This window comes from Micromonospora sp. NPDC005171 (assembly GCF_040608575.1).
Classification (GTDB): domain Bacteria; phylum Actinomycetota; class Actinomycetes; order Mycobacteriales; family Micromonosporaceae; genus Micromonospora.
This window is the reverse complement of sequence record NZ_JBEXIM010000005.1, coordinates 111,511-166,660: the sequence shown is the minus strand read 5'-3', so window position 1 is coordinate 166,660 and position 55,150 is coordinate 111,511. Positions and strand designations below refer to the sequence as shown.

General features: G+C 71.1%; 57 protein-coding genes and 1 pseudogene (2 of these 58 running past the window's edge). 25 read left to right on the top strand and 33 right to left on the bottom strand.

Translation table 11 applies throughout. The annotated features are described in order from the left end of the window. Positions 1–372, top strand: partial view of a winged helix DNA-binding domain-containing protein gene (locus ABZU74_RS10700; RefSeq protein ID WP_355420992.1) — the 3' portion only. It extends 720 nt beyond the left edge of the window; the window shows 372 of its 1,092 coding nt (coding positions 721–1,092); its start codon lies beyond the left edge, outside the window; its stop codon occupies positions 370–372. A gap of 129 nt (positions 373–501) precedes the next feature. Here ABZU74_RS10700 and ABZU74_RS10695 read toward each other — a convergent pair whose 3' ends face one another. The 5 genes from ABZU74_RS10695 to ABZU74_RS10675 all read right to left on the bottom strand — a co-directional run bounded on the left by ABZU74_RS10695 (position 502) and on the right by ABZU74_RS10675 (position 3,223). Next, on the bottom strand, positions 502–708 hold the full coding sequence (locus ABZU74_RS10695; RefSeq protein ID WP_355421416.1) for a hypothetical protein: 207 nt from the start codon (positions 706–708) through the stop codon (positions 502–504). Between the two features lie 69 nt (positions 709–777). Next, positions 778–1,221 carry a peptidase inhibitor family I36 protein gene (locus ABZU74_RS10690; RefSeq protein ID WP_355420989.1) on the bottom strand — a complete coding sequence of 148 codons (444 nt, stop codon included), beginning with the start codon at positions 1,219–1,221 and terminating at the stop codon, positions 778–780. A 354-nt stretch (positions 1,222–1,575) separates the two neighbouring features. Continuing rightward, positions 1,576–2,019, bottom strand: a complete 444-nt coding sequence (locus ABZU74_RS10685; protein ID WP_355420986.1) for a DUF5990 family protein — start codon at positions 2,017–2,019, stop codon at positions 1,576–1,578. Between the two features lie 26 nt (positions 2,020–2,045). Then, complete coding sequence (locus ABZU74_RS10680; RefSeq protein ID WP_355420983.1) at positions 2,046–2,642, bottom strand: TMEM175 family protein; 597 nt, start codon at positions 2,640–2,642, stop codon at positions 2,046–2,048. A gap of 110 nt (positions 2,643–2,752) precedes the next feature. Further along, the gene (locus ABZU74_RS10675; RefSeq protein ID WP_355420980.1) at positions 2,753–3,223 is read right to left on the bottom strand and encodes a hypothetical protein; all 471 of its coding nucleotides are present in this window, start codon (positions 3,221–3,223) and stop codon (positions 2,753–2,755) included. A 155-nt stretch (positions 3,224–3,378) separates the two neighbouring features. Here ABZU74_RS10675 and ABZU74_RS10670 point away from each other — a divergent pair, with 155 nt between their 5' ends. From ABZU74_RS10670 to bla, 3 genes are all read left to right on the top strand, one after another. Beyond that, positions 3,379–4,080 carry a DUF4396 domain-containing protein gene (locus ABZU74_RS10670; protein WP_355420977.1) on the top strand — a complete coding sequence of 234 codons (702 nt, stop codon included), beginning with the start codon at positions 3,379–3,381 and terminating at the stop codon, positions 4,078–4,080. A gap of 173 nt (positions 4,081–4,253) precedes the next feature. After that, positions 4,254–6,872: a rifamycin-inactivating phosphotransferase gene (rph, locus tag ABZU74_RS10665; protein ID WP_355420975.1), complete on the top strand. Its 2,619-nt coding sequence runs from the start codon at positions 4,254–4,256 to the stop codon at positions 6,870–6,872. Positions 6,873–6,898: 26 nt separating this feature from the next. Further along, a complete protein-coding gene (gene bla, locus ABZU74_RS10660) occupies positions 6,899–7,816 on the top strand; it encodes a class A beta-lactamase (protein ID WP_355420972.1) in 918 nt (305 codons plus the stop codon). Positions 7,817–7,820: 4 nt separating this feature from the next. On the opposite strand, the gene ABZU74_RS10655 is transcribed toward bla, so the two are convergent. Genes ABZU74_RS10655 through ABZU74_RS10645 form a run of 3 tightly spaced genes read right to left on the bottom strand, consistent with a single transcriptional unit; the run spans position 7,821 to position 8,945 of the window. Further along, positions 7,821–8,387, bottom strand: a complete 567-nt coding sequence (locus ABZU74_RS10655; RefSeq protein ID WP_355420969.1) for a dihydrofolate reductase family protein — start codon at positions 8,385–8,387, stop codon at positions 7,821–7,823. 57 nt (positions 8,388–8,444) lie between these two features. Next, complete coding sequence (locus ABZU74_RS10650; protein WP_355420966.1) at positions 8,445–8,612, bottom strand: hypothetical protein; 168 nt, start codon at positions 8,610–8,612, stop codon at positions 8,445–8,447. A 9-nt stretch (positions 8,613–8,621) separates the two neighbouring features. Further along, on the bottom strand, positions 8,622–8,945 hold the full coding sequence (locus ABZU74_RS10645; RefSeq protein WP_355420963.1) for a pyridoxamine 5'-phosphate oxidase family protein: 324 nt from the start codon (positions 8,943–8,945) through the stop codon (positions 8,622–8,624). An 84-nt stretch (positions 8,946–9,029) separates the two neighbouring features. On the opposite strand from ABZU74_RS10645, the gene ABZU74_RS10640 reads away from it, so the two are divergent. After that, entirely contained in the window at positions 9,030–9,695 is a 666-nt protein-coding gene (locus ABZU74_RS10640; protein ID WP_355421392.1) for a winged helix-turn-helix transcriptional regulator, read from the top strand. Positions 9,696–9,725: 30 nt separating this feature from the next. On the opposite strand, the gene ABZU74_RS10635 is transcribed toward ABZU74_RS10640, so the two are convergent. Then, on the bottom strand, positions 9,726–10,295 hold the full coding sequence (locus tag ABZU74_RS10635) for a TetR/AcrR family transcriptional regulator (RefSeq protein WP_355420960.1): 570 nt from the start codon (positions 10,293–10,295) through the stop codon (positions 9,726–9,728). Between the two features lie 103 nt (positions 10,296–10,398). On the opposite strand from ABZU74_RS10635, the gene ABZU74_RS10630 reads away from it, so the two are divergent. Further along, positions 10,399–11,322, top strand: coding sequence for an NmrA family NAD(P)-binding protein (locus tag ABZU74_RS10630; protein WP_355420958.1), 924 nt, complete (start codon positions 10,399–10,401; stop codon positions 11,320–11,322). A gap of 381 nt (positions 11,323–11,703) precedes the next feature. On the opposite strand, the gene ABZU74_RS10625 is transcribed toward ABZU74_RS10630, so the two are convergent. Continuing rightward, on the bottom strand, positions 11,704–12,618 hold the full coding sequence (locus tag ABZU74_RS10625; protein ID WP_355420955.1) for an SDR family NAD(P)-dependent oxidoreductase: 915 nt from the start codon (positions 12,616–12,618) through the stop codon (positions 11,704–11,706). A gap of 101 nt (positions 12,619–12,719) precedes the next feature. On the opposite strand from ABZU74_RS10625, the gene ABZU74_RS10620 reads away from it, so the two are divergent. The 7 genes from ABZU74_RS10620 (at position 12,720) to ABZU74_RS10590 (ending at position 16,927) form a co-directional block, all read left to right on the top strand. Beyond that, positions 12,720–13,385, top strand: a complete 666-nt coding sequence (locus ABZU74_RS10620; RefSeq protein ID WP_355420952.1) for a TetR family transcriptional regulator — start codon at positions 12,720–12,722, stop codon at positions 13,383–13,385. 84 nt (positions 13,386–13,469) lie between these two features. After that, positions 13,470–13,709, top strand: coding sequence for a hypothetical protein (locus ABZU74_RS10615; protein WP_355420949.1), 240 nt, complete (start codon positions 13,470–13,472; stop codon positions 13,707–13,709). A gap of 64 nt (positions 13,710–13,773) precedes the next feature. Next, positions 13,774–13,902: a hypothetical protein gene (locus ABZU74_RS10610; RefSeq protein ID WP_355420946.1), complete on the top strand. Its 129-nt coding sequence runs from the start codon at positions 13,774–13,776 to the stop codon at positions 13,900–13,902. Between the two features lie 405 nt (positions 13,903–14,307). After that, a complete protein-coding gene (locus tag ABZU74_RS10605) occupies positions 14,308–14,685 on the top strand; it encodes a DUF2089 domain-containing protein (RefSeq protein ID WP_355420943.1) in 378 nt (125 codons plus the stop codon). Between the two features lie 74 nt (positions 14,686–14,759). Continuing rightward, positions 14,760–14,942, top strand: coding sequence for a hypothetical protein (locus ABZU74_RS10600; protein ID WP_355420940.1), 183 nt, complete (start codon positions 14,760–14,762; stop codon positions 14,940–14,942). An 11-nt stretch (positions 14,943–14,953) separates the two neighbouring features. Then, the gene (locus ABZU74_RS10595; RefSeq protein WP_355420938.1) at positions 14,954–15,376 is read left to right on the top strand and encodes a hypothetical protein; all 423 of its coding nucleotides are present in this window, start codon (positions 14,954–14,956) and stop codon (positions 15,374–15,376) included. Positions 15,377–15,853: 477 nt separating this feature from the next. Next, complete coding sequence (locus tag ABZU74_RS10590; RefSeq protein WP_355420935.1) at positions 15,854–16,927, top strand: glycoside hydrolase family 43 protein; 1,074 nt, start codon at positions 15,854–15,856, stop codon at positions 16,925–16,927. Between the two features lie 76 nt (positions 16,928–17,003). On the opposite strand, the gene ABZU74_RS10585 is transcribed toward ABZU74_RS10590, so the two are convergent. Both ABZU74_RS10585 and ABZU74_RS10580 read right to left on the bottom strand, forming a co-directional pair. Continuing rightward, a complete protein-coding gene (locus tag ABZU74_RS10585; RefSeq protein ID WP_355420932.1) occupies positions 17,004–17,471 on the bottom strand; it encodes a DUF3618 domain-containing protein in 468 nt (155 codons plus the stop codon). Further along, positions 17,468–17,899, bottom strand: coding sequence for a phage holin family protein (locus ABZU74_RS10580; RefSeq protein WP_355420930.1), 432 nt, complete (start codon positions 17,897–17,899; stop codon positions 17,468–17,470). The genes ABZU74_RS10585 and ABZU74_RS10580 overlap by 4 nt, the downstream gene beginning before the upstream one ends. A 573-nt stretch (positions 17,900–18,472) precedes the next feature. Between ABZU74_RS10580 and ABZU74_RS10575 the strand changes: the two genes are divergently transcribed. After that, positions 18,473–19,501 (top strand): acyl-CoA desaturase, encoded by a 1,029-nt coding sequence (locus tag ABZU74_RS10575; protein ID WP_355421389.1) that lies wholly within the window; start codon positions 18,473–18,475, stop codon positions 19,499–19,501. A 122-nt stretch (positions 19,502–19,623) separates the two neighbouring features. Here the strand turns inward: ABZU74_RS10575 and ABZU74_RS10570 are convergent, their stop codons facing one another. From ABZU74_RS10570 to ABZU74_RS10560, 3 genes are all read right to left on the bottom strand, one after another. Beyond that, positions 19,624–20,850 (bottom strand): helix-turn-helix domain-containing protein, encoded by a 1,227-nt coding sequence (locus ABZU74_RS10570; protein ID WP_355420927.1) that lies wholly within the window; start codon positions 20,848–20,850, stop codon positions 19,624–19,626. Then, the gene (locus tag ABZU74_RS10565) at positions 20,837–20,998 is read right to left on the bottom strand and encodes a hypothetical protein (RefSeq protein WP_355420924.1); all 162 of its coding nucleotides are present in this window, start codon (positions 20,996–20,998) and stop codon (positions 20,837–20,839) included. Before ABZU74_RS10565 ends, ABZU74_RS10570 begins: the two co-directional genes overlap by 14 nt. A gap of 70 nt (positions 20,999–21,068) precedes the next feature. Continuing rightward, complete coding sequence (locus tag ABZU74_RS10560; RefSeq protein ID WP_355421386.1) at positions 21,069–22,313, bottom strand: helix-turn-helix domain-containing protein; 1,245 nt, start codon at positions 22,311–22,313, stop codon at positions 21,069–21,071. Positions 22,314–22,520: 207 nt separating this feature from the next. Here ABZU74_RS10560 and ABZU74_RS10555 point away from each other — a divergent pair, with 207 nt between their 5' ends. Further along, positions 22,521–23,585: a cobalamin-independent methionine synthase II family protein gene (locus ABZU74_RS10555; protein ID WP_355420922.1), complete on the top strand. Its 1,065-nt coding sequence runs from the start codon at positions 22,521–22,523 to the stop codon at positions 23,583–23,585. 219 nt (positions 23,586–23,804) lie between these two features. Here ABZU74_RS10555 and ABZU74_RS10550 read toward each other — a convergent pair. The 5 genes and pseudogenes from ABZU74_RS10550 to glgX all read right to left on the bottom strand — a co-directional run. Beyond that, positions 23,805–24,086: pseudogene (locus ABZU74_RS10550) on the bottom strand (helix-turn-helix transcriptional regulator); the annotation flags it as partial. Between the two features lie 102 nt (positions 24,087–24,188). Further along, entirely contained in the window at positions 24,189–24,767 is a 579-nt protein-coding gene (locus ABZU74_RS10545; RefSeq protein ID WP_355420919.1) for a hypothetical protein, read from the bottom strand. Between the two features lie 681 nt (positions 24,768–25,448). Beyond that, a complete protein-coding gene (treZ, locus tag ABZU74_RS10540; RefSeq protein ID WP_355420916.1) occupies positions 25,449–27,173 on the bottom strand; it encodes a malto-oligosyltrehalose trehalohydrolase in 1,725 nt (574 codons plus the stop codon). Next, positions 27,170–29,476 (bottom strand): malto-oligosyltrehalose synthase, encoded by a 2,307-nt coding sequence (gene treY, locus ABZU74_RS10535; RefSeq protein ID WP_355420913.1) that lies wholly within the window; start codon positions 29,474–29,476, stop codon positions 27,170–27,172. Before treY ends, treZ begins: the two co-directional genes overlap by 4 nt. A gap of 1 nt (position 29,477) precedes the next feature. Continuing rightward, on the bottom strand, positions 29,478–31,595 hold the full coding sequence (glgX, locus tag ABZU74_RS10530) for a glycogen debranching protein GlgX (protein WP_355420909.1): 2,118 nt from the start codon (positions 31,593–31,595) through the stop codon (positions 29,478–29,480). A gap of 316 nt (positions 31,596–31,911) precedes the next feature. On the opposite strand from glgX, the gene ABZU74_RS10525 reads away from it, so the two are divergent. Further along, positions 31,912–33,351, top strand: coding sequence for a glycosyltransferase family 4 protein (locus ABZU74_RS10525; protein ID WP_355420906.1), 1,440 nt, complete (start codon positions 31,912–31,914; stop codon positions 33,349–33,351). A 294-nt stretch (positions 33,352–33,645) separates the two neighbouring features. Next, positions 33,646–34,290, top strand: a complete 645-nt coding sequence (locus tag ABZU74_RS10520) for a maleylpyruvate isomerase N-terminal domain-containing protein (protein ID WP_355420903.1) — start codon at positions 33,646–33,648, stop codon at positions 34,288–34,290. A 438-nt stretch (positions 34,291–34,728) separates the two neighbouring features. Here the strand turns inward: ABZU74_RS10520 and ABZU74_RS10515 are convergent, their stop codons facing one another. The 4 genes from ABZU74_RS10515 to ABZU74_RS10500 form a co-directional block, all read right to left on the bottom strand. Then, positions 34,729–36,012: a citrate synthase gene (locus tag ABZU74_RS10515; protein WP_112698363.1), complete on the bottom strand. Its 1,284-nt coding sequence runs from the start codon at positions 36,010–36,012 to the stop codon at positions 34,729–34,731. 256 nt (positions 36,013–36,268) lie between these two features. Beyond that, positions 36,269–38,323 (bottom strand): sulfatase-like hydrolase/transferase, encoded by a 2,055-nt coding sequence (locus tag ABZU74_RS10510; RefSeq protein WP_355420900.1) that lies wholly within the window; start codon positions 38,321–38,323, stop codon positions 36,269–36,271. Continuing rightward, positions 38,316–39,746: a class I SAM-dependent methyltransferase gene (locus tag ABZU74_RS10505; protein WP_355420897.1), complete on the bottom strand. Its 1,431-nt coding sequence runs from the start codon at positions 39,744–39,746 to the stop codon at positions 38,316–38,318. The genes ABZU74_RS10510 and ABZU74_RS10505 overlap by 8 nt, the downstream gene beginning before the upstream one ends. A 16-nt stretch (positions 39,747–39,762) precedes the next feature. Further along, a complete protein-coding gene (locus ABZU74_RS10500; RefSeq protein ID WP_165947858.1) occupies positions 39,763–39,912 on the bottom strand; it encodes a hypothetical protein in 150 nt (49 codons plus the stop codon). A gap of 201 nt (positions 39,913–40,113) precedes the next feature. Between ABZU74_RS10500 and ABZU74_RS10495 the strand changes: the two genes are divergently transcribed. Further along, positions 40,114–40,962 (top strand): arginase family protein, encoded by an 849-nt coding sequence (locus ABZU74_RS10495; RefSeq protein ID WP_355421383.1) that lies wholly within the window; start codon positions 40,114–40,116, stop codon positions 40,960–40,962. A gap of 28 nt (positions 40,963–40,990) precedes the next feature. Here ABZU74_RS10495 and ABZU74_RS10490 read toward each other — a convergent pair whose 3' ends face one another. The 3 genes from ABZU74_RS10490 to ABZU74_RS10480 form a co-directional block, all read right to left on the bottom strand. After that, entirely contained in the window at positions 40,991–42,442 is a 1,452-nt protein-coding gene (locus ABZU74_RS10490) for a HAMP domain-containing sensor histidine kinase (RefSeq protein ID WP_355421380.1), read from the bottom strand. 31 nt (positions 42,443–42,473) lie between these two features. Then, positions 42,474–43,220, bottom strand: a complete 747-nt coding sequence (locus ABZU74_RS10485) for a response regulator transcription factor (RefSeq protein WP_355420894.1) — start codon at positions 43,218–43,220, stop codon at positions 42,474–42,476. A gap of 113 nt (positions 43,221–43,333) precedes the next feature. After that, on the bottom strand, positions 43,334–43,564 hold the full coding sequence (locus tag ABZU74_RS10480; RefSeq protein WP_355420891.1) for a hypothetical protein: 231 nt from the start codon (positions 43,562–43,564) through the stop codon (positions 43,334–43,336). Positions 43,565–43,767: 203 nt separating this feature from the next. Between ABZU74_RS10480 and ABZU74_RS10475 the strand changes: the two genes are divergently transcribed. From ABZU74_RS10475 to ABZU74_RS10465, 3 genes are all read left to right on the top strand, one after another. Beyond that, positions 43,768–44,715 (top strand): serine/threonine-protein kinase, encoded by a 948-nt coding sequence (locus ABZU74_RS10475; protein ID WP_355420888.1) that lies wholly within the window; start codon positions 43,768–43,770, stop codon positions 44,713–44,715. A 153-nt stretch (positions 44,716–44,868) separates the two neighbouring features. Then, a complete protein-coding gene (locus ABZU74_RS10470) occupies positions 44,869–45,294 on the top strand; it encodes an OsmC family protein (RefSeq protein ID WP_030332593.1) in 426 nt (141 codons plus the stop codon). Between the two features lie 599 nt (positions 45,295–45,893). Further along, positions 45,894–46,742: a hypothetical protein gene (locus ABZU74_RS10465; protein ID WP_355420885.1), complete on the top strand. Its 849-nt coding sequence runs from the start codon at positions 45,894–45,896 to the stop codon at positions 46,740–46,742. Positions 46,743–46,768: 26 nt separating this feature from the next. Here ABZU74_RS10465 and ABZU74_RS10460 read toward each other — a convergent pair whose 3' ends face one another. The 5 genes from ABZU74_RS10460 to ABZU74_RS10440 all read right to left on the bottom strand — a co-directional run bounded on the left by ABZU74_RS10460 (position 46,769) and on the right by ABZU74_RS10440 (position 51,186). Then, positions 46,769–47,290: an ATPase gene (locus ABZU74_RS10460; RefSeq protein WP_355420882.1), complete on the bottom strand. Its 522-nt coding sequence runs from the start codon at positions 47,288–47,290 to the stop codon at positions 46,769–46,771. 113 nt (positions 47,291–47,403) lie between these two features. After that, positions 47,404–47,850, bottom strand: coding sequence for a response regulator (locus ABZU74_RS10455; protein ID WP_355420879.1), 447 nt, complete (start codon positions 47,848–47,850; stop codon positions 47,404–47,406). A gap of 84 nt (positions 47,851–47,934) precedes the next feature. Next, positions 47,935–48,282 carry an STAS domain-containing protein gene (locus tag ABZU74_RS10450; protein ID WP_355420876.1) on the bottom strand — a complete coding sequence of 116 codons (348 nt, stop codon included), beginning with the start codon at positions 48,280–48,282 and terminating at the stop codon, positions 47,935–47,937. Between the two features lie 115 nt (positions 48,283–48,397). Beyond that, the gene (locus tag ABZU74_RS10445; RefSeq protein ID WP_355420874.1) at positions 48,398–49,435 is read right to left on the bottom strand and encodes a cobalamin-dependent protein; all 1,038 of its coding nucleotides are present in this window, start codon (positions 49,433–49,435) and stop codon (positions 48,398–48,400) included. Continuing rightward, the gene (locus ABZU74_RS10440; protein ID WP_355420872.1) at positions 49,432–51,186 is read right to left on the bottom strand and encodes a PP2C family protein-serine/threonine phosphatase; all 1,755 of its coding nucleotides are present in this window, start codon (positions 51,184–51,186) and stop codon (positions 49,432–49,434) included. The genes ABZU74_RS10445 and ABZU74_RS10440 overlap by 4 nt, the downstream gene beginning before the upstream one ends. 222 nt (positions 51,187–51,408) lie before the next feature. Between ABZU74_RS10440 and ABZU74_RS10435 the strand changes: the two genes are divergently transcribed. Then, positions 51,409–51,567 (top strand): hypothetical protein, encoded by a 159-nt coding sequence (locus ABZU74_RS10435; protein ID WP_355420870.1) that lies wholly within the window; start codon positions 51,409–51,411, stop codon positions 51,565–51,567. Between the two features lie 252 nt (positions 51,568–51,819). Here ABZU74_RS10435 and ABZU74_RS10430 read toward each other — a convergent pair whose 3' ends face one another. After that, the gene (locus ABZU74_RS10430; protein WP_355420867.1) at positions 51,820–52,134 is read right to left on the bottom strand and encodes a hypothetical protein; all 315 of its coding nucleotides are present in this window, start codon (positions 52,132–52,134) and stop codon (positions 51,820–51,822) included. Between the two features lie 200 nt (positions 52,135–52,334). On the opposite strand from ABZU74_RS10430, the gene ABZU74_RS10425 reads away from it, so the two are divergent. From ABZU74_RS10425 to ABZU74_RS10415, 3 genes are all read left to right on the top strand, one after another. Next, the gene (locus ABZU74_RS10425; RefSeq protein ID WP_355420865.1) at positions 52,335–53,312 is read left to right on the top strand and encodes a DUF2267 domain-containing protein; all 978 of its coding nucleotides are present in this window, start codon (positions 52,335–52,337) and stop codon (positions 53,310–53,312) included. 114 nt (positions 53,313–53,426) lie between these two features. Continuing rightward, positions 53,427–54,221, top strand: a complete 795-nt coding sequence (locus ABZU74_RS10420) for a fused MFS/spermidine synthase (RefSeq protein ID WP_355420863.1) — start codon at positions 53,427–53,429, stop codon at positions 54,219–54,221. A 58-nt stretch (positions 54,222–54,279) separates the two neighbouring features. After that, positions 54,280–55,150, top strand: partial view of an AI-2E family transporter gene (locus ABZU74_RS10415; protein ID WP_355420860.1) — the 5' portion only. 221 nt of this gene lie beyond the right edge of the window; 871 of the gene's 1,092 nt are visible here — the first part of the coding sequence; its start codon is at positions 54,280–54,282; its stop codon lies off the right edge, out of view.

Below are 55,150 nucleotides of genomic sequence, written 5' to 3'. Positions count from 1 at the left end.
GTGACTGTCGACCGCGAGGTGCGTTCCCTGCTGACCGCCGACGAGGAGGCGCTGGAGTCGGCCGACGGCCGGGGCATCCGCCTGCTCGGCCCGTTCGACCTGTTCCTTCAGGCCAAGGACCGGGAAACCCTGGTGCCGGACGCCGCCCACGCCAAGGACCTGTGGCCGGTGTTGGGTCGGCCCGGCGCCGTCCTGGTCGACGGCGAACTGGTCGGCACCTGGCGCCCCCGCAAGTCCGGCAAGACGTTCACCGTCGCCGTCCAGCCGTGGCACCGGCTGTCGCACACCACCAGTAAGGCCATCACCGCGCAGGCCGAGCGCCTCGCCGCGTACCGCGCCGTCTCCCTCAGTGGCGTCGACTTCGGCGGCTAGTGCGCTGACCACGAACGTTCACGGTGTTGGAGACACGCCGCTCAGCCTCCGAGGTGGGCGCCGTGTGTGCGTTCAGGCCGTGCCGGTGGCAGAACCTGTGCGTGTGCGGCGGTTGTCCGACCAGGAAGGTCAGCAGCTGCTGCGAATAGCCAGACGAGGGACCGGATCGGCGATCCGGTTGCGGCGGGCGATGGTCGTGCTCGCCTCGGCCGGCGGCAACACCGTGCCGGCGATCGCAAGGCTGGTCCAAGCCGGTGACGCAACGCCAACGCCCGACACCCAGACGTCCTCGCCGCACAACGCCGCGAGCGCGCTCGCATCCGCTCCGAACGCCAACGACGATGGGGTCAGCCCGCCGTACGAACGGCAGCCTGACCCACACCGTGAACGTTCGTGGTCAGAGCACTAGCAGGGCTTGGCGTACCAGTACGGGTCGAATTCCACCCAGCTTGCGCCGGCTCCGTCCACGAAGCCGTGGGCTTCATTGCCGTTCTGGTCCAGCAGATAGGCCCAGTAGCTCGGAGTCTGGTTGTTGTAGACGGACCCCCAGCCGTTCCAGTTGAACAGCGCGTAGTTGCCACAGGCGTAGATCACGAACATGCGGCCGCGGAAGTCGCCCTCGGTGTAGAGGCACAGGGCGGTGTAGGGGCAGGAGCCAGCGGTCTGCGAGGAGATTCCGGAAACGCTTGCGTTGTTGTTGTCGTCGGGGCCGGCCTGGATGGTCTGCGCGGAGATTCCGGCAACGCTCGCGCGGTTGCCGTCGTCGGGGTTGGCGTGGGCGGCCGAGGGCACCGTGAGGGTGGCGACGACAGCGGCGAGTGCGGCGATGAGGAACAGCCGTGGTTTCATGCGACTAGAGTGATCGTTACATCACACTGCGTCAATGTTCTCGATCTGTGGGGAAAATAACGCATGCGTACCGTTCTCGTGAATCGGGCTCGTGCCCAGCTCACCCGGGTGCTGACGGGCCCGCCGCCACAGCCCCACCAGACACAGGACCGGGCCCCCCAACCATCAACACCCACCGCGTGTTCGCCGTCGTCGGCCACGGTGCCGGCGAGAGGGTGGAAGCCTCGCCACCTTCCCAAACCGCCGCGCCCGCACCGGAACAGCCAACCAACCCACACCGTCCGGACGGATGCCACCCGGCGTGTCACCAACCCGGTGAACGTTCATGGACAACGCACTAGCCGGCGACGGCGCTCACTCCACCGCCCAGGCGATGGCGGGCGGGTGCATCCGAGCGCAGACAGGCTCACCGGCGGCATCGGTCAGCCCGACCCGGCCGACAAGCGTCCCGTTGCCCTCGTGGGCGGCGCGCAGCAGCTCGGTCGGGACGTCGGTGAACATCAGCTTCGCCCGTCGGAACATGGCGAAGCCGTCCCGGGTCACCGCGCCCCAGCTCAGATACAGAAACCGTGCTCCGGGGCGGCCGTGCACCCAGGGGCCTCCGACGTCGAGCGTCCCGTCGATCTCACGGCTGGACACCTCCAGGGACCAGGTGGCGCTGGCCGCGTCGGCCGGCACCCGGTCGACCACCTCGGCCTTGCGCTGAACCCCGACGTGCACGTTGCCCAGCCGCAGCGCGTCGGCCTGCGCACCGGGGCGCTGACCTGGGAGATCGCTGCCGTCGATCCTGATCCGCATGGCACCGACTCTAGTTTCCTGGCCGTTCAGGCGGGTTGCTCGGCGGTGTCGTCCTCGCCGTACTCGCCGCGGATGGGCAGGTAGTAGGCGGGCAGGAAGGCGGCGATGATGGCGACGCCGGCGATCGGCACGAACGCGCCGACGAGGATGCCGGAGCCGATCCAGAGCAGCGCGAGCGCGAACCGGCGGCCGATGGCCCGCGCACCGACGGGACCGAGGCCGGAGTCCAGCAGTTCGGCCCGCCGGAGGTGGGCCCACACGATGTTGAAGAGGGCCGCCGCCGTCCACAGTGTGCCGCCGTAGACGACGACCGACGCCCGCAGCCCCTGCTCCGCTCGCAACGCCTCGGCGAGCAGTGACGTGGAGAACGGCAGGAACGCGATGACCATCAGAAGCAACGTGTTGAGGAACAGGACCCCTCGGTCGACATGCCGGACGCGGTCGAACATGACGTGGTGATTCACCCACACCTGCCCGATGAGCAGGAAGCTCAGCGTGTACGCCAGGTAGGACGGCCACAGCGCACCGAGCCCCTGGACGAGGTTCCCGAAGTCGTGGGGCGGTTGGATCTCCAGCACCAGGAGCGTCACGGCGATCGCGAAGACACCGTCGCTGAACGTCATCAGCCGGGATGGACTGCGACTGAGCCGTGGACTTTCCCTTTGGGGAGGCACATCCCAAATTATGCTGAACTGCGACTGACCGTGGCGGGCAAGTCCTGACGCTGACGGGCCTAGGTGATCGCAAAGAGACGGTCAGCGGGATCCACGACGGCGGCCAGCACCGCTCCCGGCACGAGCGACGAATCGTCCGGACGGATCGTGTCAACCTCGAACGGGGTGAACCCCGGCCCACTGATCCGCAGGCGGAGCTCCAGCCCAGGATTCTCGCCATCCAGGTGGTTCGCCACGGCGAGAACCTCCGCCGTCGCGGCGACGCCGGCCGCGGCCAACCGCCGCGTGTCGCGACGCGAACGGGCGACCACCCGCCAACCGAAGACGCCGAACCCGACACCGACGGCTGTCGCCAGGACGCCACCGGCCAGCAGACCCCAGAAATCGGTGGACGACGGCGGTGGGTCCAGCGTCACGGCGGCGGCGAGCAGGACCGGTCCGGGCAGGCAGATGGCCAGGAACACGAATCGGCTGAGCAGCGCGCCGATCGGACCGACGCGCGCTTCCGCTTCGCGAGAGGCACTCGTCACCCTCGCACCGTAGTGCAGCGGCAGGCTGGTTCACTCCCCCGTCCAGCCGAGGTCGGAAGGGTGAATACGTCCGCGCCGACGCGCGAGAACGCCCGATCCGCCGATCCGAACGCGTACGACATGAAAGACTCGCCCGGCGCGCTGAAGGGACGGGAATGCAACCAACCTGGCTCGTGGCGCTCTCGTGGGCCTCGCTCGCGGTCGGCGTCGTCAGCTTCGCGGTCGTCCTGGCCGACACCTATCTTCGCGGGCACCGTCAGCCGGTCCGGGTCATGGAGATCGTCTGGCCCGTGACCGTCCTCTACATCGGCCCGGCCGCCGTCCGCCTCTACTGGAACTGGGGCAGACCCGAGGCGTTCTCGCGACGGCGGCAGGAGGGTGAACCGCGACGGCCCCGCCGGGGCATCGTCGTCACCCACGTGTCCCGCTGCGGCGCCCACTGCGCGCTCGGCTTCGTCGTCGCCGAGGTCGCCCTGTACGCCGTGAGATTCGACGCGGGCGAGGACCCGCTGTGGGTCGCCTACGCCGGCGACTATCTGATGGCGGTGACGATCGCCGTTCTCTTCCGGTACTTCGCCGGGCCGGGGCGCCGCCTCGGGAAGGTCTGGCACGCACTGTCGAGCGTCGGCAGGATCGAGCTGCTGACCATCACCGCGTTCGAGGTGACGTTGTTCGCGTGGCTGACGCTCGCGCATCGCGTGGTCTTTCCGGAGCCACCCCTGCGACCCGACAGCCCGACGTTCTGGTTCGCCGGCCAGCTCGGGCTGATAGCTGGCTTCCTCGCGGCCTGGCCCACCGCCTCCTGGCAGCTCGGCCGAGGGCTGAGAATCGAGCCGCGCCGACTCCCCGACGACTGAGCGGCCGCATCCCACGGCCCGCCCGACAAGAAGCGGCAAGGAGATGACTCCCCCTGCCACTTCTAACATATATCGCACCTGGGGGCTTGCGGCAAGACCCTGGTCGTGGCGCAGAATCGGCGGCCGGACCAGCACAAACGAGGTAACGGGGGCGCGACGTGGGTGTGTTGTCGATGGACGAGGGCCGCGGCGACCGGGTGCCGCTGTTGGATCTTCGAGAGGTCGACGAGACGCAGGTGTCGGTCGTCGGCGGCAAGGCCGCGCACCTGGGCGCGCTGTCCCGGATCGACGGCATCCGCGTGCCGGCCGGGTTCTGCGTGACGACGGACGCCTTCCGACAGGTCATGGCGCAGACGCCGTCGATCGACGACCAGCTCGGTCAGCTGTCGCGTCTGAGCCCGGACGACCGGGAGGCGATTCGTACGCTCAGCGCGGAGATCCGCCGCAGCGTCGAGGAGACCGCGATTCCGGGCGACCTGGCCGCCGCGATCACCGGCGCGCTCGCCCGGTTCGGTGAGCGGGCCGCCTACGCCGTGCGGTCCAGCGCGACGGCGGAGGACACGCCCACGGCATCCTTCGCCGGGCAGCAGGACACCTACCTGAACGTGGTGGGGCCGGAGGCGATCCTGCGGCAGGTCAGCCGGTGCTGGGCGTCGCTGTTCACCGAGCGGGCCGTCATCTACCGCCTGCGCAACGGCATCGACCACCGTACGGTCCAGATGGCTGTCGTCGTACAGCGGATGGTTTTTCCGGATGCCTCCGGCATCCTGTTCACGGCGGACCCGGTGACGGGCAACCGGACTGTCGCGACCGTGGACGCCAGCTTCGGCCTCGGCGAGGCCCTGGTGTCCGGCCTGGTGAACCCGGACGTCTTCACTGTGCGCGACGGTGAGGTCGTCGCGGGCACGGTCGCCGCCAAGCAGCGCGCCGTCGCCGCCGTGCCCGGCGGCGGAACGCGGGAAGTGGCGATCGACCCGCAGCGGCAGGAGCAGCCGGCACTGACGCAGGCGCAGGTGGTGCGACTGGTGCGGCTCGGGCGACGGATCGAGGCGCACTTCGGCCGCCCGCAGGACATCGAGTGGTGCCTGGTCGACGACGACTTCCAGATCGTGCAGAGCCGGCCGATCACCACGCTGTTCCCCATCCCGGCGGCCGATGACCAGGAGAACCACGTCTACCTCTCGGTCGGTCACCAGCAGATGATGACCGACGCCATGCGGCCGCTGGGACTCTCCATGTGGCAGTTGACCGCGATGGCCCCGATGCGGGAGGCCGCCGGGAGGTTGTTCGTCGACGCGACCCGGCTGCTGGCCTCGCCGGCGAGCCGCGCCGGCTTCCTGGAGATGGTCGGGAAGTCCGATCCGCTGACGAAGGACGCGTTGGAGACGCTTCTCGACCGCCCGGACTTCGTTCCAACGACGCTACCGGGCGGCGACGGTGGTGGTCCGGCGAGGCTGACGACCGGCGGCGCGTCGATCGAGACCGACCCGGCCGTCGTGACCGAGCTGATCGAGCGCAGCGAGGCGTCCATCGCCGCCCTGCGGCGCGACATCGCGACGGTGACCGGTACGGCGCTGTTCGACTTCCTGCTGGAAGCCTTCCAGGAGCACAAGCGGGTCCTCGGCGATCCGTTGAACATGCAGGCGATCATGGCGGGCATGGAGGCCACCTGGTGGCTCAACGACCGGCTGAGTGAGTGGCTGGGCGAGAAGAACGCCGCGGACACCCTCACCCTCTCCGCCCCCGGCAACGTCACCTCGGAGATGGGGCTGGCGCTGCTCGACGTCGCCGACGTGATCCGTCCCCATCCGGAGGTGGTGGCGTTCCTGCAAGGTGTCACGCACGACGACTTCCTCGACGAGCTGCCGAAGCTCGCGGGCGGGGCCGAGGCGCGCGCCGCCATCGAGGCGTACCTCGACCGGTACGGCATGCGCTGCGTCGGCGAGATCGACATCACCAGACCGCGGTGGAGCGAACGCCCCAGCACCCTCCTGCCCGTGCTCCTCGACAACGTCAAGCTCTTCGAGCCGGGCGCGGCCCGGCGGCGCTTCGAGCAGGGCCGGCAGCAGGCGCAGCAGAAGGCGCAGGAGGTGTTGAGGCGCCTGCGGGCGCTGCCGGACGGGGAGCAGAAGGCCGACGAGACCGCGCGGATGATCGACCGGGTACGGACCTTCATCGGCTACCGGGAGTACCCGAAGTACGACATCGTCACTCGCTACTTCGTCTACAAGCAGGCCCTGATGGCGGAGGCCGAGCGGCTGGTGCGCGCCGGTGTGCTCGCCGAGACCGCAGACGTCTTCTACCTCACGTTCCAGGAGTTCCACGAGGCCGTGCGCACGCACCGGGTGGACGACGAGCTGATCCGGCAGCGCCGGGACGCGTTCCGGTCGTACGAGGCGCTCACCCCGCCCCGGGTGCTGACCTCCGACGGCGAGGCCATCACCGGGGCGTACCGACGCGACGACGTGCCGGCCGGCGCCCTGGCCGGTGTGCCGGTGTCCGCCGGGACGGTCAAAGGGCGCGCCCGCGTCATCCTGGACATGGCGCAGGCCGACCTCGAAGCGGGCGACATCCTTGTCACGGCCCACACGGATCCGAGCTGGACGCCCCTGTTCGTCGGCATCGCCGGCCTGGTGACGGAGGTCGGCGGGTTGATGACGCACGGCGCGGTGATCGCGAGGGAGTATGGCCTGCCGGCTGTCGTCAGCGTGCTCGACGCCACCCGGCTCATTCGCGACGGGCAGCGGATCCGCGTGCACGGCAGCGACGGGTACGTCGAGATCCTGCCCTGACCGACGGCGCTTGAGGAGGAACGACGATGGCGGTGTCCGTCCGACGGCTGGCGACCATGGTGGTCACGGCGTCGACACTCGTCTCGCTGGCGGCGTGCAGCAGCGGCGGCGACGCCACCGAGACGCGGACGACGCCGAGCCCGGAGGTGACGCTCGCGCCGTCGCTGGCCGCCGATGGGGAGTTCCGGCGGTTGGAGGAGCAGTTCGGGGCGCGGCTGGGCATCTACGCCGTCGACACGGGCAGCGGCCGCATTGTGGAGTACCGCCCCGACGAGCGGTTCGCGTACGCCTCGACCTGGAAGGCGCTGGCCGCCGCCGAGGTGCTCGACGGCACCACCGACGCCCAACTCGCTCGGGTGGTGCGCTACTCGGCGCAGGACCTGGTGGCGCACTCCCCCGTCACCGAGAAGCACGTCGGCGAGGGCATGAGCCTGCGCGCCCTCGCCGACGCCGCCGTGCGCTACAGCGACAACACGGCCGGCAATCTGCTGCTGCGTCATCTCGGCGGGCCGGCGGGGTTCGAGTCGAAGCTTCGGGCAATCGGCGACACGGTCACCGACGCCGCCCGCTACGAGACCGCGCTGAACGAGGGAACACCTGGCGACAGGCGGGACACCAGCACCGCGCGGGCCCTGGCCGGCGACCTCCGGGCGTACACAGTGGGGGAAGCGCTGGAACCGGCGGACCGTGACGTGCTGCGCGGCTGGCTGCGGGGCAACACCACAGGCGCGGCGCTGGTCCGCGCCGGGGTGCCGGCCGGCTGGGTGGTCGGGGACAAGACCGGGACCGGCGGGTACGGCACCCGCAACGACATCGCGGTGATCTGGCCGCCGGACCGGGCCCCGATCGTGCTCGCGGTGCTGTCCAGCCGCGACACGAAGGACGCCACCCCCGACGACTCCCTCATCGCCCAGGCCACCCGAGTGGTCGTCGCCCACCTGTGAGCGCCTAGGCGCTGTGGTATTTCAGCAGCACGACCCCGGAGGCGAAGGGTTCGGCGGACACCAGCTCCAGTCGTGCCGGCGGTTGATCACCGTCGAACAGCGCCTTGCCCCGACGGAGGAACACGGGATGCACCAGGAGGTGCAGCTCGTCGATGAGCCGGAGGTCGGCGAGGGACCGGATCAGTGTGAGGCTGCCGTAGACTACGATGTCGCCGCCGGGCCCACGTTTGAGTGCGGTGATCTCGTCGGGGTCGAGGCGGGTGAGCCGTCGGGTGTTCGTCCAGGTCGCGGTGTCGCCCGAGGCGGAGACGACGATCTTTTCCAACGCGTCGAGCCGCTGGGCGTATCCCCGTACGTCGTCCGGCTGGTCGGGGTCCTGGGCGACCAGCGGCCAGTGGCCGGCGAAGTCGGCGTGCGTGACCCGGCCCAGCATCAGGCTGCCGGCGTTGTCCACCAGGTCCCACTCGTACTTCTGTAGGTGGTCGTCGATCAGCAGCCAGTCCATCTCGTCGTCGGAGCCGGCGACGAATCCGTCCAGGGTGGTCCACATCGACACGACAATGTTGCGCAACGTCGTCCTCCGTCATGGTGCGGTGAGCCCCGGGGATCCGGGTCCTCGGGGTGCTGACTACTGGCCGCCGCCGAGCGCGGCTCGGACGGGTTCCGGTGTCCGAGCCGGGAAACGCTCCTGGAAGTCGACGACTCCGACCCAGGTGGGGCGCAGGCCGATGCGGACCATCCGCAGGCCCGGTGTGTCGATCGCGGTGAGGTAGGCGTTGCCCGCCTCGTCGCCCATCCCCGCGCGCTAGATGGTGGCGTACTCGGGCAGGACGCCCTCGACCTCGGCCAGGGTGACCTTCCCGCGCAGCATGAGCACCTGTGGAAGGCCGTCTGCGGTGTCGAGGCAGACCGCCACGTCGGGCCGGGCGCTCAGGTCACGGATCTTGTAGGTGCCGGCGAACGCGCCGACGACCAGCTCCGCACCGGTCCACAGGAAGTTCACCGGGATCAACCGTGGCGTCCCGTCCCGGCTGGTGTAGGCGAGGCGTGCCACCAGCGACGCGGCGAGCAGGCGCCGCGCCACCGGGGTGTCCAGCAGCTTCACGTCACCTTGCGGCGGCAGATCCATGAGAACCACGCTAGGGGGCTAACTCCTAAAGAACAAGTGCGACTCCTGAATTAGGACCGAGGTAGGGTGGGTGCCGTGAGCGGCATGCGTAGTTACGGAGATCCGTGCGGTGTCGCGCGTGGACTGGACATCATCGGCGAGCGGTGGGCGCTACTGGTGGTCCGCGACCTTCTGCTCGGCCCCCGGCGGTTCAACGACCTGCTCGGCGGCCTACCCGGTGTGAGCCCCAACGTGCTGAGCCAGCGACTGCGCCAGTTGACCGAGCACGGCGTCGTCCGGCGGCGGGACCTGGGCCCGCCGACGCGCGTCCACCTCTACGAACTCACCGAGTGGGGCCGCGCCCTGGAGCCGATCCTCCTTCAGTTCGGGCGCTGGGGAAGCCAGTCCCCTCAAATCCCCGACGGCCCCCTCGGCGTCGACTCCCTGCTGCTCAGCATCAAGGCCGCCTTCGACCCGGCGCGAGCCCCCGCGCTCGCCGGCAGCTACGCGTTCCACATCGACTCCGACACGTACCTCGCCGACGTCACGGGCGAGACCGTGCAGCTCCGGCGCGGCACGGCGTCCGACCCCGACGCGGTGCTCACCACCGACATCGACACCCTCCGGGCCGTCTGTGGCCACGAGATCACCATGGCCGCGGCGGTGAACTCGGGTGCGCTGCGGCTGAACGGCGACGAGGACGCCACGCGGCGCCTCACCGCGCTGCTGCTGGCCCCGTTCACCCCCGCGCCCCAGCCCGCCAGGCCCTGACGACCGGCGATCCGCCCGCGGTGGAGAACGTCACCCTCGGCGTGGGCTGATTCCCGCCACCGTCAGATCGAGGAGCCGGGTCGCGGCGGCGGCGGGATCGGAATGGTGCTCGGTGGCCAGGGCGATGCCGGTGATCAGCGCGAGCAGATCGGTGATTGTCACGTCTGGTGCCACCGCGCCGGCCGTCGCGGCCCGGCGTACGAGTGGTTCGCCCGCCTCGGTGAGCTGCGCGGTCGCGCAGTGCTCGTGTGCCTCGCTGGGGTCGGCCGTGCAGTCGCGGGTCAGCGCGATGGCCAGGCCTCTGATGGTGGCGACGTTCCCGTTGACGGCGGTGAGCCATTCCAGCAGCGCGGCCCGGGCGTCGGTGGCGTCGGACAGCTCGCGCGCGCGGGCGCCGAGGTTCTCGATCACGCCGCGGAAGACGGCGTCCAGCAGCGCGTGGCGGCTGGGGAAGTGTCGGCGCACAGTGGCCGAGCCGACTCCGGCGATGCGGGCGATCTGCTCCAGGGACGCGTCGGCCCCGTGCGCGGCGATCTCCTGCTCGGCCACGGCCAGCAGGCGCGCGTGGTTACGCCGGGCGTCCGCTCGCTGGGTGGACATGGCGTCACCTCAAGGTTTGCTAAGTGGCGGGGTCCGCCGTATCTTAGCGACAGATAAACGGCGGGCCCCGCCGTTTAACGTTCGCCGCGACAGGAGACTCCTCATGTCCACCGATTCCGCACCTGTCCTGGTCACCGGCGCCACCGGAAGGCAGGGCGGCGCCACTGCTCGTGCGCTACTCGCGGTCGGCGTACCCGTCCGGGCACTGGTCCGTGATCCCTCGACCGACCGCGCGCGGTCGGTCGAGGCCCTCGGGGCCGAACTGGTCACCGGAGACCTCGACGATCGCGACTCGCTGGTCCGGGCCGCGCACGGAGCACGGGCCGTCTTCTCGGTGCAGATGCCCGCGATGGACGGCAACACCATCAACTTCGACGGCGAGCTGACCCAGGGCGTCAACCTGATCGAAAGCGCGCTGGCAGCGAAGGTGCCGCAGTTCGTACACACGTCCGTCAGTGGCGCTGGCCAGCACACCGAGGCGCCCGGCTGGGCCGAGGGCCGCTGGGCGACGATGGAGCCCTACTACACGACCAAGGCCGCAATCCAGGATCGGGTACGCGAGGCGGGCTTCACGCACTGGACGCTCATCAAGCCGGGCTTCTTCATGGACAATCTCCTCCCCTCGGTGGCGTACCTGCTCCCCCGGGGCGTCGCCGGGGGCCTGGCGACGGTCATCAAGCCACAGACCTCGCTCTCCCTCGTCGCGGTCGACGACATCGGCCGCGCAGCCGCCGCGGCCATCGCCGAACCCGATCGGTTCCACGGAGTCGAGCTGGAGCTGGCGAGCGACCACCTGACGATGACGGAGATCGCCAAGACGCTCTCCGACGCGCTGGGCGCCGAGCTGACCGCGCCCGACATGACCGAAGAGGAGGCGGTCGCCGCAGGCATGCCGGAGTGGGCCGGCATCTCCCACGAGCAGATGAACGTTGTCGGCCAACCCGCTCGCCCGGAGTACGCGCGGGCCCTCGGCATTCCCCTCACGAGTTTCGCCGCCTGGGCGCGCCACAACCTGCCCGAGCTGTGACAGCCATGAGAGCCCGCGAGGGCACAGCTCCAAAGATCAGCACGGCACACGCCAACGGCTTGCCGGAGACCCGGACGGGGTTGGCGCTCGCCATAACACCGGCAAGTGCATGGCGGTGGAAGGCAACTCGCCGCTGAACGGTGCCGACATGATGCAGTTCACCTGCCACACGACGTCGAACAACCAGGCCTTCACCTGGTTCGCCCCGTAAGCGACGTCCCAAAACCGTGGCGGGACCTCGTCTGGTCCCATCACGGTTCCGTCCTCCCGGCGGTGGCGAAGATCGACTCGGGTTTCGTGAAGTCGGGGTGTCCTTGGCGGCCGGACACCCCGATTTCCGTGAACCCGAGTGGATCGTGCTGACAGCGGGACGCGGCAGGGTCAGGCCACCGCGGCTGCCCGGCCGAGCGGGAATCGCACGCCGGTGAGGTCTTCCGACACGGCCCAGAGGCGTTCCTGCACGCCCACGTCGTAGGACTCGGGGCTGGAGGTGACCAGCCTCGGGTAGCCGCGCACCTCGCCGAGGCCGTCGGGGCCGTAGTACTGCCCGCCGAGGACGGACGGGTCGGTGGCGGCCCGCAGGGTGGGCAGCGCGCCCGCCGTCGCGGGCTGGGTGATCACCGGGGCGAGCCACGTGATCGGCGCGCGGACGACAGCCGGGGAGTTGCGGACCAGTTCGGTGTTGGAGACGCCGGGGTGCGCGGCCACCGCGACGGTGGTGCCGTGCGGAGCGAGCCGGCGCTGCAACTCGTAGGTGAACATCAGGTTGGCGAGCTTCGACTGGCCGTAGGCGGCGACCCTGCCGTACGAACGCTCCCACTGCAGGTCGTCGAAGTGGATGGCGGCGCGGATGCGGTGGCCCACGCTGCTGACCGTGACCACCCGGGAGCCGGGCACGGGCAGCAGCAGGTCGAGCAGCAGACCGGTGAGCGCGAAGTGGCCCAGGTGGTTGGTGCCGAACTGCATCTCGAAGCCGTCGCGGGTGGTCTGCTTCGGCGTGTACATCACGCCGGCGTTGTTGACCAGCAGGTCGATCCGCGGGTGGGCGGCGCGCAGGTCGGCCGCGGCGGCGCGCACGGATTCCAGCGAGGTCAGATCCAACTCCTGTACGGAGACGTCGCCGTTCATCCGGGCGGCGGCCAGCCTGCCCTTCGCTGTGTCACGAACGGCCAGCACGACCGACGCCCCCCGCTCGGCGAGCCGCCGGGCGGTCTCGAAGCCCAGGCCGGTGTTGGCACCGGTGACCACGGCCACCCGGCCGTCCTGGCGCGGAATCTGCTGCTCGGTCCACTTCATCTCAGGCTCCCCAACGTACCGCCGGTAACTTATGCCCGAACAGTAATGTACCGCCGGTACGCTGTCAAGAGACCGCCGGTACCTAAGCTAGGATTGGCGTCATGACGTTCCAGCGGGCACGCAGCGACGAGCAGCGTGCGGTCCGGCGCCGGGCGATCCTGGAGACGACCTCGGCGATGCTCGACGAGATGCCGGTGGCCGAGGTCACCCTCAACGAGCTGAGCCGGCGGGTCGGCCTGGCCAAGACGGCCGTGCTGCGCTATTTCGAGTCCCGCGAGGCGGTGCTGCTCGACCTGCTGGACGACCGGACGGCGACCTGGCTGGCCGAGCTGGAGCAGGAGCTGGCCCACGGTGTCGACCCGGGCCGGTCAACGACGGAACGGGCGGAGCAGACCGCCGACGTGCTCAGCCGATCGCTCGCCGCCCAGACAGTGCTCTGCGATCTCTTCGGCGCGCAGGGCGGGGTGCTCGAGCACAACGTCTCGGTCGAGGCGGTACGCCGGCACAAGCGGGCCTCACTGGGCAACCTCGCGGTGATGGCCGACCTCGTCCGGCGACACCTGCCCGAGGTCGGCGACCGCGCCGAGATGTTCTGCCTCAGCGCCTTGATCATGGCTGGCGCGCTCTCCGCCTACACCTCACCGCCGCCGAGCCTGCTCGCCGTCTACGAGTCCGAGCCGGCGCTCGCCGTCCACCACGTCGACCTACGGACGGCCCTGCGGCTCGCGATCGTCACATCGCTCGTGGGCATGCTGCCGCGCACCTGAGTCCGACGCGCCCCGCAGGTCGGCAGCTGGGCGTGCGCGAAATTCGATGGTCATGAGGCTGCTCGCTGCCTAGCGTGGCCCGCCGTGCTCTCAAACGAACAGATAATCGGACAGGCCCTGGACCGGATCGAGGCCGGGTACGTCTTCCCCGAGAAAGTCGCGGACATCGACGCCGCGATCCGTCGCCGTCTCGCGGCAGGCGAGTACGACGACCTGGACGGGCCGGCGCTCTGCGAGACGGTGACCGCTCACCTTCAGCAGGTGTGCCCGGACACGCATCTGCGGCTGCTGTGGTCGGATCAGCCGCAGTCGCTGGGTCGGTGAGACGATACGTGGCGGAGCGCACCCGACGGCCCGCCACCCGGTCACCGCACACATCCTCGTGACCGTGCCGACCGCCCGGACCATCAACAGCGTCACCGGCACCAACTGGGAAGGCGTCGGAGTGATCCCCGACGTGCCCGTCCCGGCGGACCATGCGCTCGACACGGCACTCAAGGCCATCACTGGCGCATAGGCACGCGCGTCGGCGGCCGTTCACCCGAACACGGCACGACGACGCGTTCGCAGGGCGTCGCAGGGACGTCGCCGCGGCCCACTGCCGGGACGTCGCCGCGGGCCCGTTGCCCGGACGCCGCCGCGGCCCGCCGCCGGACGCCGCGGGCCGCTGCCGGGACGCCGCCGAGGCCCGCCGCCGGGACGTCGCCGCGGGCTCGTTGCCCGGACGTCGCCGCGGCTCTTGCCCGCCCGGCGAGATCAACTCGGGTTCCGTGAAACCGGGGTGTCCGCCGAGCCGGGACACCCCGGTTTCCGTGAAGACGAGTGGATCACGCGCGACGCAAGACCGCGCCTTGAAGGCGATCTTAAGAAAATTAAGGTCGTAGTCTTGGAAGTTGAGAATTCTTAAGCTACAACTTTAGGTATGACAGAACAGGCGATGGACTGGCAGGAGCTGACCAGCCTGACGCGAGGGCAGCCGTTCGTCGTCGAGCGGGTGCGCCTGGCGAGCAATGGCGTCGCGATCGAGGGCGAGTTCGAGCTGCCGCAGCTGGCTCAGCTCAACGTCGAGGACCAGGTCTTCGTCACGGCGTTCGTGCGCTGCCACGGTTCGATCAAGGAGATGGAACGCATCTTCGGGGTGAGCTACCCGACGATCAAGTCACGTCTCAACCGGATCACGCAGATGCTCGACTTCGTCGAGACCGACCCGGCGCCGTCGCGGGCCGACATCATCGACCGGTTGCGCCGCGGTGAGATCACCGCACAGCAGGCGTTGGCCGAGTTGGACGGCCGCGCGTGATGCCGCAGTTGGTGACCGTCAAGGTCAACCGCACAGGCCGCCGGCCCCTCCGCTTCTGGGTTCCGGTGCTCCCCGTGGCACTCCTGCTCTTTCCGGTGCTGGTCCTGGTCGCGCTCGCGGCGATCGTGGCCTGCCTGGTGTTCCGCATCGGTGTGGTGCGGGCACTCGGCGCCGGCTGGCGCGTCATCGCCGCGCTGCCCGGCGCCCGCTTCGACATCGAGCACTGCCGCACGGCCGTGCTCGTGGCTATCCGATAGGAGAGGTTCGAATGACCGAACAACGCAAGGACATCCTCGACATGCTGGCCGCCGGCAAGATCACCGCCGAGGAGGCCGAGCAGCTCATCGCCGCCCTCGAACGGGACCAGGCACCGGCGGTGGCAGGCCAGGACGCCCGGCCGAAGGGCAAGGTGAAATACCTGCGGGTGGTGGTGGACGCCACTGAGAACGGCGAGCCGTCACGGGTCAACGTGCGGGTGCCACTGCAATTGCTGCGAGCCGGCGTACGGCTGGCGGCGCTGGTCCCGCCGCAGGCCCTGGTCAAGGCGAACGCCTCACTCAGTGACTCGGGTGTGCCGATCGACCTGACGCAGCTCAAGCCCGAGCAGTTGGAGGCACTCGTGGAGCACCTCGACGACGTGACGGTGGAGGTGGACTCCCCCGATGCCACTGTGCGGGTCTTCTGCGAATAGGCGTCGTCCGATGGGACGGCCCCTCGAGAGGGTGCTGGAACACCCTCCCGAGGCTGCGCCCGCCGTAGCAGAGCACAGGTGAACTGCCAACCTGAAGTCTAGCCACTCACCGGCAACCATCGGAGGGACCACTCGGACGGGTGGTCCCTCCGCTGCGTCCCACCGGGCGGGCCGCATGTCGGCCGGCCTCGACACCGCCCACCCAAGGCCTCCCCGCCGACTGCTGCCCGACGTCCCTGGCGTCACGATCCGGGCAACTTCCCGGATGTCGCTCGCCCGGCGCAGGGCGACAACTCCCTGACCACCGGACAAACCGACGGACAGTGCGGCTACCGGGCAACCCACGCTGTGACTTGTCGACTCCTGGCCTAATCTATCGATGTCAATTGCTGTCGCTCGGAGGTGCACGACACCTGCCCGACCCGATCCGGGTCCGACCTTCGGCAGCAGCTCACGTCGAGGAGAGGAATCCCGATCGTGAACACCGACAAGCGAACCCTTCGACGACTCCTCTCCACCCTGTTGGCCGCCGTGCTCGCCGCCGGCCTGCCACTGGTCGACACCGGGCCGGCGGCGGCCGGGCAGACCAGCCTGCGGGCCGCCGACCCGAGCGTGATCCGCGTCGGCGGCACCTACATCTCCGTCCAGTCACTCAACGGTGGGGTCGCCGTCCGGCAGGCGGCCTCCCCCGACGCGCTGGCCGCCGCACCCGCGCGGCAGGTGTGGACGGACAGCCGCAACCTCGGTGAGGTCTGGGCCCCGGAGATCGTCACCGATGGTGGCCGCTACTACATCTACTTCTCGGCCGGACGCGGCGCCGCCCACCGCATGTACGCGATCCACTCGGCGTCGCCGGCCAGCGGCTACACGGCCGAGCGGCAGCTCGCGCTGCCCGCCGGCAAGTGGGCCATCGACGGCAGCCTGTTCACCTTCAACGGGCAGCGGTGGTTCGTCTGGTCGGGCTGGGCCGGCGACACCAACGTCGAACAAAACATCTACCTCACCCGGATGAGCGACCCGCTCACCCCGACCGGCAGCCGGTACGTCATCTCCCAGCCACGCGAGAGCTGGGAGCGCGTCGTGGGCAACCCGTTCATCAACGAGTCCCCGGAGGCGATCAGGGACCCGAACGGGCAGCTCCACATCGTCTACTCCGCCAACGGCAGCTGGAGTGACCAGTACTGCCTCGCCGACCTGCGACTGCGCGCCGGCGGCGACCCCACGTACGTGTGGGACTGGTACAAGTCGAACGGCTGCCTGTTCGGCTCGAACCGGGCCACCATGATGGCCGGCTGGGATCCCACCCTGCACGTCAACGGCCCCGGTCACCACAGCTTCGTGCTGCTCAACGGCGACATCGCCACGAGCCCACCCGCCGGGCCGAGGTTCCCGCTGATGTTCCACGCCGTACCCACGGGCACCGCGTACTCGTGGGCGAACCGGTACTGGTACACCGGCACGTTCTGCTGGTGGGGCAACACCACCTACCGTCGCGCCAACGTGCCCGGCCCGACCGCCGACACCGGGTTCAGCCTCAAGTTCTTCGAGTGATCCGCCCATCGCGGGTCAGGCCAACCACCGCCACGCCTCCCGCCGACCACCGCCGCATGCCGTCGTACCGAATCGTTTATCGGGACCGGCGGCGGCGGTAGGCGATGACCGCGAGGGTCGCGGCGGTGCCGGTGACGGCGAGGACTGGTAAGGGTTTCGTGCGCACCGAGCTGCCGATCTTGGTGGTCATAGCGCGAGCGGAGGTGACCAGGGACGACTCCGCCTTGCCGGTGGTCTGCGCGCTGGCTTTCGCCGAGCCTTTTATCGCGCCGATGGTGTGCTGTGACTTCTGCTCGACCGAGGTGACACGCTGGGAGACCTTCTGGCTCACCGTGCGGGCGAGCTGCATCGCTCTGGTCTTTGCCGACTGCCCGGCATCGGTGACCCGCCCTCGGAGTCCGCCGACGGCGGTAGTGGCTTTGGTGCGTGCACGGGTTTTGACGTCGGCCTTGGCGGTCAGCGCGGCTACGGTCTCGCCGAGTTCCGCGCGGGTCTGCTGAATGTCCCGCCGGGTCTGGTCGCTGTTTCCGGACGGCGTACTCATGGCTGCCTCCGACCCGCTGCGCCACGTATCGTCTCGGCGTCGGCTCGCACGCTGTCCAGGGTGGCTGCGGGCGTGGCGGGCATGGCCTGGCTGACCTGCTTCTTACCGCGTCGGGCTGCAATGGCGGCGGCGATGGCCAGGATCACCGTGACGATCAGGGTGGCCACAGCGTCGGGCATGATCGCGGCCAGGAGCACCACGACCGTGGCGACGGCGGTCCCGCCGGCGAAAATCCCGAGTATCGCGCCGCTGCCGAGCAGTCCCGCGCCGACGCCTGCGCGTTTGCCCTTGGCGGTCATCTCCGCCCGTGCCATCGTCAGCTCGTCGCGCACCAGGCGGGTGATCTGCTCGGTGGCGCGCTGCACCAACTCTGCGACCGGCGTGTCAGCAGACGCGGCGCCGGGGTTGCCGCTAGGCCGTTCTGGCATCAGTACTCTCATCTCTCTCGCACACCGCAGTGGTCCCAGGGCTGCCCGGGTCAGCCGTGCTGCGCAGCACGCGCGCTCACGGATCCCTGAGGCGAGGCGTCGAAACGCCCGCCGAGCGGCGGAGCGATGCTCTCGTCGAGCTGCCCAGCGTCCACACCTCTCGGGAGGTCGCCCTCCTGCCGGGCACGTCGCAGCGTGAGCATGCCCGCCGCTCCGGTCAACGTCCCGGCCGCGAAGGCAAGGATGAGTGCTTGCCTCGCGGTGGACTTTCTCTTGCGTGCCATGACTACCCCCTGAATCCGACGTGACTGCATAGGGCTGATTGTCGGACTCGACGAACGAAGCCTGCAGCGAATCGGCAAAGTTCCACGAGAGCGGGCATTGCTCGCGTATCAGTCGCCGGTTTCCTCTTGCGAAGACGCGGCTGTGAGGAAGACTGGGGGATCAGCGGGGGTTTGCTTGTCCGATCCCTGTCGGACCACCGATGAGTTTGCGCGAGCGCCTGGTCATGGCTGACGGCGGAGCCGGCGAGCTGATCGGCGTGGCTGACAAGGAGTGGCGACGTTGAGTGATATGGACCTTGGCACCCGCAGCGACCGGGGTAGTGAGTACGCCGACCTTTCCCGCCTGGTCCGAAACACGGGCCTCCTCGACCGACGACCCCGCCGCTACACGGCGCGGGTGACGGTGATCCTGGCTTGTCTCGTCGTGCTGGGCGTGGTGTTCGTGCGGCTCGGGTCGTCGTGGTGGCAGACGGCTACCGCGGCCGGCGTCGCGGTGCTCCTCGCGCAGCTGGCGTTTCTCGGTCACGACGCCGGGCATCGGCAGATCTTCCGCTCCCGCCGGGCGAACGACGTGGTCGGCCTGGTGTGCGCCAACCTGGTGACCGGGATCAGTTACGGGTGGTGGGTTGACAAGCACAACCGCCACCATGCGAATCCGAACACCGAAGGTCGCGATCCCGACCTCGTCGTGGCTCCGCTGTCCTTCACCCCCGGTCAGGCCGCGGCGCAGCGCGGCCTGCGGGCGCTGTTCGTCCGGCACCAGGCGGCGCTGTTCTTCCCCATGCTGCTGGCGGAGGGTCTGCATCTGCACGGCGCCAGCATCCGGGCGGTCGTCAGCCGCGGCGGACTCAAACGTCGACCAACCGAGGCTGGCCTGCTCGTCCTGCATTTCGCCGGCTACCTCGGGGCCGTGTTCCTGGTCCTGAGCGTTCCGCAGGCGATTGTGTTCATCCTGGTCAACCAGGCCCTCTTCGGGCTCTACCTGGGCAGTTCCTTCGCCCCGAACCACAAGGGCATGCCCATCCTGACCGAGGCCGACAACCTCGACTACCTACGCCGACAAGTCCTCACCTCCCGCAACGTGCGCGGCGGCCCGTTCCTCGACGCACTACTCGGTGGGCTCAACTACCAGATCGAACACCACCTCTTCCCCAGCATGCCCCGACCCAACCTCCCCCACGCCCAGCCGCTGATCCGCCAGTTCTGCGCGGACCACGACATCGCCTACCACGAAACCACCCTCGTTCAGTCCTGGGCGCAAGGGCTGGCACACCTACGGGCAGTGGGCACCAGAGCGACCCGACCGGGCAACGGCTGAGACTTGTTGGTCTCCGGTCACTGTCCTTGACCTGGCCGGGCTGACCGGGGTCGCGGTCGCCTGGCCGCTCGGCTGCTGCGGCCGGCCAGGGGGAACCGGTCGGGCGGTGCGCTCAGGGCCGGTCAGCGGGTGAGGCCGACGAGCGTCGCCAGTCGCGCCACGCCGGCCGGCGCCGGCTGCGCGCGGGCGACATCGGCGATCACGGTACGTGCCAACGGCCGGCACCGAACCTCAGCCGGCGCGATACTGTCCGCGTCGACAAGCGCCCGTGCCGCCCCGCGCAGGTCACCCACCTGGAGGTACGCCCGCGCGGCATCCACCAGGTACGCGCCCCGATACTCAGCCGGCAACCGCCGCCACCCCTCCCGCCGCACCACTGTCGAGTGCCGCCGTACCGCCTCGTCGGCGTCACCCCGCAAGGCCGCCACCAGCACCCGCGCCACCTCGACGGCCACCGGCCCGAAGCTGGTGCGGTGCGTGTCGTCGTACCCCCGAAGGTTCGCGGCGACGCCCGCGGCCCGGTCGATCAGCTCGTCGGCGCGGCGGTGCTCGCCACAGCCGGCGGCAGCAAGCGAGGCCTGCACCAGCAGCGCCCCACCCACGGCCCTCCCCCAGCAATCGCCCTCGCCCTCGTGATCAAGAGGTTTGCGGCAAGTTTGATCTCCAAGAGCGCCGCAAACCTCTTGATCACCGCAGCGGGTTGGGCGTGGAAGGACGCGGTTGGCGGCGGGGAGCAGCGCGGCCAGGGCCAGGCGGTCTCGGTCCTGCGCGCGGAGCGCCTGGCCCACCGCGATGGCCGCTGTTGCCGCGAGCAGCGGGTCGTCGCCGGCAGCGGACATCGCCCGGTCGGCGGCCAGCCAGGCGAGGTCGGCCTCGCCGAGCTTCACCAGCAGCGACGAGGTGATCCGGTACGCCTGCACCAGCGACTCTGCCGACCGCGCGCCCTGGGCGGCGTCGAGCAGACCCGGCAACACCCGGACCAACTGCCCATAGTGCGCGTGCTGGTAGGTCAACCAGGCATGCCCGACCTGCCTTCTCAGCTCGTCCGTCTGCGGTGGCGTCTGCGGGGTGTCGTAGCGGGCGAGCGCGGCCCGGATCTCGTCCACCCCGTCCGGCGTGCCTGCCGGGGTGCTGCGCTGCTGGCCGAGCAGCACCTCCGGGTCGACCCGCAGGACGTGGGCCAGCTCCTGGATCACCGAGTACCGGTCCAGGGCGCGGGCACCCCGCTCCACCTTGTCCACCCAGCTCTTCGACCTGCGCAACCGGTCGGCAAGCATCTGCTGCGTCATCGACCGCCGCACCCGCCAGCTCGCGACGCGGCGGCCGATGGGGATGTCATCGCTGGTCACGCCGCCACCGCCGGTCCGGGACCGCGCGGGTCGTGTCCTCCACGGGTACGCGCTCCGCCTCGGCCTGGGCCAGGAGGCGCTGCTTGGCGGCCTCCCGCCCGGCTGCCTCACTGTTGTGCTCCGGAGCGTTGTCGTCCTGACTGCTCATCCCCGCCTCCTCCGGTGGAGGCCCAGCAGCTCCGGATTGACCGTTGTGGCGCTGGACCATCAGGACGTGCTCACGTCCCAAACCGGACAGTAGGGCTGATTGGTGACGTCGTGATTACCAGCAGGTATGCGGCCAGGTTGATGCCGATGCGACCGGCGAGCAGGCGCAAGTCGTCGGGGATGGCACGGCGCTGGGCACGCTGGGCGAGGGTCACCACAGCGTCGCGGGCAAGGGGGTTGATGGCGAACGGGATGGGCGCTGCCCGCTCGGCCTGCACGAATGCGACGAGGGCTTCAGCGTCTCGGCGACCGCCGTCCGCCAATGCGCGACCGAGGTCGAGCCAGTAGGACTGCTGGCGGATTGACGCTGCGAGCACCTGTGGCCGGACCGTCCGGGACAGCTCAATGACCCGGCCGGACTCGCCCAGCTCGGCGGCGATGGACATCTCCCAGAGCCCGACGTTGGTTGGGCCGAAACCGCAGCCGTTGAAACCAGCCCCGTCGACCGGATCGCCGAGCGTTGCCGCCTCGCGGGCCGCCTCGGCAAGGTGATCGCGTGCCACGTCCAAACGACCGCTCACCGTCGACGTCAACGCGGCCGAGAGATGAAGCTGTCCGAGCATCTGTCGCACCCGCTCGTCGGCAGCGTCGGCTTGCAGCTCGATCAGTGACCGGTCGGCGGCACGGGCCGCAACCGATGCGGACTCGATTGGCAGGCTCTGCGCATAGGCAAAGCGGGAGGCCGCAATCCACGCCGGGTCTTCGGTGTTTTCGGCGACCGCCCCAGCAAGCCGGGCCGCATTGAGGGCTAGGTGGCGGTAGCCTAGATTCCGCAGGCAGGTGGCGGCCTGGTAAGCCACCTGGACAAGCACGGTGCCGCCCACAGCGGCGGCTTCAAGCAGCAGGCCGGGGAGCAAACGAGCCATAGCTGGATAGTTGGAGGACGTGCGGAGCTGTTCGGCACGGGCAATCTCGGCGGCCAGCCGTTCCGTTGTGTAAGTCGACGGACGGCGCTCACCGTCCTCGATCTCGATCAGGGCCGACCAGATCGCCGGCACGCACTCGGCGGCGCTCTCACGGGCCGGATCACCGGACTCGGTGCCCTGGCCGAGCAGGTCGGCCACCGTGACCTGAAGTGCGGCGGCGAGCGCGACCAACGTGGAGCGACGGTCGATGGTCTTCCGACCCGACTCGACCTGCGACACGTACGACTGGGTGACGCCGGCAAGCCCCGCGAGGACGGCCTGGGTCATGCCGCCCCGGCGCATCCGCCAGTACCGGATCCTGCCACCGATGGTGCCCGGTTTCGTCACCATGCCTTCGCCAACCCCCAGGTAGAGGACCAGGACAGTGGCCACGCCTCGCTGCCCCCGCACGTCGGACGGTACACCGACAGAGCGTCCTCATGACGACGCTGAGTGCCCCGAGAGCTGTCGCGACGATTCTGGTCGTTCATCGACTCCCGTTAGAAGTGCGCACACTGGAAGATGCGCCACCCGGCCACCTTCAATAGGTTGACGGCCATGATTCTCCCGACCGAGCCGATCGGAAGCTTTCCCCGCCCACCGGCGCTGCTGGCCGCCATCGCCGATCACGCCGCCGGGCGGATCGGGCAGGCCGCCCTGGACGCGCAGTACGACGACGCCGTACGGGACACCATCGCCACCCTTGAACGGCTCGGCTCGCCCGTGGTCACCGACGGCGAACAGCGCAAGTCGAGCTTCGCGACGTACCCGCTGTCGGGTCTGGACACCCTGGCGCCGGACGGCGCCGTCATCCCGTTCGCCGACGGCCACACGCGACAGCTTCCCCGCCTCACCACGGGACCGTTCCGCTACGCGACGCGATCGCAGACGTACCTGACCGCCGCGCGACAGCACGCGACCGTGCCGGTCAAGCAGGCGGTCATCGCGCCGTCCGCGCTCAGCCTGCTGTACCCGGCGCAGGGAATCGACGGGTACCCCCGAGAGGCGTTCCTCGACGACCTGGTCGACGAGGCGGAGGCCGACATCCGCGGCGCGCTGGACGCCGGCGCTCAGACCGTGCAGCTGGACTTCACCGAGGGCCGGCTCTCGATCAAGCTCGACCCCTCAAAGGGCCTACTGCAGGCTTTCGTGGCCCTGAACAACCGTGTGCTCGAGCGGTTCACTCCGCAGGAGCGGGCACGCATCGGTGTGCACACGTGCCCCGGCGGCGACCAGGACTCCACCCACAGCCTTGACGTGGACTACGTCGAGCTGCTGCCGAACCTCTTCGCGATCGACGCCGGCGTCTTCTACGTGCAACTCGCTGGCGAGGCCGAGCCGGAACGGGTGCTCGCCGCGATCGCTGAGCACGCCCGCCCGCACCAGCGGATCTTCGTCGGGGTGACCAACCCGGTCGACCCGGTGGTGGAGACCGCCGACCAGGTGCGCGACCGCGTGCTACGGGCCGCCGAATACATCTCGCCCGACCGGCTCGGCACCTGCGACGACTGCGGCTTCGCGCCTTTCGCCGACGACCTGTCCACGTCGCGGGACACGGCGTGGGCGAAGGTGCGCGCCCGGGTCGAAGGAACCGCCCTGGCCGCCGAGCAACTGGCCGGGTGAGGGCAGGGCCGGCGTCCCGTCCGCACCGGGCGCCGCGTCACGGGCTCATCCGCCACCTACCGAGGGCCTCAAAGCGGCCAGGGCCAGGCGGTGGCATTCCTGCGCGCGAGTGACTGGCCAACCGAGATGGTCGCGGTTACCGCGAGCAGCGGGGCTGACGCCGAGGGCGGACATCGCGCGGTCGGCGACCAGCCAGCAGAGGTCGGCCTCGCCGAGCTTCAGAGCGGACCAAATGGCTGGCACGCACTCGGCGGCGCTCTCGCCAGCCGGATCGCCGGACTCGGTGCCCTGGCCGAGCAGGTCGGCCACGGTGACCTGGAGGGCGGCGGCTAGAGCGACCAGAGTGGAGCGACGGTCGATTGTCTTCCGACCCGACTCGATCTGCGACACGTACGACTGGGTGACGCCAGCGAGCCCAGCAAGGACGGCTTGGGTCATCCCGCCACGACGCATACGCCAGTACCGGATCCTGGCACCGATGGTGTCCGGCTTCGTCACCATGCCTTCGCCAACCCCCAGGTAGAGGACCGGGACAGCGACCACGCCATGCTGTCCCTGCACCTTGGACGGTAAACCGAGAATGCGTGCAAGTGACGGCGGCCACTACAGAAGTTGGCTTGGCCCGGTCTGTTTATCGCTATCTATCGAAGATCCCGCAGCATCCCTCCCTTGCCGGGGAAGTTCGATCTTACGAGAGGGGGACCCTTCGAACCACGCCTCCTGCCGCTCATTGGCATATATCGATTCATACTGCACGCGAATCCTGATCCGCTGGGTCACCGCCGCCCAAAATTCGGCATCTCTCGCCGGATCGTAATCCTCTATCGCAAGGATCATCAGTTCTTGGCCGACCGGGATGGGCTTACCTGAGCGAAGGGTTGAAAAATTTGGCCAGACCGCGAACGTGCCACGCAGTGGATCGACAACCTGCTTCTCCCACGGCCCAATTTCCTCGCCATCGAGGAACAGCGTGGTTACCCGAATGATAGCCGGACCAAGGCCGGCATTTCGGATTCGAATGCCTGCCAAGCCGCTATTCAACCGGAGGCAGTCCAGACTCAACAATGGACGGACCGACTGGAAGTTGTGCCTTCGACTTGCTCTTGCCTCCGTAATCGAAACCATAAGTGAAGCGACGGCGATCACCGTTGCGCAGATGGCAGTAACCGAGTTCGCGTCCACGGCTCTCCTCGTCACAGGGTGCGTCGAGCATGCCATCGGTCAGGAGGCACCGTCTTCCAAGCTACGTCGCTCGGGCAAGCTGAAACGCTCGCGCTTTCGGTTCGCGGTCGGCCAACTGCCGGTCCCGAAGTCCGGTGCGGCATGCGTGCCCTTAACCACGATTCGACCTTGACGTCACAACGCCACGATCGCCGCACTCTCCGATCGACCGCCGCGCCCGTCAGCGCACGCCGACGGCCGATCGGCACGTCATCGCTGCTCACGCTGCCATGGCCGGTACGGGACCGCACGGGTTGCGTCACCATGGGCGCACGCTCCCCCTCGGCTTGTGCCAGGAGGCGTTGTTTGGCAGCTTCGCGCTCGATCGCCTCGCCCTTGTGTTCCGCATCGTTGTCGTCCGGGCTGCTTTTCCCCGCCTCCCTCGACAGCGGCAGTTGCGGAGCTGGTCGGCTCGGGCGATCTCGGCTGCCAGGCGTTCCGCTGTGTAGGTCGACGTGCGGCGCTCGCCGTCCTCTATCTCGATCAGGGCCGACCAGATCGCGGGCACGCACTCAGCGGTGCGCTCACGGACCGGATCGCCGGGCTCGGTGGCCTTGACCGACCAGATCGGCCACCGTGATCTGGAGCGCAGCAGCCAGAGCTACCGGAGTGGAGCGACGGCGCCCCCTGACCACGCATTACTCACAACGCCACGATCGCCGCAGTCTCCGCAGGCAGCTGGATCCGGTCCCGCATGACGGTGACGCCCTCCCCCGTAGCCAGCAGCACCCGCCGCGCCACCCCAGGCAGCGACACCCCCTGCCCCCGCCCAGCGAAGTTGGCCACCACAAGCGTGTCCCCCCGCCGCATCACCAAGAACTGGTCCCCATGCTGCACAGACACTGCTGACAACCGAGGATCAGACAGGTCTGGGGAAGACCGACGCAGCGAGATCAGCCGCTGGTAAAACGACAACATCGAAGCATGCTCGGGCTTGTCCAGCTCAGCCCAGTCCAACCGCGACCGAACGAACGTCTCCGGGTCCTGCGGGTCTGGCACGTCCCCTTCAGGCCACCCGTGCGCCGCGAACTCCCGCCGCCGCCCGGTCCGCACCGCAGAGGCCAACTCCGGCTCCGGGTGCGACGTGAAGAACTGCCACGGCGTAGAGGCAGCCCACTCCTCCCCCATGAACAGCATCGGAGTAAACGGCGCGGTCAGCAGCAACGTAGCCCCAACGCGGAGCAGCGAAGGCGACAGCGAGGCCGAGATCCGATCCCCGGTAGCCCGGTTCCCGATCTGGTCGTGATTCTGGAGGTAGGCCACCAACCGATGCCCAGGCACCCGCGAATCCAGAGGCCGCCCATGGTGCCGGTTACGGAAGCTCGACCAGGTCCCCGCGTGGAAGAACCCACCCGTCAGCACGTCCGACAGCGTCTCCAGGGAGCCAAAATCGCCGTAATACCCCTGCCGCTCCCCCGTCAGCAACGTGTGCAGGGCGTGGTGGGCGTCGTCGTTCCACTGGGCGTGCAGCCCGAAGCCACCCGCCTCCCGAGGCGTGATCAGCCGCGGGTCGTTGAGGTCCGACTCCGCGATCAGCGACAGCGGGCGGCCCAGGTGCGTCGACAGCGACTCCACCTCGATGGCCAGCTCTTCGAGCAGCGGCACCGCGCGGGTGTCGGGCAGGGCGTGTACGGCGTCCAGGCGTAGCCCGTCGACGTGGTAGTCGCGCAGCCACATGAGGACGCTGTCGATGATGTAGCGGCGTACCTCGTCGGAGTGCGGGCCGTCCAGGTTGACCGAGCGGCCCCAACTGTTGCTCTGCTCGGCGAGGTAGGGCCCGAACTGCGGCGCGTAGGCCCCGGAGGGCCCGAAATGGTTGTAGACAACGTCGAGGATCACCCCCAGCCCCTTGGCGTGGGCGGCGTCGACGAACCGTTTCAGGCCGTCGGGGCCGCCGTAGGGCTCGTGTGGGGCGTACCAGCAGACGCCGTCGTACCCCCAGTTGTGTTCGCCGTTGAAGGCGTTGACCGGGAGCAGTTCGATCAGGTCGACGCCGAGGCTCACCAGGTGGTCGAGGCGGTCGATGGCCGCGTCGAAGGTGCCGTCCGGGGTGAAGGTGCCGATGTGCAGCTCGTAGAGGATGCTGCCGGGCAGCTGCCGGCCCGTCCACGAGGAATCACTCCACTGGAACGCAAGATGGTCGTAGCGGCGGCTCGGCCCGTGCACTCCCGCAGGCTGCCACGGTGACCGGGGGTCGGGCAGTGGGGTTTCGTCGTCGTTCAGCAGAAAGGAGTAGTCGAGGCCGGCGTCGGGCACCTCGACCCGCCACCAGCCGTCGGCGGCGGCCCGCATCTCGTGGTCGGTGTCGCCGGCCAGGCGCAGCCGCACCCGGCTGGCGTCCGGCGCCCAGACGGAGAATTCGGTCATGAAACGGCCTCCTCGGCAGCGGTGGGAGGAGCCAACAGAGCGACGGGGTAGTCAGCCAGGAGATTGTCCAGCGGCGTCTCCCCGCCACTGTAGACCCGGCCGGTGAACAGGTCCTTCATCTCGTGAACGGGAAGTGACAGGGCTGTGTCACACCACCCGCCGGCGCGGGCCAGGCCCAGCGGCAGCCGGGTCGCCACGGCGAGCACGCCGCCCCGGTCGAACGCCACCACGTGCCGGCCCACCGGCCCGTGCGCGGGCACCGACCGGTAGGTGGTGAACAGCTCCGGGTGCGCCCGCCGCAGCCGCAGGGTCCGCGACACGACGAGCAGCTTCGCCGCTCCGTCGGTGTCGATCGGGGGACGCCAGCCGCCGTCGATGCGTGCCAGCAACTCTCGGCGTACGTCGAAGTCGACAGGCCGGCGATTGTCCGGATCGACCAGGGAGTTGTCCCACAGCTCGGTGCCCTGGTAGGTGTCCGGCACCCCGGGCATGGTGAGCTGGATCAGCTTCTGCCCGAGCGAGTTGCACCAGCCGGCCGGGGCGATGGCGGCGGCGAGTTCGGTCAACTCGTCGTGCAGGCTCGGGTCGTCGTACATCAGGTCGACCACCGCGTGCACTGCCTGCTCGAAGACCGGGTCGGGGTCCGCCCAACTGGTCGAGGCCCCGGCCTCCCGGGCGGCCTTCTCGACGTACGCGTGCAGCCGTTCCCGTTCGATCGGCCACGCGCCGACGGCCGTCTGCCAGAGCAGGTGGGCGAACGACGGGTCGGGCAGCGGGGCGTACTCCATCCAGGTCTTGACCTGCTCGGCCCAGCGGCCCGGCAGTTCGCTGAGCACGGCGAGCCGGGCGCGGACGTCCTCGCCGCGTTTGGTGTCGTGGGTGGAGAGGGTGGTCATGCTCGCCGGCCAGCGGACCTGCTGGGCGGCGGCGAAGCGGTGGAACTCCGCCGGCGGCACCCCGAAGTGGGCGGGGTTGTCGCCGACCTCGTTGAGCGCCACGAACCGGGTCCAGCGGTAGAACGCGGTGTCCTCCACGCCCTTGGCCATCACCGCGCCGGTGAGCTGCGGGAACCGTTGGGCCAGCTCGTCGTCGGGGTTACGCAGCCGACGGGTGACCGCGTCCAGGGCGGCGGCCAGGTCGGGGCGGCGGCGGCCGGCCTCGGAGCGGGCAGCGGCGAGGTGCCGGGCGCCGTGCGGCGGGTAGCCCCGGTACACCGCGAACGCGGCGGCCAGCTCCGCGAGCGCCGCGCGGGCCTGCTCGGTGGGCACCTCGGGGGCAAGCGCGGCCAGCCGGGTCAGCTCGGCGGCGAGCAGTTGGGTGGCGGCGGCCAGTTTGGTGGCGTGGGTCAGGTCCTCCCAGGAGGTGTGCTGCCCGGTGAGGCGGTTGTCCAGCGCGGTGAAGTCACCCTCGGCGTCGGTGTCGACGAAGAGCCCGCCGACCGCGGCCAGGGCGTCGTAGCCGGTGGTGCCGTCCACCGGCCAGTCCGGCAGCTCCTCGCCGTACTCCAGGATCTTCTCCACCACCAGCCAGGCGTCCGGCGCGGCCTCCCGCAGCCGGGTCAGGTAGCCGGCCGGGTCGCGCAGCCCGTCCGGGTGGTCGACGCGGATGCCGCCGACCTCCCCGGCGGCGGCCCAGCGCAGGATCAGCTCATGGGTGGCGGCGAAGACCGCCGGGTCCTCCACCCGCAGACCCGCCAGGCCCGCGATGGCGAAGAATCGGCGGTACGTCAGCTCGGCGTCACCGCGCCGCCAGGAGACCAACTCGTAGTGCTGCCGGTCGTGCACGTCGGCGGCGCTGCCGTCGCCGGTGCCGTCGGCGATCGGGAAGCGGTGCTCGTGGTAGCGCAACTCCCCGTCGACAAGCTTGAGGTCGTCCAGGGCGGCCGGGTCGTCGGCCAGCACCGGCAGCAGCAGCCGGCCCCGGTCCCAGTCGATGTCGAACCAGTCGGCGTACGACGAATCGCGTCCCCGGCGCAGCACGTCCCACCAGGCCGGGTTGGCGGCCGGAACGGCGACCCCGGCGTGGTTGGGCACGATGTCGACGACCAGGCCGAGCTGCTTGTCGCGCAGCGCGCGCAGCAACCGCTGCCGGGCGGCCTCCCCGCCCAGCTCCGGGCTCACGGCCCGGTGGTCGACCACGTCGTAGCCGTGCTGGGAACCGGGCGTGGCGGTCAGCAGCGGGGCGGTGTAGAGGTGGCTGACGCCGAGGTTGTCCAGGTAGTCGACGATCGCGGCGGTGGCGTCCAGGTCGAACCCGGGGCGGACCTGAACCCGGTAGGTGGCAGTGGGAGGGGTGGCCGGCATGTCAGATCATCCTCTCCAGCACCACCAGGGAGCGGTCCGGCACCCGGATGGTGCCGCCCGCGCTGATCACCGTGGCGTCGTCCGGCTCGGGTTCGGCCGTGCTGATCACCCGTTCCCACTTCTGGCCGTACTCGCTGCCGGGCATGGTGAAGTCCAGCGGCGCGTCGTGGGCGTTGAAGCAGAGCAGGAACGACGCGTCGTGGTGCTTCTGGCCGTACTGGCCGCGCTCGCGGATGCCCTCGCCGTTGACGAAGAGCGCCACCGACCGGCCGAAGTCGTTGCCCCAGTCCTCGCCGGTCATCTCCCGCCCGTCCGGGGTGTGCCAGGCCAGGTCGGGCAGCGGCTCGTCGATGCCGCGCCCGTTCACCGGCAGGCCGGTGAAGAAGCGGCGACGCCGGAACACCTGGTGTCGTTTCCGGAACGCGGTGAGCGTCTGCACGAACTCCAGCAGGTGCTCGTCGACGTTGTCCCAGTCGACCCAGGCCAGCTCGCTGTCCTGGCAGTAGACGTTGTTGTTGCCGCGCTGGGTGCGGCCCAGCTCGTCACCGTGGCCGATCATCGGCACGCCCTGCGACAGCATCAGGGTGGCCAGGAAGTTGCGCCGCTGCTTGGCCCGCAGGGCGAGGACAGCCTCGTCGTCGGTGTCGCCCTCGACCCCGCAGTTCCAGGACCGGTTGTGACTCTCGCCGTCCCGGTTCTCCTCGCCGTTGGCCTCGTTGTGCTTGTCGTTGTACGACACCAGGTCGTTGAGGGTGAACCCGTCGTGCACGGTGACGAAGTTGATGCTGTGGAACGGTCGGCGGCCGTCGTCCTGGTAGAGGTCGGCGGAGCCGGAGATCCGGGACGCGAACTCGGCGAGGGTGGCCGGCTCACCGCGCCAGAAGTCCCGCACCGTGTCGCGGTACTTGCCGTTCCACTCCGTCCACAGCGGCGGGAAGTTGCCCACCTGGTAGCCGCCGGGGCCGACGTCCCACGGTTCGGCGATCAGCTTCACCCGGCTGACCACCGGGTCCTGCTGCACCACCTCGAAGAACGTCGACAGCCGGTCCACCTCGTAGAACTCGCGGGCCAGGGTGGCCGCCAGGTCGAACCGGAAACCGTCGACATGCATCTCGGTCACCCAGTAGCGCAGCGAATCCATGATCAGTTGCAGTGAGTGCGGGCTGCGCACGTTGAGGCTGTTGCCGGTGCCGGTGTAGTCGACGAAGTAGCGGCGGTCCTCCTCGCTGAGCCGGTAGTAGCTCGGGGCGTCCACGCCCTTGAAGCTCAGCGTCGGGCCGAGGTGGTTGCCCTCGGCGGTGTGGTTGTAGACCACGTCGAGGATGACCTCGATGCCGGCCGCGTGCAGCGCCTTCACCATGCCCCGGAACTCCTGCACCTGCTGGCCGAGCCGGCCCAGCGCCGAGTAGCCGTGGTGCGGGGCGAAGAAACCGATGGTGTTGTAACCCCAGTAGTTGCGCAGCCCCAGGTCGACGAGCCGGTTGTCGTGAATGAACTGGTGCACCGGCATCAGCTCGATCGCCGTCACCCCGAGCCGGGTCAGATAGTCGATCATCGGCGGGGAGGCGATGCCCGCGTACGTGCCGCGCAGCTCCTCCGGGATGTCCGGGTGGCGCATGGTCAGCCCACGCACGTGCGCCTCGTAGATCACCGAGTGGTGGTAAGGGGTGCGCGGCGGCTTGTCGTTGCCCCAGTCGAAGTACGGGTTGACCACCACCGACTTCGGCATGAACGGCGCCGAGTCGGTCTCGCTCATCCGCTCCGGCTCGTCGAGGTCGTAGTCGTACACCGCCGGGTCCCACGCCACGTCACCGTCGATGGCCTTGGCGTACGGGTCGAGCAGCAGCTTGTGCGGGTTGCAGCGCAGCCCGTTCGCCTGGTCGTACGGGCCGTGCACCCGGTAGCCGTACCGCTGCCCCGGCTCGATGCCCGGCAGGTACGCGTGCCACACGTACGCGTCCACCTCGCGCAGCTCGACGCGGCGCTCCGCGCCGGTGTCCCACTCGTCGAAGAGGCACAGCTCGATCCGCTCGGCCACCTCGGAGAAGATGGCAAAGTTGGTGCCCATCCCGTCGTAGGTGGCGCCCAGGGGGTACCGCTCGCCCGGCCAGACCTGCATGTCGCTCCTTAGACCATGGTTATGTGCGCACCGGCCGAGATCGCCCGCGCGCACGCAGGTAGTGCCCCCGGCCCGGGCGCGCCAATCCATCCTTTCAGGCCGTGACCGGAAACCACCTGTCTGATGCGCGCTACACCCTTCGGGTGTCCTCCGTCACGATGGCCCTTTTCGAGGTGCGTTCTTGGGCCCGATGGACTTTCCTTGACCGGGGGCAAGCGTCCGCGCGCGTCCCGCCAGGCCCTCAGCCACCCCTTACACCTCTCGCTCCGCCGCCACTGACGCCGGCGCGTATCACCATGCATGGACGGAGATTGATGTGACGACCCTGCGGGTCGACGAGCAGCTCGCTGCCACCAAGGACCGGGCCCACCGGCCCACAGTGACCTCGCGGCCCCCGGCGCAGCCCGGCCCCACCGCGCAGCCCGGCACGCCCGTACCGGCGCAGCCCGGCCCCGGGGTGCCCCCGCAGACCCGCCGCATCCTCATGCTGTCCTGGGAGTACCCGCCGGTGCTCGTCGGCGGTCTCGGCCGACACGTGCACGCTCTCTCCGTCGCCCTCGCCGCCGCCGGCCACGAAGTCACCGTCGTCACCCGGCACACCGAAGGCGCACCCCTGGAGGAGTACGCCGAGGGCGTGCGCATCCTGCGCGCCCCCGAAGACCCGGTGACCTTCCCCCTCGCCACCAACTCGCTGCTGGCCTGGACCATGGCCTTCAACCACACCCTCACCCGCACCGCCCTGCGCGCCACCCAGGCCGGCTCGTACGACGTCATCCACGCCCACGACTGGCTCGTCGCGCACACCGCGATGACGTTGCGCGACCACCTGGACATCCCGCTGGTCAGCACGATCCACGCCACCGAGGCCGGGCGGCACCAGGGCTGGCTGCCCGAGGAGATGAACCGCACCATCCACGGCGTCGAACAGTGGCTCAGCAGCGAGTCCAACCGGGTAATCGTCTGCTCCGGCTACATGCGCGACGAGGTGAACGCGCTGTTCGGCGTACCGGCCGGGCGGGTCGACGTGGTCGCCAACGGGGTGGAGCCGCACCGCTGGCGGGTGCCGGCACGCGCCGTGGCCGCCGCCCGGGCCCGCTTCGCCGGGAACGGCCCGCTGGTCACCTTCGCCGGCCGCCTCGTGTACGAGAAGGGCGTCCAGCACCTGATCGCCGCGCTGCCCCGGCTACGCGAGCGGCACTCCGGGCTGCGTGCCGTGATCGCCGGCGACGGCCCGTACCGCGCCGAGTTGGAAGCCGAGGTGCACCGCCGCGGCCTGGGCGGCATGGTCACCATGCCGGGCTTCCTGGGCGGCACCGACCTGCCGGCGCTGATGGCCGCGTCCGACTGCTTCGCCGTGCCCAGCATCTACGAGCCGTTCGGCATGGTCGCCCTCGAAGGTGCCGCCGCCGGCGCCCCTCTCGCCGTCGCCGCCACCGGTGGCCTCGCCGAGATCGTCGACCCTGGCGTCACCGGAATGACCTTCCGCCCGCACGACCCGGCCAGCCTGACCGACGCCGTGGACGCGCTGCTGTCGGACCCCGACCGCGCCCGCGTCATGGCCCGCCGCGCCCGCCGGCTCGTCCACGACCAGTACGGCTGGGCCGCCATCGCCCAACGCACCGCCGCCAGCTACGCCGCCGCCATCCACCACGACGCCGCGTTCACCGCCGAGCGCGCCGAGCAGCGGATGTCGCAGGGGCGCGCCCTCCCGGCGCTCCCCGAGGGCAACCTCCTCGCCGCCGCCGGCCTCCGCTGACCAGCCCCTTTCGCGGTTGATCGACTCGGTTTCCTTGAAGTCGGGGTGTCCCGGTGCCGGGAACACCCCGACTTCCTGAAAGCCGAGTCGATCAAGCTGGGCCTGCGGTCCGATGCCCGTCAACTGGGCCGTCGGCCGGGGCGCCGGGCCGGGGCATCGGGCCGGGCGCGGGGCCGCCGCCGATCGGTCAAGCCGTCGGCCGGGCCGCCGGTCTGGCGGGGCGCGCGGCCCGGCGCCCGTCCGGCGGGACGCGCGGCCCCAGCGCCAGTCGGCCGCGGCTGTCAGGATGTGCGAATGTCTCGTGCTGTCGACGCCCTGGATGCCGCCTTTCCGACCGCCGCCTCGATCGCCCTGGAGTTGATCCGACGTCCCGAGGTGTCCGAGCAGTGGTCGAGCCCGAGCGCGCTGCCGCACCTGTCCGTGGGTGGCCTGGCCTGCCACCTGGGCCGTCAGGCGGTACGCGCGGCGGAGCTGCTGCCGATGCCGACCGACCTACCGACGTTGGATTCGGCCGACAACCACTACGAGCAGGCCCCCTGGGTCAGCGAGGGCACCCCGGACGAGGAGTCGGTCGCCGAGGGCCCCGACGAGGCGGACGCGGCACGCGGACCAGCAGATCTGCACGCCCGCTCCGCCGACGCGCTGGAAATGGTCGGCGACCTGCTCTGCCGGGGTGCCGCCCGTGAGGTCGTGCCGATTCCGTGGCAGGGCTGGTCGCTGCGGCGCGGGGACTTCCTGCTCACCCGTCAGCTGGAGATCGTCGTCCACTCCGACGACCTCGCGGTGAGCGTCGGCCTACCCACGCCGGAGTTCCCGGCGGATGTCTTCGACCCCGTCCGCGACCTGCTGGTCCGACTGGCAGTACGCCGCCGTGGTCAGTCCGCGCTGATCAGCGCGCTCAGCCGCAGCGAGCGGGCACAGGACATCTCCGCCTTCTGACCGCCCGCCCCATCGCCGACCGCCCACCGCCAGAGGGCCACCCCAACGTCCCGCGCTTGATCGACTCGGCTTCCTCGAAGTCGGGGTGTCCCGGCACGAAGAACACCGCGCCTTCAAGGAACCCGAGTCGATCACGCCGAGCGCCGACCCCCGAAGCCCAACGCCCGAGGCCGACCACTCGAGGCCCAAGGCCCGGACCCGACCACCCGGGGCCCGGGGCCTGGGGCCTGGGGGCCACCATCACCTCGCGCTTGATCGACTCGGCTTCCTGGAAGTCGGGTTGTCCCGGCACGAGAAACACCGCGCCTTCAAGGAACCCGAGTCGATCACGCCAAGCGCCGACCACGCACCGGTCACGCCAAGCGCCGACCACGCACCGAACGCGGCAGGCCGCCGACCCGGCGGGGTCGACGGCCTGCTGGTGAAGCGGGGAGCGGGTCAGCGCTCGCCGAAGGGGACGTAGTCCCGCTCGGCGGAGCCGACGTAGACCTGCCGCGGACGGCCGATCTTGGTCTCCGGATCGTTGATCATCTCGCGCCACTGGGCGATCCAGCCGGGGAGCCGGCCGAGCGCGAAGAGCACCGTGAACATCTTGGTCGGGAAGCCCATGGCCTTGTAGATCAGGCCGGTGTAGAAGTCCACGTTCGGGTAGAGCCGACGGGAGACGAAGAAGTCGTCGGCGAGGGCGATCTCCTCCAACTCCATGGCGATGTCCAGCAGCGGGTCCGGCTTGGCCATCCGGCCCAGCACGTCCTGCGCGGCCTTCTTGACGATCGCCGCCCGCGGGTCGTAGTTCTTGTAGACCCGGTGGCCGAAGCCCATCAGCTTGACGCCGTCCTGCTTGTCCTTGACCTTGCGGACGAAGGACCGGACGTCGCCGTCGCCGGCGTGGATCTGCTGGAGCATCTCCAGCACCGCCTGGTTGGCGCCGCCGTGCAGGGGGCCGAACAGCGCGTTCACGCCGGCCGAGACCGAGGCGAACAGGTTGGCGTTGCTGGAACCGACCAGGCGGACGGTCGACGTGGAGCAGTTCTGCTCGTGGTCGGCGTGCAGGACGAAGAGCATGTCCAGCACCTTCGACATCACCGGGTCGACCTCGTACGGCTCCGCCGGCACGCCGAACGTCATCCGCAGCAGGTTGTCCACGTACCCCAGCGAGTTGTCCGGGTACAGCAGCGGCTGACCGATGGACTTCTTGTACGCGTACGAGGCGATGGTGGGGACCTTCGCCATCAGCCGGACCGTGGAGATCTCCACGTGCTCGGAGTCGAACGGGTCCAGGCTGTCCTGGTAGAAGGTGGACAGGGCGCTCACCGCGGACGAGAGCACCGCCATCGGGTGGGCGTCCCGGGGGAAGCCGTCGAAGAAGCGGCGCATCTCCTCGTGCAGCAGCGAGTGCCGCCGAATCCACTCGGTGAACTCGGTCAGCTGCTGCTCGGTCGGCAGCTCACCGTAGATGAGCAGGTAGGAGACCTCCAGGAAGGAGGACTTCTCGGCCAGCTGCTCGATCGGGTACCCCCGGTAACGCAGGATGCCCGCGTCGCCGTCGATGTAGGTGATCGCGGATGAGGCAGCGGCGGTGTTGACGAAACCGGGGTCGTACGTCGTCATCCCGGTTTCCTTCAGCAACTTGCTCACCCCGATACCGGCGGGGCCCTCGACCGCAGGATGCACCGGCATCGACAGCTGCCCACCGGGGTGATCGAGCTTGACTTCCGTCATGTGGTTCCTCGCTTCGCCGGCAGATCTACGTTGAATTGCCTTCGCTTCTACCGTAATTGCGGCTCGGGGGACAACGCCCGCCGTGGTTCGGCGGTGAGGTATGCGTCACCCGATTCCCGACCGGGCGGCCGGGAAACCCGCCATCCCGCCAACCGGGACCAGACCGGACCGACTCCGGAGAGCCAGGCCGAACCAACCCCGGAAGCCAGGCCGAACCGACCCCGGAAGCCAGGCCGAACCAACCCCGGAAGCACAGTCACGACAGGGCGAGGCGTCGCAGCGTACCGTCCGTCGCGACCTGGAAGACGTCGAGCTTGTTGCTCTTGGCGTGGAACAGCTTGTCGTCGGCGAGCAGCGCGGCGAACCGGCGTCCGCCGGGGTCGGCCGGCACCACCGGGACGACGGCCCCGATGCGACCGTTGACGGCGACGGCAAGGAGGGTGCCGTCCGGGATCCGGTCCGGGACGTCGCCCCAGACGAGCGCCGGGAGGGTGCCGGTGTCCGGGTCCGTGGCGGTGAACGCGGCCAGGTCGGCGACCCGGGCGCTGCCGGCGGCGGGGCCGGCGCGTACCTCGGTGCCGACCAGGGGGTGCGGGGTCGGCAGGGGCGGCGGGGTGGGTACGCCACCGGGGAAGGTGACAGGTTCGCCGGGGCGGTCGTAGAAGTGTTTCGTACCGTCGGTGCGGGGGGCCTGCCGGGCCGAGCGCCCGTCGACCCGCCACGGCAAGCGGACGCCGGCCTCGTCGGCCACCGTCGGCAGCAGGTCGACGTGTTCCCAGTTGCGGTCGTCCACCCGGCCGGTTTGTTGTCCGGGCTCCTTGACGAACGTCGGCACCCAGGCGACCTCGCCGGCGGCGGCCTTGATGGCGTCCATGCCCCGACCCTGGGCGCCGGGACGGAAGCTGACCCCGTGGTCGGCGGTCACCACGACGAGGGCCTGGTCGTAGAGGCCGTTGGCGCGCAGCGTCCGCAGCGTCTCGCCGATCAGCCGGTCGGTGTAGCCAAGCTGGGCGAGGTGCCGCTGCCGGGCCAGGTCGACCCACCCGGCGCCGTCGTTGGGTAGGTCCTCGGGGGCGTCGTAGCGCGCCCCGGACGGCAGGTACGCCCACGGTGAGTGCGGCATCAGCAGGTGCAGGAAGTGCAGGGTGGGCCGGGTCGTCGGCTTCAGCCCGGCGAGGAAACTGGTGAACCGGGCCGGTTGGTTGTCGTCCAGGCTGTCCCAGCGGAACTTCGGGTCGGCCGGCACCGGTTCGGCGGCGTCCAGGCCGGCCTCGGCCCGGGTCTGCTCACGGTAGGAGTCTTCCGGGTCGACAGCGCTCTCGGTCGGCCCGGCGACCCGGCCGAGCAGCTTGCCGGTCTCCCGGACCAGCACGCCGAGACCTCGCTCCGGGGTGACCGGCTGCTCGCAGCGACTGGGTGGGCAGAGCCGGGTGATGCTCTCCTCGGCGCGGATGTCGTACAGGCCGCCGAACGCGGTGAACATGTTGTCCGGGTACTGGGAGTAGTGCGGGGCGACCGGCTTGGCCGGGTAGCGGCCGGTGAGCATCGCCGGCAGTGCGTTCGGCGTCCACCCGCTGACCCCTGTGGAGTTGCGGTACCAGGTGGCGCCGCCGGCCAGCTCGGCGAAGTGCGGGTACCGCCCGGCGTCGATCTTTCCGTCCGCGCCGAGCAGGCTGACCAACGGCAGCTCGTCGAGGATCAGCATGACCACCGGCGGGTGCACGGCCGAACCCTGCGCGGTGCCGGCCGCGCCGCCGTCGCCGCGCGGCACGACCACCGCCGAGGTGGGTGAGGCGAGCAGGAAGAGCGCCACGAAGGCCGCCGGGCCGGCGGCGGCCAGTCGCAGCACCCGGCCCGGCGCCCGCCACCGCCGGTGCGCGGCCGCGCCGGCGGCTCCGGCCAGACCGGCCACCAGCAGCAGGGGTACGCCCCGAAGTGGCGTCACGTGTCGGCCCACCTGCACGGCGAGGGCGGCGACCAGCAGCCCGACCAGCCCGGTGTGGGTGATGGCGCGGACGGTCCGGCCGGCCAGTCGGCTGAGCGCGCCGAGCAGCGCCACCCCGAGGGTGGGGAGCACCGCCACCAGGGCGACCAGCAGCAGGATCTGGGCCGGGTCGGCGCTGTGGAAGAGGAAGAAGTCGGGGCTGCGGCCGAGCACGTCCAGAAGCGGCTGGGTGACCACGAGACCGACCAGCGCGACGATCTCCAGCAGCCGACTCAGCTCACCTCGCCAGCCCCGGTCCCACCGCTCGGGTGTCGGGGACGGCCGCTCGGGCGGGGCCGACGGGTCGGCGGAGGCCGGTTCAGCCACCCATCACCGTCCGGTAGAGCGTGCGGGTGCCGGAGGGCAGTTCCAGCCGGTCGGTGATCCGCCCCCGGGCGGCGAGCAACGTCTCGAAGGTGTCGCGTCGATAGTCCGGGAAGAGACCGGCGGGCTTGTTGGCCAGCAGCCGGGTCGCCATCGGGTCCTCCGGGTGGACGAACTCCACCACCACCGCGCCGCCCGGCGCGGTCAACCCGGCCAGCCAGTCGATGACCTCCGGCAGCGGCACGTTGCGCCCGATCGCCAGGTGGTGCACCACGGCCAGGGCGAGCACCACGTCGGCGGACGCCCGCTCGGCGAAGCCGGCCCGTTCGACGCCCCGCCAGCCGCCACCCGGCGAGGGGTCGGCCAGGTCCAGCACCAGCGGCAGGATGCGGCGCTGCCCCTCGGCGCGCAGTTGTCGGTACAGCTCGTCGACGACGGTCGGGTCCTGCTCGACGGCGACCACGTAGTCGGCGTGCCCGGCCGCCAGCCGGGAGTACCGGCCGTCGTTGGCGCCGAGGTCGAGCACCAGGCGGGGGCGGGCGCCGGCGGCCACCGCGACGGCCACGAACTGCTCCTTCGCCACCCGGTCACGGGCCGAGTAGCCACAGGTGCGTTGGTAGTCCGACCAGTGGCTCTCCGGCGGGCGGCGGTCCAGCTTGCGGACCAGTTTCTCGATGCCGCGTACGGTGGCGAGCAGCAACTCCCGGGAGAAGCCGGCGGCCCGCAGTTGGTCCCGGACTTCGGTGGTGCTGGCGGCGGCGTTGCGTTGCTGCATGGCCCCGTGCAGGTGCAGGTGGGTCAGCACGCCGGGGCGCAGCCGGCGGGCACCGTTGAAGAGCGGCCGCAGCTCGTCGGCCTCGATGCCGTCGACCCGGGCGCGCAGCCACGGTTGGAAGTCGACGCCCAGGTGGGCGGTGAGCATCAGCGGGTAGAGCACGGTCTGGCAGAACTGCCGGTAGCCGGCCCACGGTTCGCCCTCGCGGACCGGCTCGAAGGAGCCGATGTCGATGAAGACCGGTTTCGCGCCGCGCCACTGGAGGTTGTAGGCCGAGCCGTCCTTGGTGGTGAAACCCTCGCCGAGCGCGGCTTTCAGGATCTCCAGGTGCAGCAGGGCGGCGTCGCGCAGCATGCTGAACGACCACTCGTACGGGTGGGATACGAACGGGATGCGCTCGTGGCGCAGCACGGCGGCCCACGGCGTTCCGGTCGCGGCGGGCACCAGGGTCGGCGGTGCGTCCTCGGTGGCGCAGACCTTGCGGGCGGCGACGAGCGCGGGGAAGAACGCGCTGCCGCTCAGCGCCCGCCAGTGCTCGGCGGCCTGCGGGTCCAGCCCACGCAACACCTCGTCGCCGACGTGGAACACCCGGTTGGCCGGGTCGCGGAAGGAGGCCGGCTCGGGCCGTACCTCGGTGGGTGAGATCGCCATCGTCGGACTGGCCCGCTCAGCGCTGGTCGGTGGGTTGCCGGCGGAACCGGTCGACGAGCCGCCGCCAGTAGAGCTTCGCGGCGACCGCGGCGCCGGCCACCCCGCCGACGACCGCCTGCACGATCAGGCTGCCGGACCCCGCGTCCAGGTAGGCCAGATGTTCCACCGATCGCTCCTTGCCCTCGCCGCCTCGACACCGGCGTCCCAGGCGTACACCGATGAGGCTTTTAACCCAGAAAGCCGGACTTGTCCATCACCGTACGCCGGTCCCTGTCGCCGTCGCGGGCACATCGGCGTACTCCCAGCCTCGCCACAGAATGTGGCCGGAACAGCCCGATCGCGCCGGTACGCTGCGGACGTGCGCTGGATGATCGTGGACGCGCCGCTGGACTCCTCCGGTGCCGGGCGCGGCGAGGAGCGGGCCCCGGCCGCGCTGCGCCGGGCCGGCCTGCGCGAGGCCCTGTCCGCCGACGACGACGGGCGGATCGACGAGGCGCGGTTGCGCGACCCGGTCCGCGACCCGGCGAGCGGGGTGATCGGCGCGGCGGGCCTGGTCCGGGCCGGTGGGGCCATCGCCGCGCGGATCGGCGCGCTCATCGCGGACGGCCACCGACCACTGGTGCTCGGCGGCGACTGCGCGATCCTGCCCGGCATCTGCCGGGCCCTGCCCCCGGCGACCGACCTGTGGTTCGTCGACGCCCACCCGGACTTCCTCGACGGCACGACCTCGCCGACCGGCGAGGCCGCCGACATGGACCTCTCGGTGGTCACCGGTTACGGCCCCGCCGCCGCCGTCGGCCCCAGCGGTGCGCTGATCGAGCCGAGCCGCGTCCACCTGATCGGGCACCGCCCGGCCACCGACGAGAGCAGCCGGGTCGAGGCGGCCCGGATCGACCCGGCGATCCGCCAGGTCAACGCCGCCGAGTTGCTCCGCCGGGGCGCGGCGAGGGTCGGCGAGAACCTGGCCGCCGACGGCGACGGGCCGGCCTGGCTGCACCTCGACCTGGACGTGGTGGACCCGCGCGACCTGCCCGCGGTGACCTACCCCGAGCCGAACGGGCCACGCTGGGCGGACCTGATCGCGCTGGTCACGCCGCTGGCCCGCGCCGACCGGCTGCTCGGGATGAGCGTTACCGACCTGAACGCCGACGAGGACCCGGACGGGCGGCACACCCGGCGCGTCGTCGAGGTCCTCACCGAGATGTTGGGCGGCTGACCAGCAGCGCCGGTGTGCCGTGGGCCGACTATGCGTCAGCTGTGGGATTCGGCAGTCGGACGGTGAACATCGTCCGACCTGGACGGCTCTGCACCTCGACGGTGCCGTGGTGGGCCTCCACCACGGCCGCGACGATGGCGAGGCCGAGGCCGGTGCTGCCGTGCGCGCGGGACCGCGAGCTGTCGCCCCGGGCGAACCGCTCGAACATCTCCGGTTGCAGCTCCACCGGCACCCCGGGCCCGTCGTCGGCGACGGTGAGCACGGCACTGGTGGCGTCGACCGCAAGGGTGGTGGTGACAGTGCTGCCGGGCGGGGTGTGCACCCGGGCGTTGGTGAGCAGGTTCGCCACCACCTGGTGCAGTCGGGCGGCGTCGCCGGGCACCCGGATCGCCACCTCCGGCAGTTCGAGCTGCCAGCGGTGCTCGGGGCCGGCGACGTGCGCGTCGCTGACCGCGTCCACCACCAGGGCGGTCAGGTCGACCGGTTCGACAGCGAGTGGCCGGCCGGTGTCGAGGCGGGCCAGCAGCAGCAGGTCGTCGACGAGGCTGGTCATTCGGGTGCTCTCCGACTCCACCCGGCGCAACGCGTGCGCCACGTCTGCGGGAACCTCGTCACGGCCACGCCGGGCCACCTCGGCGTAGCCGCGGATCGCCGCGAGAGGCGTCCGCAACTCGTGGCTGGCGTCGGCGACGAACTGGCGTACCCGGGTCTCGCTGGCCTGCCGCGCGGAGAGCGCGTCGGCGACGTGGCCCAGCATCCGGTTCAGCGCCGCGCCGACCTGACCGACCTCGGTGCGCGGGTCGGTGTCGGCGGCCGGTACCCGGACGGCGAGCGCCACCTCCCCCCGGTCCAGGGGCAGCTCGGTGACCCGGGTGGCGGTGGCGGCCACCCGGTTGAGCGGTCGCAGGGTCGCCCGCACGATCAGCGCGCCGGCGGCTCCGGCGACGACCAGCCCGACGGCGGCCACGGCGGCCTGCGCGGCGACCATCCACCAGACGGTCTCCTGGACGCCGGCGAGAGGGATCGCGACGACGCGTACCCGGCCGTCCCAGTACCGGCGGGCCACGGCCCGGTAGTCACCACGGTCGCCGAGGTCGACGGTGCGCGGTCTGGCGTCGACCGGCAGGCCCGCCAGCGCGGCGACCTCCTGCGCCGGGACGGACTGCTCGTCGGGGAACGAGCCCGCGCTGGGGGCGCTGGTGGTCAGGGTCCGGGCGCTTGTCACCCGCCCGTCGGTGATCTCGGCGACCACCACACCGGACGGCAACCCGGGTGGGATTCCCGGTCCGTTGCCGGGGAAGGCCGGCCGTCCCGGACGGTCGCCCCGCATACCCGTCGCGGGGGCGAGTTGAGCGTCGAGCCGGTCGATCAGGAACTGCCGCAGCGCCACAGTGGTCAGGCCGCCGATGGCGACGCTGACCAACGCCAGCAGCGCGAGCAGGGCAAACACCAGTCGGGTACGCAGGGAACGCCCGGCCAGCCACCCGCGGACAGCGCGCAGCGGGCGGCGGCTACTCGGCGGGCTTGAGGACATAACCCGCGCCACGCAGTGTGTGGATCATCGGCGCCCGACCGGCGTCGATCTTCTTGCGCAGGTAGGAGATGTACAACTCCACCACGTTGGCCTGGCCGCCGAAGTCGTAGTTCCACACCCGGTCGAGGATCTGCGCCTTGCTGAGCACCCGGCGCGGGTTGCGCATCAGGTAGCGCAGCAGCTCGAACTCGGTGGCGGTGAGGGTGACCAGTTGGCCGGCCCGGCGGACCTCGTGGCTGTCCTCGTCGAGGCTGAGGTCACCGACGGTCAGCACCGCCTCCTCCCGGGCGGCGACCGCCAGCCCGGAACGGCGCAGCAGCGCGCGCAGCCGGGCGATCACCTCCTCCAGGCTGAACGGCTTGGTGACGTAGTCGTCGCCGCCGACGGTCAACCCGGCGATGCGCTCCTCGACCGCGTCACGGGCGGTCAGGAAGAGCACCGGCACGGTGGGGGCGTGCTCCCGCAGCCGGCGCAGCACCTGGAAGCCGTCCAGGTCGGGCAGCATGACGTCGAGCACCACGGCGTCCGGCTGGAACTGTCGGGCGGTGCTCAACGCCGCCATGCCGTTGCCGGCGGTGCGGACCTGCCAACCCTCGTAGCGCAGGGCCATCGACAGCAGGTCGGTGAGCGTGGGTTCGTCGTCGACCACCAGCACCCGGACGGGTTCCCCGTCGGGGCGACGCAGCTCGATCCGGCTCGGCGCGGCCTGCCCGTTCATGACCATGCGCCCCATCGTGTCCGCCACGCCTGTGCCGCGCCCCTGCGGAAGCTGTGCACCAGCTGTGCGGCCGGGCCGACGCGACGCCGGCGACGCCACCGGTCAGCCCCGCCTCATGGTCACTCGGACACCCCGTAGGCGTCGGTACGCACGAAACGCATGCTCCAGCCGCCCGCCTCGTCGGGCCGCTCGCGTTCATAGAGGTGGTCGGGGCCGGGCTGCACCGGGCCCGTGCCGTCCGGGTGCCGCATGATCCAGCGCTGGGGTGGGGCGCCGTCCGACCCGGCCGGCAGCAGCCGGACCAGGCCGTCCGCGGGCCCGCCGACGAAGCGTACGGCGACCTCGCCCATCGCGCGCCCCCTCGGGTGACCGTGCCGGCACAATCGGTGACGCCGGCTCTGGCTCGCAAGCTACCGCACCCGCCGCCCCGGCGCAGCGAGGTGCGCCGGGCCGTCCGCCCCCGAACCGGCCTCCGGTTTGCCCAGTTCGGAGCGGGGGTACCGCGATCAGAGCACCCGGCCGTCGGCGGGGCGAGAACGACGAGGAGTGGTCGATGCGCACGTTGGACGGGCGGTACCGGCTCGAACAGCGCATCGGGGTGGGCGGGATGTCCGAGGTGTGGCGGGCGTACGACCAGGTGCTGGACCGACCGGTCGCGGTGAAGCTCATCTCGCCCGGCCGCGACGACCGGGACGGCCCGGTGGACCGGATCCGCGCGGAGGCCCGGTCGGCGGCCCGCCTGGAACACCCCAACGTGGCGAGCGTGCACGACTTCGGCACCTCCTCGACGTGGCCCGGTCGACCGGTGCCCTACATCGTGATGGAGTTGGCCGAAGGTGAGACGCTCGCCGTGCACCTGCGCGCCGGGCCGCTGGACTGGCGGATCGCGGTGCGGGTCTGCGCGGAGGTCGCCGCCGCGCTGGCCGCCGCGCACGCCGAGGGCATCGTGCACCGGGACGTCAAGCCCGCGAACGTCATGCTCACCCCGGCCGGGGTGAAGGTGCTCGACTTCGGCATCGCCATCGCCGCCGGAGCACCGGACCCGATGCCGACCGGCATGGTGCTGGGCACCCCTGCCTACCTGGCGCCCGAACAACTGGACGAGGCGCCGGCCACTCCCGCCGCCGACATGTACGCCCTCGGCGTGCTCCTCTACTACAGCCTCACCGCCCGCCTGCCGTACCGCGCGGCGACCGCCAGCGAACTGCTGCTCGCACGCCGCCGCCAGCCACCGGAGCCGCTGCCCGACATCGCCGGGCTCCCGCCCGAGGTCGTCGACCTGTGCCACTCCTGCCTCGCCGACGACCCCGAGCAGCGCCCGACCAGCCTGGTCGCCGCGCTGCTGCTGGCCGAGGCCGTGGACGCCCGGGTGTACGTACCGATGACGATCCCGACGACCCGCCGGCCGGCTCCGACGTCGCCATGGACCGAACGCGCCGCCGCGGAGGCCACCGAGGCGGTGGCGGTGGCCCACGAGCCGAACCTTCCCTCCGCGCGCTGACAGCACGACGGCTGACCGGTTGCGCCGAGCGGTGGCGGGGTTCGCGGGGTGGCAGCCGGTGCCGCGGGGCGGCGGCCAGGTTTCGTGGGGTGGCGCGGCGTTTCGTCGGGCGGCGGCGGGGTAGCCGAGCCGGTGAGCGACGGGAGAAACGCGATGCCGGATCAGAGTTCCTGGCTGCGTGAGGCCACAGCGACCGCCGAGGGCGGTCACGTACGCACCGACGATGGCGGGCTCTCCACCGCGCTGGCCTCACCGCTGGCGCCGCACTGCACCGGGCTCACCCCGGAACAGTTGCTGGCAGCGGCCTTCGCCTCCTGCTTGCATCACGCGGCAGTGGAAGTGGCCGGGGAGATCACCGACGAGGCGCACACCGTGCAGGTTCGGGCGGAGGCGAAGCTGGGGCGGGACAACGACGGCCGGTACCGGGCCGACGTGCACGCGGAAATCTCCTCAGCCGGCCTGAGCCGAGATCAACTGGCCGATCTGGTCGAGTACGCCGACCGGCTCTGGCCGTTCTCCAGCGGCGACGCTAGCCGACACCGGCTGACCGTCACCCCAGCCGAGAACGGCCGACACTAGCCCGCCGAGAACGGCCGACGCTGACCCGCTGAGAAGGCACCGCCCGAGGATCTGCCGTCCGAAGGCGCCTCAATCCCGCATGATCGTGCTCGATCCTGGTTGTAGTTGCATCGTTCCTGCTTGAAGGCCCTACTTCCTGGATCGAGCACGATCTTGGGGCGGGTTGACGCGCGGCGTAAGCGTCAAGCGGCACGGCGGCGCGGGCGCGGCGGCGCGGCACCGATACGTGCCGGTCGCGGCACTTCGCTACGCCGCCGACGTAGATCTTGGACAGTTTCCGTTCTGCGAACGGAAACTGTCCAAGATCTACGGACAACGCCCCCCGCACCGGGGGGTCGGCCGAGGAGGCGTCGCACTTTTGGTGGGCCTGACGTCGACTGTTCGGTGGACCCGGGAGCGCGGCCGGACGTCGGGCGGAGAGCCCCCCGCCGCGAGCGCATTCACCCGGCAAGTCGGGAATAACCGTCTGGAGGCATCCGCGAGGTTGACCAGCTTCGCTCAGGCTTTGCCCCCTAAAGTCGGCATGATCTGGGCAAATTGTGGCGCATGCCACCGTGCGGGCCACTGGCATCGAGCATTCAGCTCTTTAACCTCGGCAGGTGCATCCCGACGACCCCTCCGCCCAGAAGCTGACCGACGCGCGCCCGACCACCCTCTCGGACGACGCCGCATCAACCGAACGGACGATCGGCCGTCACCGCGCTCCCGACCTGCGGCGGCGCGCCCTGCTGGGCTCGACCCCGCTGCGGGTGGCGCTGGCCACCGGCGTCACCTGCTGCCTCAGCCTCGTGGCGGTCGCCACCGCGCGAGGCAACGACGACACCCCCCGTACGGTTGAGCCGCTCGCCGAGGCGGTGGCCGACCGCGCCGCGATCGCCGACGAGCGCGCCTCCCGGTCGCTGGACCGCGACGCCGCCCCCGCCCGGATCCTGCCCAGCCCGACGGCGAAACCCACCCCCACTCCCACAGCCGTCCGCAAGGTGCCCAAGAAGCCGGTCAAGCCCCGCCGTCCCCGGCCCGTGGCCGGCCTCGACCAGGCCCAGATGGACAACGCGAAAATCATCGTGGACGTCGGCTTGGAGATGAAGATGCCGCGCCGCGCCCTGGTGGTGGCGCTGGCCACCGCCATGCAGGAGAGCAACCTCTACAACCTGGCGAGCGACGTCCTGCCGGAGTCGGCGGAGTACCCGAACCAGGGCAGCGGCTCCGACCACGACTCGGTCGGGCTGTTCCAGCAGCGGCCCAGCAGCGGCTGGGGCACGGTGGCGCAGCTGATGCGCCCGTCGTACGCCGCGCGGGCGTTCTACAGCGCGCTCAACGAGATCCCCGGCTGGCAGGACATGAGCGTCACCGCAGCCGCCCAGTCCGTGCAGATCTCCGCCTACCCCGACGCGTACGCCCAGCACGAGGATAGGGCGACCACCGTCGCGGCGGCGCTCACCGCCTGAGCCGGGCACCCCGCGCCCGGCGCGGCTCAGCGACGACCGGGCGGGGGCTCGGCGCCCGTGTCCCGCCCGCCGACTCCGACCCGACTTCCGGGTACGCCGGCAGCCGCGGTCGGGGTGTCGGCGGGCACCTGGTCGACAGTCACCTGGTCGAGGATGTCGTCCACCCGCGCCTCGCGCCGCCGACGGGCGTCCAGCGCCGCCTCGAAGTCACGTCGGGCCTGCACGGCCTCCGCGTACGCCCTCTCCCGCACCCGCCGGGCCTCCTCGCGGGCCTCGTCCAGCTCGACGCGGGCCTGAGCCAGGATCTCCGCGGCCTCCCGCCGCACCGAGTCACCGGCGTGCCGGTTGGTGGCGGCGTCGCCCAGGTCCAGTCGTTGCAGGAGCCCGCTGAGCCAGGCCGCCTCCTGGCGGATCTCGTCCCATTCCCGGGCCGCCCCGGCCGCGCCCTCGGCTCGCGCCGCGAGTCGGGACAACCGGATCCCCAACTCGTCCAGGCAGTAATCCACCTGCCGCTGGTCGTAACCGGTCTCAACGACGGAGAACCTCATACTGTCGCCCCCAGGCAGCTGCTGTTACTTTCCCACCTGGATCCTCGGCCGCGACCGCTCGCGCCGAGGGGGTTCGGGAAAAATGTTCAGCATGCGCGCGGGCGGCGCCGGCGTCAGCCGCGCTTGGGCAGCACGACGACCCGGCCGAAGAACTCGTCGATGCGGCGAACCACGTCGTTGAAGTCGTCGAGGTCGATCGGCTTGGTGACGTACGCGTTGGCCTGCAAGGTGTAGCTGCCGACGATGTCGGTGTCGGCGTTGGAGGTGGTCAGCACGACGATCGGGATGGTCCGCAGATCCTCGTCCTGCTTGACCGCGCCGAGCACCTGCCGACCGTCCATCCGCGGCATGTTCAGATCCAGCAGGATCACGTCCGGACGGCGGGCCTGCTCGTGCCGGCCCTCGGCGCGGAGAAACTCCATCGCCTCCTCGCCGTCACTGACCACGTCGATGATCTTCTCGACGTCGGAGTCCGCCAGCGCCTCTTCGATCATGAGCACGTCGCCCGGGTCGTCGTCGACCACCAGGATGCGTACCGGCTGCGGGCTGTCTACGCCCATCACTACCTGCCTCGGAGTCGACGGGGACGGGACCCTGACGGTCACCGCGTTGGCGGGGAAATGCTGGCGGGAAAATCTAGCCCATCAGGAAGCACTGCGGGACGCGGGGTCGACCGACTCCGGTTCGTAGCGCAACACGTCGGCGAGGCCGGTCACCCGCAGCACCCGCTCGACCCGCCCGTTGGCGCCGGTGAGCCGGAGCCAACCCCCGTCGGCCGCCGCCTGGTTGTCGCCCCGAACGAACACGGCCATCCCGGTGGAGTCGCAGAACGTGAGGTCGGTGAGGTCGAGCAGCACCCGGGTCTCGCCCGCCGCGGTGAGCCGGTCGATCGCGGCGGTCAGCTCGGGGGCGGTGCTCAGGTCCAGCTCACCCGCGAGCCGCAGGCAGGCGCCACCACCGTCGCGCTCGACGTAGCTGACGCTGAACGTCACCGTTCTCCCCCTCGCTCCACCCTCGGGTGGGACGTTTGCAGTCCGGCAAGTATACGCAGAGCTGACGCCGGTGCCGCCGAGGGCGGTGATCGCTCCGGTGTCACCAGCGGGTCGGTCAGGGGGCCGCGCCGGGCAGCGCGGCACATCCCAGCGCCAGCGCCCGCGCCGCCCGGGGGAAGTCCCGCAACGCGGCGGCGTAGTGCTCCAGCGGCAGGACGACCGCCCCGGTGGGCACCCCACGACTGCGCAGAATCCCCGCGAGCCACTCCACGAACTCGGTGAACAACGAGGCGTCGTCGACGTAGATCGCCGCCGCCAGGAAATCCACTATGTGGCCCAGATCGCTCACTGTCGCGTCGAGCTGAGCGGCGGTGTACGACCGTGCCGACGGCACCCGCTCCCGCAACTCCGCCAACGCGCTGTCGATCAGCTCACCGCGACGGCGCACCAGGCTGACGTACTCGTCGTCGGCCAGGTGGGCCAGCCGCGCCGTCGGCACCCCCCGCAGCGCCCGTTCGTCGGCGATCAGCTCGGCCGCCGAGGGCGCGTCCGGCGCCCAGGCCACCCCGAGCTGGCGCGCCCACCGGCCGTCCGCGCCGAACCCACGCCCACCGACCACCACCGGAACGTCCGAGCGCCGGCAGGCCTCGATCATCCGGTGGGCGTACGGCAGGCGCATCGGCAGCGCGCATGCCAGCGCGACCGCGTGCGCGTCGTAGCGGTGCAGGTACGACACCAGGTGCGCCGCCGGCACGCTGGCGCCCAGGAGAGTCACCTGCCACCCGCGTAACCGCAGCACCTCGGCCACCAGCCGGGGCGGCAGGGCGTGCCACTCGCCGTCCATGCAGGCGACCACCACCCGACCGCCGGTCGGCCGGGGCCTGACGTGCGCGGACACCGCCGCCACCACCTGCTCGCTGATGTGGGTGGCCGCGTGCTCCTGGGCGACGCTCCACTCGTTGCGCGCCCACCGCTCGCCCACCTCGGCCTGGGCGGGCGCGATCAGGTCGAGCAGCACGCGCTCCGCCGGGACGCCCGCGTCGAGCAGGCCGATCGCCAGGTCGGTCGCGGCGTACTCGTCGGCGTCGGCGAGGTGGCCCAGATAGCCGAAGTACGCCTCGCCGAGATCAATGGTGGCCGTGGCGGCGGTCACGCGTCAGCTCCCTCTGTCTGGTCGACGCCAGCGGGCACCGAGTGCAGGTGCCGCACGCTGCGCCCGCTCAGGCCGGCCGCCCGCAGCGCCAACACGGCGATGTCGTCGTGGTCGCCCTGTGCAAGCCAGTCGCAGGTGAGCTGCTCGACCCGTTCGGCCAGGGCCGGCGCGGGCATTCGCTGGCAGCCGGTCAGCGCGGTGACCAGTCGCTCGGCGCCGAACTGCTCGTCGCGCCGGCCACCCCGGGCCTCGGTCACGCCGTCGCTGTAGAGCAGGCAGGTCTCGCCCGGCGCCAGCCGCACGGTCACCTCCCCGACGCGGGGGTCGGGCACCACCCCGATCAGCATGCCGCGCAACGGCACCGTCTCCACCTCGCCGGAGGCGCGCAGCACCAGTGGTGGCAGGTGCCCGCCGCCGGCCATGGTGAGGGTGAGGCCGCCGTCGCGCTCCGGGCGGGCCACGCCGAGCACTATCGTGGCGAAGCGGCCCTGACCGTGCGCCTGGGTGGTCTCCAGCAGCGCGTCGTTGAGCAGCCGCAGCAACCGCGCGGGGTGCGACTCCAACCGGTGCAGCGCCTGGAGGCACTGGCGCAGCTGGCCGGTGAAGACGGCGGCTTCGACGCCCTTGCCCGACACGTCGCCGAGGAAGAACACCGAGCCACCGTCGGTGAGCCGGTGCGAACCGTAGAAGTCGCCACCGATGCGCAGCCCCGCCTGAGCGGGCCGGTACGCGGTGCCCCACTGCACCCCGATGGCCTCGACCGGCTCGACCGGCAGCAGGCTGGCCTGGAGGGTGTCGGCCACCTCCGCCTGGTCGCGGTAGAGCAGCGCGGTGGTCAACGCCGCGCCGGCGCGCGCCGCGAATGCGCGGACCAGCTCCACATCGGCGTCGTCGTACCAGCGGGTGGCACGGCGGGCCACCAGGAGCACACCGACTGGCGCGTCGCGGCCCGGCAGCGGGACGACCCGGGCGGCGCTCTCGATGCCGGCGAGCCCTGGCAGCCAACCGGCGTCGACCGCCTGCTCGACCAGCCAGTCCACCGCGTGCGGCTCGACCCCGGTCAGCCCGTCGGCGATGGCGGGCGGCAAGTCGCCGCCGGGTAGTACGCCGCTGTCCACCGTCGGCGCCTCGTCGTCGCTGCGCGAGGCCCGCCACCAGCGGGCCCGCCCGCCCCGCGGGGCGAGCACCAGCACCGCCACCTCGGCCAGGGTCGGCACCGCGAGTCGGACGACCGCGGCGGCGGCCCGGTCGGGGTGCAGAGGGTTGCCCAGCTTGTCGCCGACCACGGCCAGGAACGCCGAGCGCGCCCGTTCGGCGAGCAGCGCGTCGGCCCGGCTGGCACTGTCGGTGACATCTTCGACGTACCAGCAGCAGCGGGCACCGGAGAGCGGCACCTGGCGCGCGGTGAGCCGACGCCCGCGATGGGTGAAGCCGCCGGGAACGCCTTCGCTCAGGCCGGGCACACCGGCCGGGCTAAGCAGCTCGCCGGGCGTCACCTCGGGCAGCAACCGCTCGGCCACCGGGCTGACATGCCGCACGACGCCATCGGCGTCGCAGACCACGAGGCCCTCCCGGAAGTGCTCGACGACTTCGAACCAGTCGGGCGTGGCCTGACCGCGGTCGGGGGCCAGCGGCGGCAGGGCCGCGGTGGGGCGGCGAACGTCGGCGGACCACGCCGAGGGTCGTGTCGTGCTCGGCGTGGAGAGCCGTCCGTCGCCCGGGTCGCAGTCCCTGACGTCGGAAGCAGTCACCAGCTGAGCCTCACTCCTTGTCGTTCACCGAACCCGTGCCGGAACCGGCGTCCACTGTCAAAACTCTCCAGGCCACCCTACGCCGGAACCCTGATAGCGGCATCTCACGGCAGGTAGCGCGCATCGCCACCACCCGCTGCGGCAGGCTGCCGATGACCGCCGACCGTGCGTGTCACCGCCCCCCCGCTGTGCGTTTTGTCGCTCCACTGGGAAAATGGTGGGATGCCCGACCAGCTGTTGACCATCGAGACGACCCGGCTCCCCGCCGGGTCCGTCCGACTCCGGCTGACCGGTGAACTCGACTACGACACCGCGCCCGAGCTGGTCGCTGCGGCGGCCGAGCTGCGGGCAACGGCAACGCCCCGGTTCTGGTCGACCTGACCGGCGTGACCCTCTGCGACTCCTCCGGGCTCAGCGCGTTGCTGGTGGTGCACCGGGCCGCCGGGACGATCCACCTGACCGGGTCAGCCCTCAGCTCCAGCGGATGCTGGACCGCACGGGTCTGAGTGAGTTGCTGGCCGGGGCGTACGCCGACGACGACGTGCGCGCCATCGGCTGACCGGTAGGCCACCCCGGGGAGCGAACGGGGTGGCCCCCGACCCTGGGACCTGGGGTCGGGGGCCGGAGGAATGTCTAGGGCGCCGTCATCGGCTGGAGGCGGGGGCCGTCCTCACGCAGCTCACCGGTCGGGGTCGGGTCGACGTCCTCGGGCTCCCCCGAATCGGGCGTCTGGTAGAGATAGCGGACGAACTGCCCACCCGCCTCGTTGTCGTCCGCGCCGGGCCACTGGCCGATGCAGTCCATGCCGATCACCTCGCGGCCGGTCCCGTCGGCCTCCTCCAGCAGCGCCCACAGGCTCACCGGGTAACACCTGGTGACCTCCGGGGCGAGCTGCCAACGTGCGTACCAACCGGGCCGGGCGGGGACGATCTCGACAACTTCCTTCATGACGGCCTTCCTTCCGCGTACCTCGGAAGAACTCCGGTCCTGGCCCGATCGTGCGGGCCGTGCGGGTGAGCACCCCTCACCCCCGCCGGATGAAGCGTGGCGGAGGCCGGGCCGACCCGGCCGGCAGCCTCCGTTTCGTTCTCCGGGGCGGCGGGAAGGCGACTGGCGCAGCCACGATCCCCAGCGGAAGGGATGCCACCATGCGCAAGCAGATGGAGGGCGACAACCAGAGGCGCCGGGCGTTGGCCCGGCAGGCCCGCGAACAGAGTCGACAGCCCAGCGAGATCGGCGCCAGCCTGAGCGCCTCCAAGCAGCTCACGAGCCTCGATGCGGGCAAGCGCGCCGGCCCACCGGCGGCCGGGCCGCACAAACCGGACAGCACCCGGGGCGGGCCGGCGCCGCCGCCGGTCGGTAGCGCCGACAACCCGCGGCCCCAGCCGTCGCCGCCGAGCGGCGCGGCCGGTGTGAGCACCATGGGCTACCACGACCTGGTCGACGAGGTCCGGCGTCGCGCCGGGGTCGACTTCAAGACCGCCAAGGTGGGCACCGAGGCAACAGTGCTGGTCCTGGCGTTCGCCCTGGACGCCGCCGAGCGGCAGCGGCTGCTCGCGGCGGTGCCGGCCTCGCTGCACGACGTGCTGCCGGTCGACGGCATCGAGCGGCACCGGGACCTGCCCGGCTTCCTGGCCGAGGTGGGCCGGATCAGCGGCAACACTCCCGAGCAGGCCCGGTACCAGGCGGAGGCGACGATCGCCGCGCTCTCCGCACAGGACGGCGACCTGGTCGAGTCGTTGCACGTACCCGACGGACTGCGCGACCTGCTGAACCCGCCGGAGGCCGGCGGCGGTCTCGTGGGTGCCTCCACCACCACACCCACCCTGGACGCCGACGAGATCAGCGCGGCGCTGGACGACCTGCCCTACTGGGCCGGCGACAGCCAGGGCCTCTACCGGGTGGTCGCGCTGCCGCCGGACAACCTGGACCGGGTGCTGGCCCGGCTCGACCGGCTGCGCCAGGACAACGGCCGCGGCCCGAGCATCGGGCGTCCCGGAGACACCGCCGCGGTGTTGACCGTGCGGACCAACCAGGCCGACGGGGTGACCGCGCTCGACGTGGACCTCGCCCGCCAGATCGACGACGCGATCGACGAGGTGGGGGCCGGGATGGCCGGCGGCTGACGGCCACCGCGACACCGGCGGGCCGGCGGACCGGGGGTGACCCCGCTCCGCCGGCCCGTCCGCCGTGCCGGGCCACGGACCGGGTGCGCCGTGGGCTCGGCTAGCGTGCCGGACATGAACCGCGCGACCGACCGGCTGGAACTGGTGGCCGACCCGGTCCGCCGGACCGGGCGGACACTGCTGTCCGCCGGGGTTGAGCAGTCGTACGTGGATGTCGAGGACCCCCGCCACCTGCATTTCGAGTACGTCCGGCGGATCGCCTCGGCGGTGGAGGTGGCAGCCCCGGCCGGCGCCCCGCTGAGCGTCCTGCACCTGGGCGGCGGCGCGCTGACGCTGCCCCGCTGGCTGGCAGCCACCAGGGCCGGCTCCCCGCAACGGGTCGTCGAGCGGGACGCCGCTGTGGTCGAGCTGGTGGCCCGGGAGTTGCCGCCGCTGCCGCCGGAGGTGCGGGTGGAGGTCGCCGACGCCCGGGACGCCCTGACCGCAACCCCGGACGGCACGTACGACCTGGTGATCGCCGACATCTACCGGGCGGCCCGGATGCCCCGGCACGTCCGCACGGTCGAGTTCGCCGCCGAGGTGGCCCGCGCCCTGCGCCCCGGCGGGTTGTATCTGGTCAACGTCACGGACCTGCCGCCACTGGTCGGCACCCGGGTGCAGGTGGCCACGTTGCGGGCGGTCTTCGCCGACGTGTGCGTTGTCGGCGACCGGCGGATGCTGCGCGGCCGCAGGTACGGCAACCTGGTGCTGGCCGCGACCTCCCGCCCCGGTGGGCTGCCGGTGGCCCGGCTGGCGGTGGCCGCCCTGCGCGACCCGGTGCCCGGTGGGCTGCTGCACGCTGCCGCGCTCGACACGTTCGTCGCCGGCGCCCACCCCGTCACCGACGCGGACGACCACTCCCGCCGCTGATCGCCGTTGTGCCCCCAATGCCGGGTTTCCGACGGCGCGGGCGGGGAAGGCCCGCCGGATGAGCGACGACGATCGGGAGACCGGTCGCCGGACCCTGATCGTGATCGGTCTGGTGCTGGCGACCGCGCTCGCGCTGGGTTTCGTGTACGCGACCCGCCGGGTGCTGGTCTGGGCGGTGGTGGCCGCGTTCTTCGCCGTTGCGCTCAAGCCCCTGGTCGACCGGCTGCAACGCCGCTACGTCCGGCGTCGGGCGCTGGCCACGCTTGTGGTGTTCCTCGCCGCTTTCGTGCTGCTGGCGATCCTGGCCGCGCTCATCCTGGCGCCGTTGTTCGGCGAGTTGGGCCGCTTCGCCGACCGGGCACCCGAACTACTGCGGGAAGCCCGCGCCGGGCGGGGACCGGTGGGGCAGGCGCTGGAGCGCACCGGCGCACGAAACTACGTCAGCGAGCACTCCGAGCAGCTGCGCGACCTCGGCGGTCGACTGCGCCAACCCGCGGTCGGTGTGCTGCGCGGCATCGTCGAGTCGGTCGCCGGGCTGGTCACTGTCATCGTGCTCGCGTACCTCATGGTGTTGGAGGCGCCGCGGATCACCCGCAGCCTGCTCGCGGCGGCCGGGGACGGTCAGGGCGACCGGCTGCGCCGGGTGGGCCGGGAGGTGTCGCGCACCGTCACCGGCTACCTCACCGGGAACCTGCTGATCAGCGTGATCTGCGGGGTGTTGACCTTCGTGGTGCTGACCCTCACCGGGGTGCCCTTCGCGGCCGTGATCGCCCTGCTGGTGGCGGTCGCCGACCTGATACCGCTGGTCGGGGCGACCCTCGGCGCGGTGATCGCGGCCGGCGCCGGTTTCCTGCACTCCCCCACCGCCGGGGTGGTGGTGCTCGTCTTCTTCGTGGTCTACCAACAGCTGGAGAACCACCTGCTCCAAC

Excerpts from the sequence above, each read along its gene's own strand:
- ABZU74_RS10560 (WP_355421386.1), bottom strand. The coding sequence starts at position 22,313 with ATGGTGACGAAACCGGGCACCATCGGTGGCAGGATCCGGTACTGGCGG.
- ABZU74_RS10635 (WP_355420960.1), bottom strand. The coding sequence starts at position 10,295 with ATGTCCACCCAGCGAGCGGACGCCCGGCGTAACCACGCGCGCCTGCTG.
- bla (WP_355420972.1), top strand. The coding sequence starts at position 6,899 with ATGGCGGTGTCCGTCCGACGGCTGGCGACCATGGTGGTCACGGCGTCG.
- treY (WP_355420913.1), bottom strand. The coding sequence starts at position 29,476 with ATGCCGGCCACCCCTCCCACTGCCACCTACCGGGTTCAGGTCCGCCCC.
- ABZU74_RS10505 (WP_355420897.1), bottom strand. The coding sequence starts at position 39,746 with ATGGCGATCTCACCCACCGAGGTACGGCCCGAGCCGGCCTCCTTCCGC.
- ABZU74_RS10455 (WP_355420879.1), bottom strand. The coding sequence starts at position 47,850 with ATGGGCGTAGACAGCCCGCAGCCGGTACGCATCCTGGTGGTCGACGAC.
- glgX (WP_355420909.1), bottom strand. The coding sequence starts at position 31,595 with ATGCAGGTCTGGCCGGGCGAGCGGTACCCCCTGGGCGCCACCTACGAC.
- ABZU74_RS10435 (WP_355420870.1), top strand. The coding sequence starts at position 51,409 with ATGCCCGACCAGCTGTTGACCATCGAGACGACCCGGCTCCCCGCCGGG.
- ABZU74_RS10640 (WP_355421392.1), top strand. The coding sequence starts at position 9,030 with ATGCGTAGTTACGGAGATCCGTGCGGTGTCGCGCGTGGACTGGACATC.
- ABZU74_RS10685 (WP_355420986.1), bottom strand. The coding sequence starts at position 2,019 with ATGCGGATCAGGATCGACGGCAGCGATCTCCCAGGTCAGCGCCCCGGT.
- ABZU74_RS10520 (WP_355420903.1), top strand. The coding sequence starts at position 33,646 with ATGTCTCGTGCTGTCGACGCCCTGGATGCCGCCTTTCCGACCGCCGCC.
- ABZU74_RS10420 (WP_355420863.1), top strand. The coding sequence starts at position 53,427 with ATGAACCGCGCGACCGACCGGCTGGAACTGGTGGCCGACCCGGTCCGC.
- ABZU74_RS10515 (WP_112698363.1), bottom strand. The coding sequence starts at position 36,012 with ATGACGGAAGTCAAGCTCGATCACCCCGGTGGGCAGCTGTCGATGCCG.
- ABZU74_RS10585 (WP_355420932.1), bottom strand. The coding sequence starts at position 17,471 with ATGAGTACGCCGTCCGGAAACAGCGACCAGACCCGGCGGGACATTCAG.
- ABZU74_RS10555 (WP_355420922.1), top strand. The coding sequence starts at position 22,521 with ATGATTCTCCCGACCGAGCCGATCGGAAGCTTTCCCCGCCCACCGGCG.
- ABZU74_RS10470 (WP_030332593.1), top strand. The coding sequence starts at position 44,869 with ATGCCGGATCAGAGTTCCTGGCTGCGTGAGGCCACAGCGACCGCCGAG.
- ABZU74_RS10630 (WP_355420958.1), top strand. The coding sequence starts at position 10,399 with ATGTCCACCGATTCCGCACCTGTCCTGGTCACCGGCGCCACCGGAAGG.
- ABZU74_RS10575 (WP_355421389.1), top strand. The coding sequence starts at position 18,473 with ATGGACCTTGGCACCCGCAGCGACCGGGGTAGTGAGTACGCCGACCTT.
- treZ (WP_355420916.1), bottom strand. The coding sequence starts at position 27,173 with ATGACCGAATTCTCCGTCTGGGCGCCGGACGCCAGCCGGGTGCGGCTG.
- ABZU74_RS10690 (WP_355420989.1), bottom strand. The coding sequence starts at position 1,221 with ATGAAACCACGGCTGTTCCTCATCGCCGCACTCGCCGCTGTCGTCGCC.
- ABZU74_RS10625 (WP_355420955.1), bottom strand. The coding sequence starts at position 12,618 with ATGAAGTGGACCGAGCAGCAGATTCCGCGCCAGGACGGCCGGGTGGCC.
- rph (WP_355420975.1), top strand. The coding sequence starts at position 4,254 with ATGGACGAGGGCCGCGGCGACCGGGTGCCGCTGTTGGATCTTCGAGAG.
- ABZU74_RS10485 (WP_355420894.1), bottom strand. The coding sequence starts at position 43,220 with ATGGTCATGAACGGGCAGGCCGCGCCGAGCCGGATCGAGCTGCGTCGC.
- ABZU74_RS10425 (WP_355420865.1), top strand. The coding sequence starts at position 52,335 with ATGCGCAAGCAGATGGAGGGCGACAACCAGAGGCGCCGGGCGTTGGCC.
- ABZU74_RS10580 (WP_355420930.1), bottom strand. The coding sequence starts at position 17,899 with ATGCCAGAACGGCCTAGCGGCAACCCCGGCGCCGCGTCTGCTGACACG.
- ABZU74_RS10650 (WP_355420966.1), bottom strand. The coding sequence starts at position 8,612 with ATGGGCGACGAGGCGGGCAACGCCTACCTCACCGCGATCGACACACCG.
- ABZU74_RS10480 (WP_355420891.1), bottom strand. The coding sequence starts at position 43,564 with ATGGGCGAGGTCGCCGTACGCTTCGTCGGCGGGCCCGCGGACGGCCTG.
- ABZU74_RS10475 (WP_355420888.1), top strand. The coding sequence starts at position 43,768 with ATGCGCACGTTGGACGGGCGGTACCGGCTCGAACAGCGCATCGGGGTG.
- ABZU74_RS10565 (WP_355420924.1), bottom strand. The coding sequence starts at position 20,998 with ATGAGCAGTCAGGACGACAACGCTCCGGAGCACAACAGTGAGGCAGCC.
- ABZU74_RS10680 (WP_355420983.1), bottom strand. The coding sequence starts at position 2,642 with ATGACGTTCAGCGACGGTGTCTTCGCGATCGCCGTGACGCTCCTGGTG.
- ABZU74_RS10460 (WP_355420882.1), bottom strand. The coding sequence starts at position 47,290 with ATGAGGTTCTCCGTCGTTGAGACCGGTTACGACCAGCGGCAGGTGGAT.
- ABZU74_RS10495 (WP_355421383.1), top strand. The coding sequence starts at position 40,114 with ATGATCGTGGACGCGCCGCTGGACTCCTCCGGTGCCGGGCGCGGCGAG.
- ABZU74_RS10620 (WP_355420952.1), top strand. The coding sequence starts at position 12,720 with ATGACGTTCCAGCGGGCACGCAGCGACGAGCAGCGTGCGGTCCGGCGC.
- ABZU74_RS10605 (WP_355420943.1), top strand. The coding sequence starts at position 14,308 with ATGACAGAACAGGCGATGGACTGGCAGGAGCTGACCAGCCTGACGCGA.
- ABZU74_RS10670 (WP_355420977.1), top strand. The coding sequence starts at position 3,379 with ATGCAACCAACCTGGCTCGTGGCGCTCTCGTGGGCCTCGCTCGCGGTC.
- ABZU74_RS10645 (WP_355420963.1), bottom strand. The coding sequence starts at position 8,945 with ATGGATCTGCCGCCGCAAGGTGACGTGAAGCTGCTGGACACCCCGGTG.
- ABZU74_RS10430 (WP_355420867.1), bottom strand. The coding sequence starts at position 52,134 with ATGAAGGAAGTTGTCGAGATCGTCCCCGCCCGGCCCGGTTGGTACGCA.
- ABZU74_RS10595 (WP_355420938.1), top strand. The coding sequence starts at position 14,954 with ATGACCGAACAACGCAAGGACATCCTCGACATGCTGGCCGCCGGCAAG.